Origin of the sequence: Porphyromonas uenonis DSM 23387 = JCM 13868 (assembly GCF_000482365.1) — a bacterium.
GTDB lineage: Bacteria > Bacteroidota > Bacteroidia > Bacteroidales > Porphyromonadaceae > Porphyromonas > Porphyromonas uenonis.
This window is the reverse complement of the sequence record NZ_KI535310.1, coordinates 66627-119126: the sequence shown is the minus strand read 5'-3', so window position 1 is coordinate 119126 and position 52500 is coordinate 66627. Positions and strand designations below refer to the sequence as shown.

Below are 52500 nucleotides of genomic sequence, written 5' to 3'. Positions count from 1 at the left end.
GTTTCAATTCACGCACCCCGTGTGGGGTGCGACTGCGATGCCCAAAGGTACGCATTAGTTGAGGATTAGACGATGATGAACTGCGAATGGGAGACTAAGAGCAGGCGTATTCGTCGTGTTGGAGGTGGTTGCGAGTAGGTATGTGCTTGGATATCAGCGTATGCGAATAGTGTGCCTTTTCACTGATCGCTTGGCATTCGCAGAGGTGTACAAGAGCGAACGAGTCGGACCGCTAAATGAGTAGCACGCCCTCAGGATCTACGCCTTTTGTTTTGCCAATGGTGGTGATCTTAGATTGGTAATTGGTGCCGAGGTGGTAGATGCGCAGGGAGTCGCTCGAGAGGTTGATCGTGTCCGTGAGAGTAGCCTCTAGTTCGACCCTTTGGGCAGGAGAGACGAGGCACTCGAAGACCGAGTTTTGGACACGCTGGCCGTAGTTTTGGCATATCTTCGCCACTTGGCGGAGTCGCTTAGCCCCGTCTGGTGAGGCGGTGTTTACATCGTAGGTAACAAGTAGGTACATCAGCTTTGGATTAGGAAGACAGGGTAGTCGTCGAGGTCTCCTCGGAGGCATCGGGCTAGGAGTAGCGCCTGAGCATAGGGGAGTAGTCCTATCGGTATACGCTCCTGGAGGAAAGGGTGCGTGATCTCTTCTCGCTTGCGTTGTTGCCAAGCGGCTAGGAGCTCTTTGCGGGGTTCGTCTCTGAGGATGTAGCCATTTTCGCCCTGGGTGATGAAGTCTGAGGGGGCTACTTGTCGTTTGTTGATGACAGTCAGGACGAAGCGATCCACGATGTAGGCGCGAAGCTCCTCCATAAGGTCTAGGGCAAGGCTTGCTCTGCCTGGTCTGTCCGTATGGAGGAAGCCCACGTATGGGTCCAACCCTACGGTCTCCAGCGCTGCCGTGACCTCGTGGGCGAGGATAGTGTAGAAGAACGAGAGCAACGCATTGGTCTCATCGCGAGGCGGTCGTCGGGATCGTCCCTCGAAGGTGAACTCTGGTCGCCTTATGAGGTGGTGAAAGAGGACAAAGTACTGCTGCGCCGCTAAGCCCTCTACGCCCATAACGGCCATGCGGTCACGCTTGTAGGCTAAGCTTTTCTGCAAAGTTTTGAGCTGGCTGAGTGCCTCTTGAAAGGTTGCCTCCACGCCCTCTGTCGGGTGGTAATCTCTCACATATCTGCTCAACACCGATCGCTGGTTGGCTATCTTGGCCGAGATAAATAGTGCGGCGAAGTGAGTCGCAGCTGGTTCGTCGTCAGCGATGCGGTACTGGGTACGTCTCAGGAGGACGTTGCCCCTCGTGGAACCCTCTAGCGAACCTATATAGCGACCTGTGGGTGTGAGGAATGTGAGCTTAACACCCTCCTGCACGCAGAGCTGCATCAGCCCAGGCGAAGCACCCATATAGGAGAATGTGATGATTCCCTCGAGGTTGTGTATTGGTATGCGAAAGGTCTCTTCGCCATCTACGCGTGCCACGACATTGGTGCCGTCCTTGAGCAGGTAGACATTGGGCGTAAGAATATAGAGGGTGTTGAGTAGCTTTCTCATAAGGTGAGTATGTCGTGATGCTTTAGGTAGCTCCTGGCCGATCGGTGTGATGCGATGCGAGGCATGCACTCATCGAGGAGAGAGCAGGAGCGGCACTGACGGGTGTAGTGCGCTGGTATAGGCGTGCGCTGCGCAAAGGCCTCGTGCATCTTACGTGCCACCTCGTAGCACGCTGTCCGCAAGGCGTCGTCCATCTTGACCTGCAGGCGATGCCGTGTCTCTCCATAGTAGAGTGCACCGCAGGGAATAGAGACTTGGTACAGCTCTTCAAGGGCTATGACCTGAGCGCAGAGCTGCAGTTTGTCAGCGAGGTGAGTTTTAGGCTTGCCACGCTTATATTCGACAGGAGTCGCCTGCCACGCCCCTGGATACTTAGGATGTCGGAAGGGGCTTAGGCTATGATCCCGTAGCGGGGTCAACTCCACTGCGTCGGATAGCCCGTATAGCCCTAAAGTGTAGGAGACGAGTGGCACTCGCCTCATCGTGATCGTGTCTCCCACGCGAGCGCTCAGCTCAGGTTGGTCCACACGCTTGTGCAGGATCTGCCCTAGCGCTGTGAGGTGGTTGTCGTGCCATAGTTGCTCTAGGGTGATCAGTTGCCACTGACGTGGACAGAAGCAGTAGTGCTGTATCTCGGAGATTGTCAGTAGCTCTTCGTCGCTGTAGCGTCTCATGGGGAAGAAGGTCGTTTTAGAGAAAAGCCCCTGCCGTAGTGGAGTGCGCTACGGAAGGAACTTTCGTGTAAAGCGGGCTAGACGAGCTCGATGACCTCGACTCCCTGGAGTCCGTTGCGATCGATCTGGACGGTGTAGTCGGAGAAGTCGCGTGCGGGACCCGTGAGTCCCTCACGCCGTGCTACGGAGACACGCTCGAAGAGCTTGTGCGCAGGCGCATTGCCCAGAGGCGAGTCATGCTTGAAGATGATCAACTTCTGCAGGCTCATAAGTCCACGGGCTGCGGAGTGATCTAGGTCAAACATATTCTGGAGTGCCTCCCAGAAGCGATTCAAGTCATCTTCCGTGAAGCCTGTGTCCTCGGCAAAGTGTGGCGTCACGAAGCCATACATCTTATATAGTCCGTAGGGCACGGTGGCTTTGCGCCCCATGGTGCGGTTGCCGCCCTTGTCGTCAGCCTCTTCGTTGGCCTTTTGCTCCTTAGCATCTGTGGCAGCCATACGTGTGATGGTATGCTCGTGGGGGAAGATCGGATCAATGGAGCGTGCGAAGGTTAGCTGAATGGGACCACGCACCTGACCAGCATTGTTGCCCGTGGAGAGGACAGCTCCGAAAGCACGTATGTCGTAATACTTCTGACACATGAGGGCGCGAGCCTTGTCACGGTCTGAGGCGTTTTTCGTCTTAGCATCCTTGCCTGTAGCCTCTTCGACAGCCGCATTGATGGAGTCATTGAGGACAGAGTTCTCTCTGACGAAGATCCCTTGGTCAGTCGCCATCTGTATGTAGTTGCGCACCTTGCGCTTGATACACACATCCGTGACGAGTCCCTCGCCAGTCTCAGGGTCTACGCGGGGCAGGTTGCCACCATCAGGGTCTCCATTGGGATTGCCATCCTTGACATCAAAGAGTAGGATGAAGTCATATCTATTCTGTAACATGATTATATGGGTTATTGTTCTGTTTCTTCTGTTGGGTTGGTTGTCTCTTCCTTCCTATAGGTATCAACTTTCTGATGATAGTAGCCTACGGCAAAGAGGCTCTGCTCATCTAGCGAGAAGGTCGCGGGGAATGTGGGCGCCTCAGATGGGATCAAGGCGAAGATCTCTCCGAGGAGCTTCTCGAGGTTTACTGCTAATCCAGGCTTCTCCTTGCGTAGCTTGCTCAGGTGGTGGTTGGACAGTGCGATGAGTCGTCCCATCACCATGTTAGGGCGAGTGGAGGCGCTAGCGTAAAAGCGATCTCGTATGGTCGCATTGACCCCTTTGCCTAGTGAAGCCTGCTGGATCTGCTCGAGGACGGCAAAGAGGCGTCCGGCGAGGTAGGCGATGTTGTCGTTTTGCTTGTCTAAAGCCATATCTAGTTCTTTTAGATGTTTGTATATTCTTGCTTTGCGGTTGATGCAGCCCTTGAGAATGGCCGCTCGTAGCTCGGAGACTGTGCGCTCCTGCGTGATGCGGTTGACGCAGGCCTGCTGGAGGGTCATCGGATAGGGATTGCCACTGAGGATGCTCTCGACGATGCTCTGCACAAGGTTCGTGGCGAAGGTGCTCGACTTGGAGGGTGTGGAGACACTCTTAACGATGCCATAAAGTGAGCGTAGGGGCGGGTTCTCCTCGTCCACGTTGCCAGTCCAGCTGATGATGTTCATATCGACGAGATGCTGGTAGACTCTGTCGAAGATCTCGGACACAGTCCCCTGCTGCCAATACTTGATGGTGATGCGTCCGCCCGCTGTCAGTCCGAGGACGTAAAACTGTCGCTCGTCTTCCCAATGCTCTCCTTGACCACGGTTACCACGGATAGCTTTGAACTGCTCAAGTACTTTGTAAGTGTCCTGAGTTGGGCTCGGGGCTTTCTTTTTACTCTTACCTCTTCGCTTAGGCTGCTCATCGTCTGTGTCGGATTGCTCTTGAGTTTCGTCATTCCTTACTCCTTCGAAGGTTACGGTGCGAAAGGTCTCGTTGATACTAGGATCGTCAAGATCCGAATTCCAAAAGACATAGCTGATGTCTCCGAGCGTGTAGCGTGTCTGCTCATTGCGGAGCAAGTCGTTGAGAGCCGTGGTATGGGCAAAGGAGGCGTACTTAGATATCGGCGCATTCTCGCCCTGCTTCTTGCCATAGGAAAGGTAGGCTGGATCGTTGAAGCTGGCTATCGTGGCTCCCGCCTGCGAGCCTGGAGCTACAATCCGAGCATGAAAGGCTGCTAGGGGCTTTTCCTCTCCCGTGATGAGGCATCGCCCAAGATTGTCCTCCGTACTGTAGGCTTGAGCGGCAAGGTCGTACGCATCCTCTTGTGTGGCTAGAAGCTCTGTGTCACCTTGTAGCTGGAAGGTCATCCAGTCTGATGCTAAGATGCGCTCGGTCTGAGCCTCTTCGGGGAGAGGCGTCTCGGCTCCGAGGTAGTGGTCGTAGAAGCGACAGACCGCTTTAAAGCTGGCATTGTCTGGATAGTGCTCAGCGATCTCTGACATAACCCGCTTGAATTCCTCTAGACGGTCCGTGCTGGGTGACACCCCCTCGGCACTCTCTTCATACCCTAGGATATACTTGCGATTGTCCCAAAAGGGTTGTGCGGGTGGACACTTGCCGCTACGCTTTAGTCCAGCTGGAACTAGATAGTCCTGCCCCTTGCTCTTCTTGTCACTTGGATCTTTGAGGTCTTTTAGTCTGACGAAGGTGCCATCTTCGCGAATGACGATGACCCAGCGAATGGGCTTGACCTCTAGTCCAGGGGTAGCAATGCGATGTGCCTTGCGCATCGCTTCGTAGTAGTTGTATAGTGCTTGTAGGATCATCTCAGTATCTCATTACTATCCATCGGGGGGACGGTGATGACACCCTCGGTCATTTGCGGATGATAAAACATGGCTGGGGGATTCTTCCTATCCCGCTCGAAGTCCATGTCGTAGAGCATGATGCTCAGGTCGCGACTCTCAGGGATAGGCTTGGGCTCTAGGGATGTTTCCCCATGCTCTAGGTCCACATACTCAAAGGCGCAAGTGAACTCACGACACCCTAGGTAAGGCATCATGAAGCACTGCCCAGCCTTGGCTCTGCGCTCGAATATCTCTTGGTACTTTCTTGGGTTCTCCGCTTTACGCTCGGCTTCGTTGTACTCCTCGTTGTAGTGCTTCTGACAACTAGCTGAGCGGTTTCTGACGGGGATGTAGACCATCTTAGCATAGATCCGATAGTCTACGTCACGCAAGATGTAGGAGGCACGCTGTCTGCGATCCTCTGAAACGTTGATGCCTGTACTTCCTTTGCTCATGATAGAGGCCACCTCGTTTCGCTTGATGGTAAACCGCTTGATCGGAGCTAGCACCTCTATCTTAGTGATCTCCCAACGTATGGCGGGCTTCCAGTAGATCGCCTGAAAGATGGCGCGCGCTGCACTGGGCGTGATCACATCATAGCTGACACGCTCCACCTTCATCTCGGGGCGTGTAAAGCAAGCGAAAGGACCACGCACACGCAGGCAGTACTCCTTATCTATATACTCTTCCATATGTTTATGCTGTCATGAATGTTGATGTCTGATCGATTATCTGTATCCCAGTCTCCGTGCTGTAGAGCTTATCATCGGTTAGATAAGCGATGCCGTTCTCACTCGCTGAGATGCTTCCCCTCAAAGTTAAACAATCTTTTCGTTTTAGACCAACGGTAAGACGATTCATTTGTCGGTACTCCTGTCGTGTCAGCGGAAGGTTGTTTTGGAGCTTCTTGATGATCGCTCTCCCCGCATCGCCATAGGGTATAACGATCGGGGTATCCTGATTCTCGATGTATCTGAAGTTCTGGCTCGCTGTCTCATACTCGAAGCGTAGCCCCTCACATCGCTTATCATCCACATCCCAAAGCAGTCTGGAGACCCTTTTATCTTTCTCCTTGGTCTTCTTGTTGTCGAAGCAGTCGACATCATTATAGAATGCCTGGTAGTAGCGCTCGATCTCGCCTCTCTGTGGAGCTCCCTGCTCAGACAGCCGATCAAGCAGATCCTCCAGGGCACCTTGCGCCCAGCTCATCTCACCTGGGATGTCCGTCCCATCAGCAAGGAGAAAAATGTAGACCTCGCCAGGCTCTGCCATACGCCCCTCACGATTGCACCGCCCAGCGGCCTGCATGACTGAGTCTAAACCCGCCATCGCTCGGTAGACCACGGGGAAGTCTAGGTCTACACCAGCCTCGACCAACGGTGTACTGACGACACGCACTGGCTCGCCAGCCTTCAGGCGACGGCGTATCTCCTCTATGCGCTTCTGAATGTGCGCCGAGCACATCCTTCGTGAGAGATGTATCAGCCCCTCGCCTGACTTGTCTTGAGCTTGCAGAGCCGCATAGAGACGAGCCGCATCGTCACGACTGCTCACGATACAGAGGAAGCTCTCGTGCTCGCCCAACCGCTCGGCCAGCTCCTCCGTAGAGAGCCGAAGCGGGTCCCAATGGTAGCGAACCTTGTCAAAGGGCGCAAAGCGCTCAGCATCATAAGGTACGACCTCCTGAATGGGCTCCTCAAGGAAGAAGAACTCATGGCCGATCCGCTTGCTGTCTGATAGGATGTCTTTGTCAAAGACTGGTAGCGTAGCGGTACAGAAGAGAGGCTCCACACGGAAGGCGTAGTGCAGACTCTCCACCACACGCAGGATTGGGTTGAGCAGCCGAGGGGGAAACATCTGCACCTCGTCAAAGACAACGACCGAATTGCAAATGTTGTGTAGCTTGCGACAGCGACTCACACGATGAGCGTAGAGCGACTCGAAGAACTGCACGTTGGTCGTCACCACGAGCGGCACATCCCAGTTTTCCGTCATGAGCTTGGTGTACTCCAGAGCTTCGTCAGCTCGCTCCTTGGCATCTACATCAGAGTGATGCTCTAGCACTTGATCCGCCCCAAAGATGTCCCTAAAGGTTTCCGCTGTCTGGGTGATGATCGAAGTGTAGGGGATGACATAGATGATGCGCTCACACCCCTGCGCTATGGCATGCTCCAGAGCCCACATCATCGAGGAGACCGTCTTGCCTGCACCTGTAGGAAGCGTGAGCGAGTAGATCCTTCGCTTAGCCGTGCGCCCATGGTTGCGACATTGGTCGAGGAAGGCTGCTCGCGCCTCATTGATCCGCCCCTCACGGTTGAAGTGCGACACATACTCCTCTAGCTGAGCGCGCATCTGCTCTAGCGAAGCTTTAGCACTCTGACGAACAAGGCTCTTGTCGGGAGACATAAACCGCTCCGTGTCGAGGAAGTCAGCGTCTACCAAACAGGAGAAAAGCATACGGATCAGCAGCTGGTAGTCTTCTTGGTATTGCTCGTTCCACACCGCAGCAGCCTTGTCCAGAGAGGCTTTGTGAAGAAGCTCTTCAAGCTGGCTCGCCTCAGGTTGGAGTCCCTTGACCAAGTTCGCTACTGCTCTCTTGGTATCACTAGAACTGACAACTTGTCCTCGCCACTCGGAGTCATCGTAGAGCCCTCGGTGGTGAGCCCCGATGCAGAGCGAGAGGATCTTGAGAAGCTGCTGATTACCGCCCACCTGCTTTAAGTCGTAGGCGTAACGTGCTCCTGCGGGGCTGTGCGGGGTGCGCCACCCGTTGAGTGTTGGGTCTAAACCGGACTGCTGACGTATGTATTGCTGGAAGCCCTCCTGGTACTTACCCAAGTCGTGCAGGAGACCCAGCAGGTAACCAATCTCGCCAAGCTCTGGGTAATCGGTGATGTGCTCAGCGTAGCTCTGCGCCAGCTCCGCCACTCCGTGTAGATGATCTAGTAGAGGTTGCGTCTCGTAGGAGCCATCCTCTAGAGCCCTTACGTGGGCTATCTGCTCTGTGTTGCTCATAGTGTGGGTGTTCTTTACTTGTATGATCAAATGGTTTGTAGTCCTAGCCTTTGCTAATCTTACGAGTAGCGATATGTAGGGACGCACGGTCGTGCGTCCGTTGTGTCAAAGGTTACAGCATCAAGGCTTTAACGGGGACGGACGCACGAGCCGTGCGTCCCTACAAAGGGTTACACGTCTGTGCGTCCGTTTCTGTTGCAATCCTTAATGTCAATCTTTATCTTGGGGGGCTCAGTCTTCTTGCTCATAATAATACGAGTAGTCGATCCCCTTCATAAAAGTCGCTCTATCGTTTACCTTATCCGTAAGCGCAGCGTGTAGTAGACCTCTCAAGCTTGTGGCATCTGCCCCATCGGGAGCGAGGAGTTTCAACTGGTTAGTGGCACTAACCAGTTCACGCTCCTCGCTCTTGAGTTTAGTCTTTAGATGAATCGTATTGAGACCTTGCTCATACGCTTCGTGTGAGTTTGCTAGGCATCTATGGCATACGCTACCAAGGCGGGGCTAGTGCTTGCCGACCTTGGTGAGGAGGTTGCCCACCTCGCTGGCGGAGACTTCCTTGATGCCACCGAGGGCGGAGAGGATGCCTGTCGCCTCGTAGGGGAGGAAGAGCGTCTTGTCGGAGCTGTTGCGGCCAATCTTCTCGAGCGTGTCTAGATAGCGCATCGCTATAAGGTACTGAGTAGGATTGCTGCCCGTGCTGGCGACTGCGGAGGTGATGCGCTCGATAGCCTCTGCCTCAGCCTCTGCACGAAGGATGGTAGCACGAGCGTCAGCCTCGGCAGCGAGGATCTGCGCTTTCTTCTCACCCTCGGCATGGTTGACCGACTCAGTCATACGACCCTCAGACTCACGGATCATAGCTTCCTTCTGACCCTCAGCGGTGAGTACCTGAGCACGCTTATCACGCTCGGCACGCATCTGCTTTTCCATCGCATCGCGTATGTCTCGAGGTGGGTTGATGTCTTGCAGCTCCACGCGGTTTACCTTGACACCCCACTTATTCGTCGCCTCGTCTAGGATGTCGCGCAGCTTGCTATTGATCGTGTCACGGCTGGTGAGCGTCTCGTCGAGATCCATCTCACCAATCACGTTACGCAGCGAGGTCTGCGTGAGCATCTCGATAGCTACGGGGAGGTTAGAGATCTCGTAGACCGCTTTGAGTGGCTCGACGATTTGGAAGTAAAGAACCGCATTGATCTCAGTGACAACGTTGTCACGGGTGATGACGCTCTGACGGGCGAAGTCGTAGACATTCTCTCGCAGGTCGATGCGGTCAGTATTGATAAAGCGTACGAGCGTGCCCCCCTTGCTGGATGAAGCTGTGATACGCCAAACCATAGGGCGTGGCTTATCAATGAAAGGAATGATCAGGTTGATACCCGAGGGGAGGGTCTTGAGATAGCGCCCGAGACGCTCCACGATCATCGTCTCAGACTGCTGGACGATGACCAGACCCTTGGCAATGATGTAGATGACGAGCAGGACGAGTACGCCCAGTACGATGAGGGATGCTTCCATATTTGTAGTGTTTGGGGTTGTTATTCGGTTGTTGGTGTGATCGGTTCGACGATCATGACGATGCTGTCATTGCTGACGATGCGGACCATCTCGCCACGTGGGATGACCATGTCGGGAGCGACCGTGCGGGCGCGCCAGTTGTCCCCGTCCACAGCGATGCGACCCGTCTCTCGACTAGCGTCTATGCACTCAGTGACACGAGCCGTGCGCCCGTAGAGCGCCTCAACGCCTGTGCGAGCGGTCTCTTTGTTGCGACTGAGGCGGCGAACCATAGGACGCAGGAGCAAAAGGGCGAGGATCGACCCAATGCAAAAGGTAATCACCTGCCAAGTGATCGAGGCGCCGAGGGCTGCGGGCAGGATCGCCAGCAAAGCTCCTATGCCAAAGCAGGCTACGACGAAGCCGGGCGTAAGCAACTCAATGAAGAGAAGGAGTAGCCCAGCGATGAGCCAGAAGTAGATGGGAGAGTCGAACATAGCTTTAGTTGTGGATTAGAGGAGAGCTTCAATATCCTTGGCTAAGTTCTTCGGGAGCTTAGCCGATCCGTAGCGGGTTATCTCGGTGCCGTCACGGGAGATGAGAAACTTGTTGAAGTTCCACTGTATCGGCTTGACTGGCAGGTCTGAGTCTTGGCTCGTCTCCTCCTTGAGGAGCTTGAAGAGCGGGTGAGCGTGGGGACCGTTGACCTCTACCTTTTGCATGATCGGGAAGGTGACGCCGTAGTTGACCTGACAGAAGTTGCGTATCTCCTCGTCGGTGCCGGGGTCTTGCCCGCCAAACTGATTGCAGGGGAAGCCCAGTAGGACGAGCCCCTGGTCGTGGTACTGCTTGTACAGCTCCTCGAGCCCAGCCAGTTGAGGCGTGTAGCCACACTTGCTAGCGGTATTGACGATGAGGAGCACTTTGCCGCGTAGGCTCGCTAAGTCTAGCGGCTCGCCTTGAGAGGTCAGGACGGTGAAGTCGTATATCGTTGCCATAGTATTTAGAGTTCTGTTTACACTATGACAAAGATACACTTTAGCCGAGAGAATTGCAACAGTCTTCAATGGGGATGTATGCCGAATACTGAACATCACTAAGCGAACATTGCAGCACTATCGGGACTCGTCTGTGCTGCCCTTTATCCAAATCGGACATAAATGCTATTACAAGCGTGAGGATGTGGAAGCTCTCCTCGCTAACTCTAATACTCGTAAAGGTTAACGACTATGGAGTACGAAACTATCAATAAAGAAACACCAGAGATGAAGCAACTCATCTCTGGCATTAAAGGTTTGACGAATCGAGTGAGAAGCATGGCTCAAACTCATCGTCCTCTTTTTGAAGGTGAAATCTATCTCACAGGACGGGAGGTTTGCGAGAGACTGTTCCTTTCCCCTCGTACCCTGCAAGACTATCGGGATAAGGGCATTATCCCTTACACCCAAATCGCAGGGAAAATCCTCTATCGGCTCTCAGACATAAACAGAATACTGAGTGAGAACTATGTCAACAGAAACCTTCATCGGTAATGATGTAGGTCTTCCTTTGTTTTTATCCATTGTTTTGGTCAGAGTATCGCAAAAAAAACTCTATCTTTGCCATTGAGTATCTGTGTATGCTCTTGCCTCTTGATAAAAGAGGCAGGATATTTTCTTATATGCTCGAGAGCAGAGAAACTTAAAGCAACAAAGGACAAAGGAAGCGAAGCAGATAGTTTCACGTTTATTAAACAGGCAATGAAGCAAAAGTAACCAATTAAATAATTGGGCATTCTATTATAATATGAATCGATATATTCTCTTTTTCTTCTCGCTGTTGCTGAGCCTTTCGGTATCGGCTCAAAAGGTGATTCTAAGCGATGAACTCTTACCCCTATCGGGCGAAAACAATACGACAGTTTATTTCGAAAAGGACAGCCGAAAACCCTTGCAGGGAGAGTGGCGTATCAAGCGGGAGCTTGACGAAGAGACTATTTCCTTTTCTAACGGACTGATGGATGGCAAGTACCACCGCTATCGGGATGGTGTACTGAGAGAAACGGGAGCGTATGACCAGGGGAAAAGAAATGGGGTGTTCACGGAGTACTACCAAGACGGCAAAACTGTCAGCAAGATTACCCCTATGAAGAAGGGCAAAATCGATGGCTGTGTAAAAACCTATTTCAAAGACGGTCGTTTGGATTTGGAGAAAGAATACCAGGAAGGTGTGGAAAACGGCTTTGAGAAGCGGTATGACAGCCAAAACGGTGCTCAAATACTTGAGACCCGTTGGGTGAATGGGAAGAAAGACGGGGTCGAGTGGAAACTCACGAAACAGGGAGATGGCGTTGAAAGCAAAGTCACACGAACTTATCGCATGGGCGTGCTACATGGGGCGTACAAAGAAGAAGTTTTGCGCAACGGAAATCCGATTTTGGTTGTAGAGGGACAGTATGCCGATGGAGAACGTTCGGGGGTATGGAAAGAGTACGACGCCACTATGAAGACGACAAGAGTACTAAGAAATAATCGTTGAGACAAGCGAATTTGTATGACTGCATCAATAATTGCTGGGAGTGTCCTTATCGCAATAGCTGTGCTTATACTGATTTGGGGTATAATCACCTCTAATAATCTCATTGCCAAGAAAAACAGGGTGGAACAATGCCGGAGTGGCATTTGTGTGGCACTCAAGCAGAGAAATGACCTTATACCCAATTTGGTGGCATCTCTTAAAGCGTATATGGGACACGAAAATGAAATCCTTACCCGCATAGCCGAACTAAGGTCTCGAGCAGACGGAGCCCCCGAAGCAGAACAAATCAAGGACGGGACAGAAATCTCCGCTCTTCTCAAACAAGTTAAGGCCGTTGTTGAGAGTAATCCGGATCTCAAAGCCAATGAGCAGTTTGTCTATCTCCAATATCAGATAACGGATATGGAGAACGAATTGCAGGCTATACGCCGAACTTATAACGCAACCGTAACGGATTACAACAATGCCGTAGAAATGTTCCCGTCTTCATACATCGCTTCAAGAAAACATCTTGGGAAAGAAGCATTGATACGAATTCCTGAAAGTGAGTTGGGCGACATTCATATCAAGGAGATTTTCGGATAATTGATGAAAGAAGACCACTTGATTGACTTCAAGATTGTCGCTCAACAAATGAGAGGGCAACTAACCCACATAGCCATGTGGCGTAAGATTGTTAGGCTTCTCATTTATTCCGTTTACCCTTTGGCTCTGCTTTGGCTTGCATTCACTATATTCGGAAGGTATATCGTCGATGCTGGCAATTATGAAACCTCACAAATAACGGCAACGTATGTCGTCATATTCTTTGTCGCCTTTGTGGTCCTCAATACGCTGTTCTCTTTATGCCTAAATGTACTGAAGCAGAAAGAGGAAAAAGTAATGGGGCAAATTATCAACCAGCTATTTCCGGATGCAAATTATTCTCCGACAAAAGAAGTAAAGGTGTCCGATATTCGGGCAAGCAGACTATTCGGACCCCCCAATAGGTCGGAGGGTACTTTGCAAGTGGCAAGTTACGGTGCATTGAGTTTCCCAAATCAGCATCAAGCATTGACAATAGCCGATATAGGAGTAACCGCAACAAATGAACAGAATACTAAACCATGGAGATCCTTTAGGCTCCTCTATCGGGCGATTTTCAGTCCGATGTGGGGCGCACAAGTAGAGAGCACGATGTTTAGCTTTAGGGGAATGTTTGGTTACTGCCGTCTTCCAAGAACTTGCAGGGGATTTGTTATGCTGCTTCCCGACCATTTGGAGGATAAGTTGGGCTACTTCGCTCTGACGATACAAAAACTGAGGGAGAGACATAAAGCAAAGTTTGTTTATTTGGAAGACCCCGAGTTTGAACGTCTCTTTACCGTATATGCCGATGACGAGGTAGAAGCCCGTATGATTTTGACCCCGGCAATGATGAAGAAACTTACCGCTCTTCGTTGTTCCTTTACTCATGACTTGATGCTCTCCTTTAGCGGAGATACATTTTATTATGCCTCCAATATGCCAAAAGGATTTCTTCGCCTTAGCGGGAAAACATCATTAAACGAAGACCTATTGCTTGAAATCTACCAAGAGATCGGGTTCTGTCTTTCTGTAGAAGAAATGATGGGGAAGCATGTGGATAAGTAGGAAATATGATATAATAGACTTATGTTTAACTTCAAAATAATACTTGTATGATCTGGAAAATCATCGTGGCAATAGTCGCTGTCTTGATTATTGCTTTTATCGTGTTTGAAATCGTGTCTCGGCTTTTTGCTAAGAAAAATCTGAAAGCCTTTTTGGCTTCTCATCCTCAAACACCGCTCACCGAGGAAAAGAAAAGGTTACTGGTATTTGGAGCCATCTTGTCTTGTTATCGCAGTGAGGACATCCTTAGTATTATCACCGATGATAATATGAATGTATACAAGACGGGGCTTCAAAAACAATGGGGCATTAATGGTCGGGAAGATGCTCTAGAGACGCTAAACGCTCTGCTTAATTTAGAGCAGAGTACGGAATTGGACGAAGTCCTTGCTCAAAGAGGTTCTTCCGAGGAACTTATTGAGCTGCAGACTTTGATAGCAGACGGGCTAAAAACGGATTTGGCTCAAGTCCGGACCACAACCTCCACGTATGCTTGGGACGTATGCCGACTGGTGAGCTTGGCAAAATGGTGTTATTGGTTGCAATACATCAGTGAAGCGGAAATGTGGAAGTACCTCAATGAAGGAGCGCTGAAAGCATCGTCATTAGGCAAAGACTGGAACGACTATACGGTCTCGTTCTTAATGGGCCGAGCCATTCACGGATTTGGTACAGAGGATATTATAGACGATTGTAAGGCTCTATATCATAGAGAGTCTGACACGGATGTGTATTCCAAATACAGCTTTAAATAACTTTTCAAAGCTGACCGAGACCTCTGTGCAAAGGTCTCCCAATGATGGTATAGTCAGTGGTCCTTTACAAAAAGGATCATTGACTATATTATTATCTATGTCTATCTTTCTTGTGAGCAAGAGGAAGTCTTTGACAGCTGTTTTTTTGTCACTCTGTCCATGTCCTTTGAAATCTTCTGGTCGGTGACTTGGGCATAGATTTGCGTGCTGGCAATAGACGAATGCCCCATCATCTTAGCGATGCTCTCGATAGGCACACCAGCCTCTAGCGTTAGCGTGCCGAACGTGTGTCTTGCTCAGTGCCAAGTCAACGGAGTACGGATGCCACAAGCCAACCTCACGGCTTTGAGATGACGGAGTAGCTTCCAGTCGCTCATTGTATCGGGGAATATCTTGTAATCTCCTCTGCTCTGCTCCTTCGTGTAAAGGGCGAGTATCTGCTCCGCTATTGGATGCAAGGGAATCAAACTCTCCACCTCCGTTTTCTGTCTTGCCTTGCGAATATACCGCTTCCCTTCGCTGTTCGTCTCGATTTGCGAAGCTCGTAGCCCTTGTAAATCAACAAATGCCAAGCCTGTAAAGACGGAGAAAAGGAACATTTTTCGGCTTAGTTCTGCCCCTTCATCCTGCAACGGAAATGCCAAGAGGTTGCGAGCAGTCTCTAACTCCATCTCATACGGCTCAAAACAGCACCACAATTGCGGAGTGTTCACTTACTGAATACTCTTCCGTCAGTTACCTACTCCTACCTCTTCGTTACCATTCGGAGAATGGGCTAACGATTTGGTAACGGAACTTCTGCTCAAATCCATCTCTTTTGCACTTTACCTCGCAGTGCAAACCACTGAGATATTGTGCGAACCGCTCTCATTTCCATTCACTTACCCGCAATCCTCTCCCTAATGCCCTTCCCCCTAAAAGTTCCTCCGTTGGAACTGAAAAGTTCCTCCGCTGGAACTAAAGAGTTCCTCCCTTGGAACTAAAAAGTTCCAAAAGGGGAACTGTTTTTGGAACTCGTATGTGCTACGAAGACAGTGCGATACGTCGGACGAGGATGGTGGGCTTTGCGCCACAAACTCGGTCGCGCTCGCTGCTTGACCAGACGCAGAGTGCGGTAAGGTTGCTAACTTTGCACTCCGTAATGAGACTTTTGCAACAGTCTCGTAATGTCTTATCTACAGATTTATCTATGAATCCTTGGTTAACGGTCGCTCTGCTGGTGGTCTCTAACGTCTTTATGACCTTCGCATGGTACGGACACATTAAGCTGGAGCAGATGCGGGTCATCACGGACCACACGCCACTCTATCTGGTGATCCTGCTGAGCTGGTGCTTGGCTTTCTTTGAGTACTCCTTTCAGATCCCGGCCAATCGCTACGGCTACGTCGGCAATGGCGGTGCCTTCAGCTTGATGCAACTCAAGGTGATCCAGGAGGTGGTGTCGATTACGGTCTTTACGCTCTTCTCGGTGATCTTCTTTCGTGGAGAGCCGTTGCAGTGGAACCACTTAGCCGCTTTCGCCTGCCTTGTCTTAGCGGTTTACTTTGTCTTCCTAAAGTGAGACTGTTGCAAATAAAGTAGGAGGCTCAAGAGGGGAGCTGGTCGTAGGTGTGCCGGCGACGGAGGTGGTACTGCCAGAGGAGCGAGTAATGCGCTATGGGCGGGGTCGCTGTGCCCTGATACCAAGGCTGATCGGCGGAGAGAGTGAGCTGGCGACGGGTGCGGTAGAAGTCGCGCACGGCTCGTAGCACGGCTGTGGCGTGTCGGGGCTGTCCCTTGAGGAGGAAGGTGAGGGCGGCGAGCAGGTCTAGCGGCAGACGACAGAGGAGGATGCGCCTGCGAGCATGCCGTGTGGGGAGGTTCTTGTAGAGCATGCGGAGGTTGTTGCGAAAGTTGAGGTAGCTCTTCCTCGGGCTCCCCATCTCGAGCGTAGCTCCTCCGAGATGGTAGACGACGCTGTCGGGGGTGTAGAGGATACGACCGCCCGAGAGCCAGAGCCGCCACGACAGATCAATCTCCTCCATGTGAGCGAAGAAGCTCTCATCAAAGCCGCCTACCTGCCAAAACGCCTCGGCACTGACGAAGTAGCAGGCGCCTGTCGCCCAGAGTATCTCGCACTCCTCGTCATACTGCCCATGATCCAGCTCAACGGTGTCAAAGAGGCGACCCCGGCAGTAGGGATAGCCCCAGCGATCTAGCTCTCCACCAGCAGCGCCAGCGTACTCAAACGCTTCGGGCTGGCGGTCACTGCGCAGCTTGGGTTGTACGGCAGCGAGACCTTCCCTCAGCAAAGCTAGCGGACGGTCGCACCAGTGGGGCGAGACACGTACGTCGCTATTGAGGAGACAATAATAAGGATAGTCGAGCTGGCGAAGCCCTCGGTTGTAGCCCCCTGCGAAGCCGTAGTTTTCGGATAGACGAACGAGCTTGACTTGCGGGAAAGCCTCCTGCAGGTAAGCGAGCGAGTCGTCTGTCGAACCGTTGTCTATGACCACGAGTTCGGCCACCTCAGGCGGTGTGTGCGCCACGAGGTCGGGGATGTACTCCTCGAGGAGCTTGCGCCCGTCCCAGTTGAGGACGACGATGGCTAGGTCGGGACGGTTCATAGGTCGGCTTATGGTTTGGTGGTGAAGGTTTGCCGCCGCACGCTCCAGTGCGCTAGCTGTGCGGGGGTGATGGCTCCGACGAGCTCGGGGTCGTACGGCTGAGCGACACGTATATAGTTGTCGGTGAAGCCCTCCATCATCTCGCCGTGGCGTGTCTCCTCCCAGAGAACGGGGCGGACGGAGCCAGCGAAGGGGGCGCAGAAAGCGTTGTGCCGCTCGCTGGAGAGGGCGAGGAGCTCCTTCGTGCGGAGCTTCTTTTCGGTTGCGGGTACCGCGGGCTTGATCTCTAGAGCTTTGGTGCCTTTGCGCTCGCTATAGGGGAAGACGTGCAGCTGGCTCCACGGTTGCGTTTTGAGGAAAGCCAAGGTCTCGGCATGATGCTCGGGAAGTTCACCTCGCATGCCCGCAATGACATCGATACCGACGAAAGCATCGGGGATCAGCTCGTAGATGAGCCTAAGTCGCTCGGCAAAGAGCTCCGTGTCGTAGTGCCGCCGCATCAGGCGTAGCACGTTGTCAGAGCCAGACTGAAGGGGGATGTGGAAGTGTGGCATGAACTGCGCTGTCTCAGCGACGAACTGGATGATCTCTGGGGTCAGTAGCTCTGGCTCGATGGAGCCGATGCGGCAGCGTGCGATGCCTGCGACTTGTGTCAGTTGGTGGAGTAGCTCTAGGAGCGTTTCGCCTGTGGAGCGTCCGAAGTCGCCGATGTTGACGCCGGTCAAGATGATTTCCCTGCCGCCCAGCTCAGCGACACGCTCCGCCTGCGCCACCAGTGAGGCGATGGATCCGTTGCGACTGACGCCACGTGCGGCGGGTATGGTGCAGTAGGTGCAGTAGTAGTTGCAGCCGTCCTGCACCTTGAGGAAGTGGCGCGTGCGGTCGTCCGAAGAGACGCTCGGCTCGAAGTGTTGGAGCTCTCGGCGGGCGGTTACGTGGGGCGTAGCTGCTTTCGGCTGATTGCGCTTTTGGTAAAGCTCGGTGAGGAGCGAGACGATTTCGCTTTTGCGCCCCGACCCGACGACGAGGTCTACGCCAGGCATCTGTGCGATCTGGTCGCCCTGTAGCTGGGCATAGCAACCGGTTACGACGATGAGCGCCTCGGGGTACTCACGGTGCAGACGGTTGATGAGACTACGACACTTCTTGTCCGCCGTGTCGGTCACCGAGCAACTGTTGACGATGCAGATGTCAGGGACCACCTCCGTCGTGTGGTGGTGCTCGTCAGAGATGCGCTCCACGCCCACGGTCGCTAGCTGGCGAGCGATGGTCGAGGTCTCGGCATAGTTGAGGCGACAGCCCAGCGTGTAGAAGGCAGCTCGCTTGCCAACGAGGGGATGGAGTCGGGGGGTGATCATAGCGAGTAGAGTAAAACGCCAGCAATGCCCGCGAGGACTATGAGCAGGATCGGGTGAACCCACTTCTTGTAAAGAACGAGTCCCGTCACGGCAAAGATGAGGAAGCTGCGGTAGTCGATGAAGTTCTCCGTGACGATGATATTATCCACGGTGATCGGCGTGCCAGCGGGGAGCGTGAGGAGCGTCCAGAGCCCTGGCTGTATCATCAGCATCAGAGCGGCGGCGGCGATGAGTCCGACACTGGCGGGGCGTATGCCGAGGAAGGCGGCATCGACGTAGCGATTGCTCCTAAAAGCTTGAAAGCTTCGGGAGATGATGAGGCAGAGGATGAAGGAGGGGAGCATTACGGCGGTCGTCGCGAGGAGCGAGCCGAGGATGCTGCCACCCGTGACGGAGTAGCCGATGTAGGTAGCGCTGTTGATCCCAATGGGGCCTGGGGTTACTTGGCTGACGGCTACGATGTCGGTGAATTGCTGATTGGTGAGCCAGCCATACTTGTAGACCACTTCGTTTTGGATGAGCGAAAGCATCGCATAGCCCCCACCGAAGCCGAAGATGCCGATCTGAATGTAGACCCAAAAGAGCTGTAAGTAGATCATTGCCTTGCCGTCCTATTTCCTTCTCATGACACTATAAATGATCCCTCCGAGGGCAGAGCCGAGGATAATCCAAACGGGCGAGACGCCCATGAGCCAGACCAGCAGAGCGGATAGGATCGGTATCCAGACCATCCGCCAGGTGCCTTTCATCGCGCGCCACGTGGTGATGACGGGGATCGCAATCATCGCCACCACCGCAGGACGTATGCCATACATGACCCGCTGTACCCAGACGTTGTCATTGACCTCTTGGTAAAACATCGCCAAGAGCAGGATGATGATAAAGGAGGGGAGTGTCGTGCCGATCGCGCAAGTCACCGCTCCGAGATAGCCCTTCAGCCGATAGCCGATGAAGATCGACATATTGACCGCAAAGACCCCTGGTAGCGACTGCGACACAGCAAAGAGGTCGATGAACTCCTCGTTGGTCATCCAGTGGTTCTTCTCCACGACGTCATGCTGTATGAGCGAAAGCATAGCGTAGCCTCCCCCGAAGGTAAAGCCCCCGATGCGAACGAATGTGATGAAGAGTCTCCAAAGCATCCTATCCTAGCTCGCTTATAGTCGATTACGTCGTGCGAAGTAGAGGACGAAGAGCAGGTTGAGCACGAGCAAGCCGCCGCCTCCGAGGAGGACGTAGAGCTTGGCTCCATCAGCGACGGATAGTGCTACGATCATCCCTACGATGACGAGGATTATGAGGACGAAGAGTGTCTTGTCGAGCCAGTTAAGTGGCTTCTTTTTATTGCGTGTCATAGAGAGATTAACGATTAGAAGAGCGAGAGCTTGACATACTTCTTCGGGTTTGCCTTGATATCTCGGATTAGCGCGTCAAGGCTAGTCGTGACGCTGTCGATGCGGTTGTAGAGTCCGTCCTCGTTGAGGAGTCTGCCCACGGTACCGTTGGACTGGTTGAGCCTCTGGGTGAAGCTCTTGAGCTCACGTGAGGTGCTCTCTAGATTGGCTATTGTCTCCTGCAACTGTAGCGAGTCGAGCCTAGAGGCAAAGCTCTCTACATCGCTCGAAGTGTGATCGATACGCTCCATAATCACTGGGAGCGAGCTCAGCGACCGTTGTAGTTGAGCTGACGAAGCGTTGATATGCTGTGCCGACTGGCGCACCTCGGCGAGCGTAGGCTCTATGTTTGGATTGGATAGGATTGCGTTGGCTTGTAGCAAGACGCTATCCATCCGGCTTAGCGTGGCAGAGATGCGCGGTACGAACTCGCTCTGTAGCTGCTCTAGGCTCTTAGCGGATCGGCGCGTGGACATAGGTATGGTGTCCTTGGCATTGAGATAAACGCCTGTCTCTACCTCGGGAAGGATTAGATTGACCAAAGCACCACTAAAGAGCGTCTGGGCTACCTGTACCTGCGTACCTTGGGGTAGCTTGATGCTAGGGTCTAGCGTGAGCGTGAGTATCGTCTCGCCATTGTTGCGGTAGTCGTAGTCCAGCTTGCGGACGGAGCCCACCTTGTAACCATTGACGAAGACTCGTGTAGCCACATTAATCCCCGTCACATCATTCATGGCGACATAGTAGGTCTTAGAGCGAGCAGATATGGTGAGTCCCTTGAGGTAAGTGATCCCTAGGTATAGGAGCACGATCGCCAAGAGGGTGAAGAATCCTATCTTGACCGTCTGGCGTGTGAGTCTTTTCTGTGGCATAGTGTTGCTGAGTCTCTTAGTAAATCTCCTTGTCTCTTACGCCCTTGCGGTAGCGTATGATGTAGCAGTCTGGATAGCGCTTGGCTAGTCGCTTCTGAGCTTGTCGTGCCTCGCTAAGAGAGGTGTACTGCTCAGCCGTGTAGAGGTAAAGCTTGCCACGCTGCTCACGCTGCACATCGGTTAGATTGCGGAAGTAAGAATCGCTCGTCTCTAGCGGTTGACGAGTGGAGGCTATCTGTATGCGGTAGTACTCCTCACTCTCTGAGGTCGTGGCACTTTGCTGTGCTGTAGGCCCCTCGTCAGGTGCCGCTTCGGTGGTCTCCTTTTGCTTCTTTTGCTTCTTGGGGCTAGTTGCACGGATATACTTCTTGTAGTATCTAGAGAAGCCATCAGCGATGCCTTGCGCCAGCTGCTCACGTCCGCTCTGACTGACGAGGTAGTCCGACTCCGCCTTGTTTGTTATGAAGCCAAGCTCCACGAGAATACTCGGCATGGCGGTCTCTCGTATTACGAGGAAGGGACCTTGTCGTACACTGCGATTACCTCGTCCCAGCTTGACAAACGACTTCTGCACTTCGCTCGCCACGTTGATGCTGGCCGTGAGGTGGACGTTTTGCATAAACTCAAAGATGATGTAGCTCTCGGTGCTGTTCGGGTCAAAGCCCTCGTACGTCTCTTTGTAGTCCTTCTCTAGTAGGATCACTTGGTTCTCACGCTTGGATACTGCTAGGTTATCATTGGCACGGCGCAATCCCAGCACGTAGGTCTCTGTGCCAGAAGCACTCGGACTCGGCGCTGAGTTGGTATGGATGCTGATGAAGAGATCAGCCTTCTTCTTATTGGCAAAGTTGGCTCGCTGTCGTAACCCGACGAAGACATCTGTCGATCGGGTCATATATACTTTTATCTCGGGGTGCGCCTGCTCGATATACTTACGAGTCAAGAGTGCTACGGCTAGATTGATGTCCTTCTCTTTGCGTCCGAAGGCGCAGGCACCAGCATCATGCCCACCGTGACCCGCATCGATCACGACCGTATAAGCTTTCTGCTGCGCTAGCAAGTCCTGCGGACAGGCTATCGTGGCAAGAAGTATAGCGAGGACGAGTTTGACCAAAGACTTCATGAGGTGGCTAATAACTACTGGGAGCAAAGGTAAGAAATATAGCGCAAAGCAGCAGAATCTCCATCGACGCATTATAGCCTCTCGAGCTGGGAAAACGCTTATAAAACAAAAAAAGCCTCCCAGTAGTTACCGAGAGACCATCTGAAGATTGTATCACATAAAGTGCTAGGCGACAGTTCGTGAGCCGCATGGGGCTCGAACCCATGACCCCAACATTAAAAGTGTTGTGCTCTACCAACTGAGCTAGCGGCTCGCCCTCATTTGAGATCATAGCGTATGCGCTGATCTCCCTTTGGGCTAAAAACGTGGTGCAAAGGTACGAAAAATATAGATACAGCAACAGACCCCACAGAGTGGGACTCGTCCACGCCTTCAGTACTTCCCGATTCCTACCTAGGAATTTCCCGAATAGCTACCTAGGAATTTGCCCAATAGCTACCTAGGAAATAAAAAATTCTTCGGAGGAATCAAATGAAACTTCGGAGGAATCAAAAAATAAGTCCGAAGAATTTGTCCATTTCCTAGGTAGCAAATCAGAAATATCTACGGAGGAATTTGGGATTTCCTCCGGAGAGATTTGAAACAAGCTGTTGGCGATGGTCCGTTAGCCCTGACTACATACGGCTATAAAGCAATCAGATGATAACGAATCGCTCAGACTACTCCGAGATCTCCGATACCATCCGACTGCCTAACTATGTGATGCCGTTTTTTTTTTGCTAGCTGGCGACTACCTGTCTGGCGCTTTGCTTACGTCGCTGATAACGCTCGCATTGCTGACACGTGTCGTAGCCGAGCAGGGTGCCGAGGATAAAGTCTTCCTCAGGCGAGAGCATCGTCAAGGATCGCCCTTTCACCATCTCAGAGATAATGGCGATACATAGCTTCTTGCCAAAGAAGAGATTGACACGCGGTGACACACTAGAAATCTCCTCTAGATGGTAAGCTATGCCAGCACGCTCCAAGCGTCTCATAAGGAGAGGTGCCACCTCTCTGCTTACAGTGCAGAGAAATAGAGGACGTATTCCTTTCTGAAACTCGTAAACCTTGTCACTCAGCATCACCCACTCGGTCGACATACACACTTAACTAACAGAAAAAAAGAATTATGAAAGAGGCTCGCTTATGCGCGTTATGCCTTCTTGATTGCTTGTACCCAAGTGTCGAGACGATCATCTGTCTCGTCACTCTCGTTGTCTTCGTCTAGACAGCAGCCGATGAGCTGACCGTCCTCCTCACAGCGTGTAGCATCGTAGCTATAGCCATCAGCGGGGATCTGCCCGATGAGGGTAGCACCAGCAGCTTTGACCTGCTCTGCAATCTCTGCCATAGCATCACAGAAGGTGTCAGAGTAGCTACTTGAGTCACCACAACCGAAGACGGCAAACTGCTTGCCAGATAGATCTTGCTTAGCGAGCTTGGGTAGGAAGCCCTCCCAGTCGTCCTGCAGGTCGCCATAGCCCCATGTAGAGGAGCCGAGGATGAGGAGGTCGTACTCCATGGCAGACTCTGGCGTAGCATCAGCTACGTTGTGTACGTCTGCTGCGTCAATCCCAAGTAGCTGGGCAACCTTGTCTGCGATGCCCTCAACGTGCCCCGTAGAGGAGCCGAAGTATAGTCCAGTTTTCTTCATTTGCTTTGAAACGTTATGTTGGTATTTCTGTTTGCAAAGGTAGGAGCTATCTCTGCGCCAGTCAATACCTTAACCTAGGTAAAATGACCTGCTCGCTATACCATAAAATAAGCGAGTCTCTACCATCAAAGTGGCAGAGACTCGCTCTAAGTAACTATGGGAGTTGGCTACTGTGCTGGCTCTTTCTGACGAGCTTCATACTCCTTGAGCCCACCCTTGAGGAAGTCGATATACTTGCTGATATCGGTGTCATGGGCATACGAGGGGCTCAGAGGATTGCCCGCAGGATCGAGGGCGATGTAGTATGGCTGCGCATTAGCGGCAAACTTACTACGCTGCAGGTAGCTCCACTTATCTCCGATGGTGCGGAGCTTCTTGACGGAGCCGTTTTCCTCTACCTCAATGACCTTAGGCAGTGCGGTCTTGTCATCGGTCATAAGGGTGATGAGGATATAGTCATTCTCGAGGATGCCCTTGACGGTGGGGTCGATCCAGACGGAATTTTCCATCTCACGGCAGTTGACACAGCCATAGCCTGAGAAGTCTAGTAGGACAGGCTTGCCACTCTCCTGTGCGTAGCGCATACCAGCGTCAAAGTCGTCAAACTGAGCATGTACTTCACCGTCATATAGGTTGAAGTCTTGCGTGTAGAGTGGCGGTGCAAAGGCGGAGATGGCTTTGAGCGGAGCGCCCCACAGACCTGGTATCATATAGACGGAGAAGGCCAGGGAGATGATTGCCATGAAGAGGCGAGAGACGCTAATCTTCTCCAGTGGGGTGTCGTGCGGTAGGCGTATCTTGCCGAGGAGATAGAAGCCTAACAGTGCGAAGATGATGATCCAGAGTGCGAGGAAGGTCTCGCGGTCTAGGATGCCCCAGCCGTAAGCGAGGTCGGCGACGGAGAGGAACTTGAGCGAGAGCGCTAGCTCTAGGAAGCCGAGGACTACCTTGACAGAGTTGAGCCAGCCTCCACTCTTCGGCATGCTCTGGAGCATGTTGGGGAAGATGGCAAAGAGCGAGAAGGGTAGTGCCAGTGCTAGCGCAAAGCCGACCATGCCGATGGCGGGCGCAATAACCTCGCCTGAGGTGCCAGCCTGTACGAGTAGGGTACCGATGATAGGACCTGTACAGGAGAAGGATACCAACACTAGGGTAAACGCCATGAAGAAGATGGAGAGTAGACCCGTGGTGCTGTCTGCCTTGGAGTCCATCTTGTTGGTCCACTTAGACGGTAGGACTAGCTCGAAGGCGCCAAAGAAGGAGACGGCAAAGAGAACGAGTATAAGGAAGAAGATGATGTTAAAGACAGCATTGGTCGCTAGATCGTTTAGCTTGTTAGCTCCGTAGATACCCGTGATGATCAGACCTAGAGCTACATATATGATGATGATGGAGAGGCCGTAGATCATCGCATCTCGTATGGCAGCCTTGCGAGACTTGGTGCGCTTGAGGAAGAAGCTCACCGTCATCGGGATCATAGGCCATACGCAGGGAGTGATCAAAGCGATGAGTCCACCGAGGAAGCCGTAGATGAAGATGTACAGAAGACTCGCATTGGACTGCTTTTGGTTACGATCGCCATAAGCTTTGAGCTGATCCACGACGGGCGCCCAGTAGCTTGACTCTGAGATGCTCCCTGAGGTAGCTCCAGCGGAGAGCGAGTCGGTCGCTGCGAGCGCTGTCGTCTCTGTGCTATCGGTCTTTGCCTCTGCGTCTGTAGCAGTCGTCTCCTCTGTCGCCTGATCAGATGGACTGGACGCTGTCAAGGCGAGCAGTGGCTTGGAGAGCTGCTTGGAGCTAAAGTTGAAGTCGTAGTCTACCTGCACGCAGTTGTCTTGGCAGGCCTGACCCTTGAGGTAGCCTTCGTAAGCAAAGGCTTTGGCATCGGTTATCTCGAGCCGCTGGGAGAAGGTGACGCTACCGTCAAACTCGCGAACCTCGACATTGAAGATATCGTCGATGTAGCTTTTGGGCTTTTTGTTTGCCTTGAAGCCTCCGAGAGCTTTAGCTCCGACGAGTTTGTCTGTATGAAACGTAAGTGGGACGGGGCCACCCTTGGGTAGGTTCTGATCATAGAGGTGCCATCCACTAATGATGCGGGCGGTGATGGAGACCGTGACTATCTTCTTGCCGTCGTCGGTAATTTGCTGCGAAAACTTGACGGGGTTGACCATTCCACCCATTTGTGCGACGAGGGTGGCGCCGGTGGCAAAGAGAATGCTAAAGAACAGGAATATGTAGGCTATGCGTTGCTTCATGACCTTCGGAGTAAGAATGGTTTTATTGCTGTTTGCTAAAGTGCTTTTTGTCTTGATGCGACACGCTCTCCTCGATGACGAGAGCCTCCTTTTGGGCTGCGGTGAGACGTGTCTGGGCGATCCTGTCTAGGTTGACAAAGGGAGTGTCGATGGTAAACAGCATCTTCTGTCTTTTGATGGGATGGAAGATGATTAGCTCGGTGGCGCGTAGCGCTAGGTACTTGCTGAGGTCTGGGGCGATGGAGTCGCTGGCTCGGTGATCCCCCAGGAGCGGGTGCCCTATGCTGGCGAGTGTGGAGCGGATACTGTTATTACGTGTGAGTAGTGAGAGACTTAGTCTCGTGATGTAAGGACCCGTGGATAGTACTTCGTAGCTGGCTCTAAAGGTGGCAGGCTTCCTGTCTCTGTCAGATGAGGCAGAGGCGCGACGCTTGTCCGAGCCTCTCTTCTTATCCCTCGTGGGGCGGGTCGTTAGCTCACCACTGCTGGTGTCGAGAGCGCCTAGGACGACCGCCTCGAAGCTATTGACGAGGACGAAGCTACGCCACTCGGCTAGCAGGTCTTGCTGTAGCTGTCGATCGCGCGCTACGATGATGATTCCTTCGGTGTCCCGATCGAGACGGTTCAGGAGGAAGATCTTTTCGTTGGGATCAACCTTCTTAAGATGATGCGTCACTACCTGAAAGAGGCTACTCTTGCTGGCGCCTCCCACGGAGATAGTGGGGATGCCTGGGCGCTTGTGCAGGACGATGAACTGCTCGTCACGATAAAGCTCCTCGATGAGCGGGTGCTGTAGCTCCTCGGCGGTACCTATATTGTAGATCTCTATGGAGTCTCCGATGGCGACGGGTGCGTCAAACTGTGTGGTCGTCACCCCGGCCAGCAAGACGCAACGATTGCGCAGGAACTGCTTGACCGTCGTGCGGCTTAACTGTGGAAGTAGTTGGAAGAGCAGCTCGAGGAGAGCGCCCGGCTCAGTCGCTGTGAAGCTGTAGACGCGCTCACGCTGGGGAGCTTTGCGGATATTCTTGGTGGGTTTGGGAGGCATGAGGTGGAGTGATTAGTCTGCTTGGTTATCCTTTGGTGCCTGAGGCTTGTGGTACAGGAGGACTGTATTGGAGTAGAGTAGTAGGACTGACGCGATCATGAGCACGAGTCGCCAGTATGACTGCTCTACGATAAAGAGGTAGGAGCCCGAGACAAAGAGTATCCCTGCTAGGAGTGCCATGCCTCGTAGTCTCTTTGTGCGCAGGTCTACGCCACGCTTGTCGACGAGCGCCTGACTGATGGTGTAGAGTAGCGCTCCCGTCATGAGCAGATAGCCAAAGAGCACGCTCGGATAGAAAAGGTGCAGGAGCAGGCTCCCGAACATAAGTATGAGCCCAAGCTTATAGCAGATATTGATCGCCCGTTGACGAGAGGTTGATGGCTGAGACATAGGGTACTATTAGAAGAGTGTGTGTCAAGATGGATAAGCTAACTCATTTACTTTCGCTATCCTCTGAGTCGGGTCTATCCTTGATGAGAAAGACGACTTCGTCGGGGCGTTGCATACGGTACTCCTCACGAGCGATACGCTCTAGCGAAGCTTTGTCCTGCTTATAGCTGTCTATCTTCAGACTGTCGCTCTGATAAGCCTCTTCGAGTCGCTTGCACTCATCGGTGAGTGCCTGAATGCGATGCGAGTAGCGGAGCTGCTTGCCGAGGTTGGAGTCACTGATGACGAAGGTGTAGAGCCCCATGCCCAAGACGATCAAGCCGCAGAGGATAGCTTGCGCACGCTTGGGGTGCTCTGCACTAAAGCTTTTGACTTGACCGGTGATACGCTCTATGAACCGACGGATAGAGGACATAGTATGATAAGGTGTAGGTTAGCGTATCTCAATGGTTGAGGCGCGGTCGCTCTGCGAGTCGAGGACCTTGGGCGAACCGTAGATGGTGAGCTCAGAGGCGCCGGCTAGCTTGTAGCGAAGGTTGCCGCTGTTGCGAATCTCAGCCGAGGAGGCTCCAGCGAGGGATATGTCTAGGTCTGATACAGTCAGCTCTTCGCCATCGATCTCAGAGGCGCCCGCTAGCGTAGCTTGCAGAGTGGTTACGGATCCCTTTATCTCAGCCTGCGAGCTGCCTGCAAGCTGCATCGTCATCTGGCTGAGCTGATCGGCTAGGATGTCAAGATCAGAAGCGCCCGAGAGATTGATCCTGGCTCGTGTGGCCTGTACGGTGCCTGACACTTCACTAGCGCCTGTCGCCTCGATGCTCACCTCGTCTGCTACGACGGCGAGATCCTCTATGTTAGAGGAGCCCGATAGGTGAGCTGTGAATTGCGGCGCCTCAAAGCGTCCCAAGAAGCAAGCCTCAGCAGCTCCCGCTAGATCTAACTGCGTGATGTATGGCATCGTGATGTGTACGGTGATCTCGTCGGTGTCAAGGAGTCGTTTACCTTTGCTGGTCAAGCTGACATAGAGCGTCTCGCCTTCCTGTTCTATCTTGAGATCGTCCATATACTTCTTAGAAGCAGAGACCGACACTGAGTACTCTGCGCCTTGAGTGATCTCAAGCTCGATGCCATGATTCGCATTGACCGCCGTAAAGTCCTTAAAGTTGAGATCTTGCTCTGTCATCGTAGTAGAGCCTTTCTTGTAAGTGCAACTAGATATGCCACATCCCAAGAAGATGGCAAGCACTAGTAGTGAGCTGGTTATGATAGATTTATAAGTCATAGTATGATTCGTCAGTAAGATTGATATGAGATACTTCAATTAGTTGTATCTTTGTCTAGTACTTCATGTCAGTTGACAAAGGTAACAAATACTCTCATAAGACACCCCATTTGCAACTATGAAATGTTTCTCTAAGCTCTTCACCATATCGCTGATTCCCTTCTTGCTTCTATCGGCTAAAGCTCTGCGGGGTAGTGACTTCTCTCCGATTTACAGTGCCATCGGTGAGCCGCTTGTGCAAGCTCCCGACACGCTTGCTGAGGAGGATCTCGTCGGCATCCTGCTACCCGAGATACATGTCTCGGGCACTCCGCACAAACCCCTCTCTAAGTCTGAGCGGTATGCCTACTGGCGACGCGTACGAGACGTTAAGAAGGTCCTACCCATCGCGGAGGAACTCAGCCGGATGATCACCGAGACGTACGAATATGCCGAGACGCTACCCACAAAGCGTGAGCGCCGGGCACATCTAGCTCGTGTCAAGAAGGAGTTGGTCAAGGAATACACCCCACGAATGAAGGATCTGACGCTCGGACAGGGACGGCTCCTCATCAAGCTGGTCAATAGGCAGACGGGCTCTACGGGGTATGAGATCGTTAAGTCTATCTACGGAGGACTTACTGCGACATGGTACAACCTCTTTGCGAAGGTTTATGGAGGCGACCTAGACGTTAAGTTTGACCCTGAGCATGTTGAGGACGATGCGGTCACGGAGCGCATCATCTACCTCTGGAGAAACGGCTTGCTCTAGCACGCTCTCTCCCCTTACAAACTCTTAAGCAGTCGTAGCACTCGGTCTCGCTGATAAGTGACCGGCTGATGCCCATCGATCCAGTGTATCGGTAGGCCACGACGACTCATGCCTCGGAACCAAGTCATCTGCCGCTTGGCAAACTGATGAATGGCTGTAGCTAGTTGCTTCTCCATCTCGGAGTAGCTAAGCTTCCCTTGCAAATAGAAGGTGATGAAGCGGTACTCTAGACCGTACGCAATGAGTGTCTCTGCGGGAACGTGCTGGTCAAGCAGTCGCTCCACCTCTGCGACCATCCCTCCCTCCAGTCTGCTCTGCAGTCGCTGGTCTATGCGTCGTATGATCTCTTGACGTGCTAAGCGTAGCCCGATGATGAGCGGAGGTTTCTGTCGCTTCGCCTCACGGAGTGCCTGCTGATAAACCTGGTAAGCCTCAGGATGCTGAGCGTAGTGCCTCGCTATCTCAATGGCCCGGATACACTTGCGTGCCGAGCTTGGGTCCATGCGATCTATGCGTGGATAGCGACTGAGGATGGCTCTCAGGTCGTCTAGGCTGAGTAGCTCTAGCTCCTCTCTCAGAGCGGCATCGGGTGGTACTTGGTGCATGGGTCTCGTCTGCAGAACCTGCTCGACATAGAGCCCTGATCCACCAACGAAGATCGGCTTGAGCTGCTGTGCGACCACCTCGTGGTACGCCTCGTCAAAGAGCCGTACATACTCAAAGAGGTTGAACGGTTGCCCTGCTGGGACAATATCAATAAGGTAATAGGGAATAGTGCCTCGCTCCGTGGTGTAGGAGTCTAGATCCTTGCCAGTGCCAATGTCCATACCGACGAAGACCTGCCTGCTATCGCCACTAAGGATGGCTCCGTGAAGCTCCTCCGCTAGAGCCACACCGAGCGCTGTCTTACCGCAAGCGGTCGGACCTACGACTGTGAGTAACTCGGGGTAGTACACTAAAGAGGATACTTCGGCGAGGCGAAACTATCTATTGGTCAGAGAGCCTATGCCCTGCTGATCAAAGAGCCTACGCATTAGGTGCGATCCTTGCGAATGACATCGTGTGCGCCTCCCTCGATGATAGAGGTCGAGGAGACGAGCGTCAGCTTAGCATTCTCTCGGAGAGACTTTAGGTCGACGGTGCCACAGCTACTCATCGTAGCTTTGATCTTGCTGAGCGTTTGGTCTAGCGTGTCCTTCATCGGTCCAGCATAGGGGACATAACTGTCCACACCTTCCTCAAACTTCATCACCGTCGCTACACCTCCGCCATCATAGCGCTGCCAGTTGTGCGCACGGTTGGAACCCTCGCCCCAATACTCCTTGACAATGTTATTGCCGATACGAAGCTTCTCCGTGGGTGACTCATCAAAGCGAGCGAAGTAACGTCCCATCATGAGGAAGTCGGCGCCCATAGCCAGAGCCAGCGTCATATGGTAGTCATGTACGATACCACCATCGCTACAGATAGGTACGTAGATGCCCGTCTCACGATAGTAGTCGTCACGCGCCTTGGCAACGTCAATGACTGCGGTGGCTTGACCACGCCCGATACCTTTCTGCTCACGGGTGATACAGATCGAACCGCCTCCGATACCGACCTTGATAAAGTCTGCGCCAGCCTCTACGAGATAGCGGAAACCATCCTGATCGACCACATTGCCAGCGCCGACTATGACGCTGTCGCCATACTGCTCACGTATCCAAGCGATGGTCTCCTTCTGCCAGACGGAGAAGCCATCAGACGAGTCAATACAAAGGACATCCGCCCCAGCCTCTACCAGTGCAGGCACGCGCTCCTTGTAGTCGCGTGTGTTGATACCAGCGCCGACCATGAGCGTCTTGTTATGTGGGTTCTGTAGCTCGAGCGGGTTCTCCTTGTGGCTATCGTAGTCCTTGCGGAAGACGAAGTAGCAGAGACGTCGATCCTCGTCAATAATAGGGAGCGCATTCAGCTTGTGAGCCCAAATAATATCGTTTGCCTCGCTTAGCGAGATCCCCTTGCATCCTGTTGTAAGGCGCTCGAAGGGAGTCATGAAATCAGCCACCTTGCGATCCAGCGAGTCGGTCGATAGACGGTAGTCTCTACTCGTGACGATACCGCAGAGTACTCCATCTGGGGTGCCATCATCCGTTACTCCGATAGTGGAGTGTCCCGTGAGTTGTGTGATAGCCAGTACGTCAGCGAGCGTGTCCTTCGGACTGACGTTGGCATCACTCCGTACGAAGCCCGCCTTAAACTTCTTGACACGAGCGACCATCTCAGCCTCCTCCTCGATCGGTTGTGACCCGAAGATGAAGGACAGACCTCCGTTGCGAGCGAGGGCTATAGCCATCGTGTCGTTGCTGACGCTCTGCATGATAGCAGATACGAAGGGGATGTTGAGATTGATGCGCGACTCCTCCTTTGCAGGGCTATACTTAGCCAGTGGAGTGCGTAGAGATATCTTGTCTACAGTGCACTCGGGCGTTGTCAGTCCTGGGACGAGTAGGTATTCGCCAAAGGTGTGCGACGTGTCAGGGAAGATGATTGCCATAGGAAAGCGAATAAATAGTGGTGGGTGAATGGGGAGATGCTCTTAACGTCTGCGGGAGTCTGTCCTAGCGTAGTCTATTGGAGGCACGTACGAGGATGTCGTCCTTGATGATGTTGCGCATAGCCATATACTGGCATAGCAGGTTGATGAGTGGTAATATGAGCCAAACTCGCATCTTCGTAGTCGCCTGCAGGAGATCAGCTTGTTGCCAGAGCATATAGGCAAAGGCTAGAATAGCCGCTACCATCAGGAGGATCCCGATGATCGTCAGACGTATCTGTAGCTTGCGCCGCTTGTAGAGGAAGATGGTGGCAAAGGAGAGGATCGTCACCAGGGAGGTCAGTGCGAAGGTGACTAGATTAAAGTACTTAATACTCGTCCAGCCATTGACGACGAGTCCCGTGAAGTTTGCTGCGTAGACCACCTCCTGACTAGCAGGGATCACCGAGAAGAGCGTAAAGAGTAGCAGTAGGGTTGCTGTCACCCCACTGAGGAATAGGTATAGAGTCTGTATGCGCTGCCACATATTAAGCGTACGGTTGTGTGGGTTTGCCTTACATTAGTCTTGTGAATCTTCAGGGAGACGGAAGTATACCTCGCCATTGAGAAACTCGGTGGTAGCTACAAGCGTCGGCTTGGGAAGCTGCTCGTAGTACTTAGAGACTTCGATCTGCTCACTATTTTCTGTAGGAGTCTCGTCGAGAGCGTCCTGAAAGTTGGTCACCTCTTGTAGCTTCTCTCGTATCTCATCACGCATCTCTACAGATATTTGGTTAGCGCGCTTGGAGATGATACGTACGGTCTCGTAGATATTGCCTGTCTGCTCCCAGAGCTCGGGGAGTGAACGCGTGATTGTGGACTGTGGTACAGGTTGCTTCTTATTGTTTGTTGTCATAATGCGAAGTTGGGGGTCTTAGTATGAGATGGTTTTAGGACGAGCGTCTTAGACAGTCTAGCTCACGATCATACGCTGAGCACGATCACGTAGGGTCTTAGCACGCTTGAGGTGCTTCCCATTTGGGAAAGCGTTTTCGTAGTTGTAGTATGCGTCGATGACCTCGCGTAGTCGCCCTTGCTTCTTGCTCTCCACACTGTTTATCGCTTGTTGGTAGGAAGCCTCTACGATGATAAAGAGGAGATCCTCACGATGCTTCGTGTAGGGATAAGCCTTGAGCGCATTGCGAGCTGTGATGATGGCAGAGATATAGTTGTTGCCTATATAGGTGCCGAGATTGTAGTATAGGTCAGCAGTGATCAGCTCCTTTTTGGCCAGGTTGTCTTGTAGGTCAAAGAGCATCTGCTCTACCTCCTTGCGGTGCTCACTCTGAGGATAAGCCTCCAGGAAGCCTTGTAGCTCCTTGAGCGCGCTGTAGGTGATAGACTGGTCCAGACGTGGGTCGGGAGCTATGCGGTAGAGCGCTAGCCCAGTCTTGTAGCGAGCCTCTGCGGCTCGTGCGTCCTGAGGGTACTTGCTGTATAGTCTGCGAAAGTACTCAGCGGCACTAGACTCTTGCTTGTTCTGTAGGAGCGCGTCGGCCATGATGTAGAGCGCCTGAGCACCCTCCTGCGTACCCTCGTAGTGAGGTAGGACGTCGACCATTAGCTCTGCCACACGGCTATACTTTCCCTCGTTGTAGTACTTCTTGGCATAGGAGTAGCGGAGCGTGGGGTCCTTGGATTTCTGTATACGCATATACTCAGCGCAGCTACTAGTGAGCAGGAGCCAGCAGCTGAGTACCAAGATGCGGAGGAGCGTTTGTCTAGTCATACTAAATACCTACAGTTGCACGCAAAGGTACGAAAAAAGAGATTAGAACGAGACCGTTTGTCCCGCCCGACATAGAAAATGTGAAGATACCCTAGCCCGCTCGTCCGTGAGTAGGCTAGGGTATCTTGTTGTAGATAGTGTGCGTCTAGAAGGTGTAGAGCGAGCTAATCGACTCGTGGCTACAGACTCGGCGGATAGACTCGGCAAAGAGCTCGGCGACGCTGATGATGCGTACCTTCTCGCTCTTCTTAGAGTAAGGTATTGAGTCGGTGAAGATCATCTCCGTCAGACCAGACTGGTCGATGCGCTTCGTAGCGGGGTCGCTCATGACAGCATGTGTCGCAAAGGCTCTGACAGACTTTGCTCCGTGCTCTAGCATCAGGTCAGCAGCCTTGGTCATCGTGCCTGCGGTGTCGACGATATCGTCCACGAGGATTACATCCTTGCCAGTGACGTCACCGATGATGGTCATCTCGGCCACCTCGTTTGCCTTAGCGCGACGCTTGTGGCAGATCACCATAGGTACCCCAAAGTGGCGAGCATAGCTATTCGCACGCTTCGTGCCACCCACGTCAGGAGTAGCGATGCAGAGGTTATCCACGGGTATGTTGTGCTCGATATACTCAGTGAAGACGGTAGAGCCGTATAGGTGGTCTACCGGTACGTTGAAGAAGCCTTGTATCTGGTCTGCATGCAGATCCATCGTGATCAAGCGTGTGATGCCAGCTACGGAGAGAAGGTCTGCGATAAGCTTAGCACCGATAGAGACACGGGGCTTGTCCTTGCGGTCCTGTCTAGCCCATCCGAAGTAGGGTATGACGGCAGTGATGTAGTGAGCCGAGGCACGCTTGGCCGCATCGATCATGAGTAGGAGCTCCATGATGTTGTCGGCATTAGGGTAGGTCGACTGTACGAGGAAGATGTCCTTGCCACGGATGCTCTCTTCGTAGAATACGGCAAATTCACCATCGGCAAAGTGCTCTGTGCGCATCTTGCCCAGGGGGCAGCCCAGTGAGTCGCAGATCTTCTCGGCGAGATTCTGAGAGGCTGAACCAGCAAATACTAGGTAGGGTAGTTCGTTCATTGTGTTATCAGTATAGAGACAATCAGTGGCACAAAGGTACGACTTTAATAATAAACGGGGGTTACAGCGATCCTTTCGTCTTAGGGCTGACGCATTATAAAAAACGAGCTTGTCTCATTTCCTACCTAGGAATTTCCCGAATTCCTCCGTAGATATTTTTTATTTCTTACCTAGGAATTGGCAAATTCCTAGGTAGCTATTTGGCAAATTCCTAGGTAGGAATTCAATTCCTCGGGAGGAACTCGCCAGCAACGAGATAAAAGAGTATATTTGTGCCATCGAAGGGTGTCGTATGAGCTAGTAGCACACACCTCTATGTGGCACCTGATGTAAGCAAGCAAACGAAGAGTCAGTCTATTATAATATGAGTAAGCAAACGAAGAGTCAGCGTCTCAGTGTCATCGCCGACCTGCTTAGGACCCACGAAGTGACAGATCAAGCGATGCTCCTCGAGCTCCTGCGCGGTCGCAATATCTCTATCACACAGGGTACGCTCTCGACCTATCTCACTGAGCTGGGTGCGACCAAAGGGGTGCGCCCAGGCTCCTTCAAGCCGTGCTATCAGCTGCCCCTGATGCCGCAGGCTGACGCTGTCACGACCCAACCCACGGGGCTCATCTCTCCGACGGTCGGCTTCCGCTCGTATGCGCTCTCGGGGCAGATGCTGGTCATCCGCACGGAGCCCGGCTTTGCACAGTCTATAGCAACCATCCTGGACAGCTCCTCGTCATCGCTCTCGCTCGGTAGCGTGGCGGGCTACGACACTATCATAGTAGCCCTGACGGAGGAGGCGACCGATGCTGAGGTGATCGACTGGCTCCATCGCATCATCCCCGAGTCTATCCTCGCTATAGGGCGGGGACGACGGTCGTGACTTGACAAAATCGTTCATTCTCGTGACATATTCCGCCGGTAGACTCCATCTTTAATCTAGAAACACTATATTTGTCACAAATATCAGCTAGTGCCGATGAATATGGATACAGAATCTACTGATACAAAGGGCAAGACCCACTGGGGGCTTCGCTGGTTTTACGACCTCTATCGTGACGGACTACGTAATCAGAGTCGCACGAGTCGTACGCTGTGGATTATCGTAGCCATCAAGCTCCTGATCATGTTTGCCATCTTGCGCCCCATCTTCTTCCCACGGGTTATCGCCCAGCAGGGGGATAAGGAGGCGCAGATAGAGTTTGTGCAGGATCAGCTGACGGCACCAGTCGTCGACACGCTTCATCATAGTAATCACTAACTTAACTATATAGCATAATGAATGTAGACGCTTTACTCCTCTGGTCTAGACTGCAATTTGCGCTGACCGCATGCTATCACTGGCTCTTTGTGCCACTCACGCTCGGACTGGGTGTGATCATGTCGATAGCCGAGACTAAGTACTATAGGACCAATCGTCCTGAGTGGAAGAGATGGGCGATGTTCTGGCAAAAGCTCTTCGGTATCAACTTTGCCATCGGCGTCGCTACGGGACTCATCCTCGAGTTTGAGTTCGGTACCAACTGGTCCAACTACAGCTGGCTCGTGGGTGATATCTTCGGCGCACCGCTCGCCATCGAGGGTATCCTCGCTTTCTTTATGGAGGCGACCTTCATCGCTGTCATGTTCTTCGGCTGGAACAAGGTAAGCCGAGGCTTCCACCTAGCTTCTACCTGGCTGACCGTCATCGGTGCGACCATCTCGGCCGTATGGATTCTAGTCGCCAACGCTTGGATGCAAGACCCTGTCGGTATGTCCTTCAACCCCGCTACCGTACGTAGCGAGATGGCTGACTTCTGGGCCGTGGCATTCTCTAGCTCAGCGGTCAATAAGTTCTGGCATACGACCATCTCCTCCTGGACGCTCGGCTCTATCTTTGCGCTAGGCATCTGTGCTATCTATATCTTGCGTGGCAAGCACAAGGAGTTTGCACTGGCCAATAGTCGTATCATCGCTCCTTTCGGACTCATCGCTGCCTTGCTCACCGTCTTCACGGGAGATACCTCTGGCTACAACGTGGCTCAGCGCCAGCCTATGAAGCTCGCTGCTATGGAGGCTCTCTATGATGCTGGCGAAAGCACCCCCGACGGCAAGACTGCTGACGGCAAGGGACTAGGCCTTAGCGCTATCGGTCTGCTAGACTGCGACAAGCTCACGCCACTCGCTGAGGAGAACCAAAATCCATTCGTCTTCAATGTCAAGATGCCCTATATGCTCTCATGGCTGGGCACACGCTCTACCGATGGCTACGTGCCAGGTATCAACAATATCCTGGAGGGTGGTTACTACGACAAGGATGGCAACCAGGCGCTCTCTGCTGACGAGCGTATGCGTCGTGGTAAGGTCGCTATTGAGGCGCTCGCTGCTTATGGCGAAGCGCAGAAGGCTGGTGACGCAGCCGAGATGGATCGTCAGAATGCGATCATACAGGAGAACTTCGACCACTTTGGCTATGGTTACGTACAGGACAAGGCAGACCTAGTGCCGAACGTACCGCTCATGTACTACGCCTTCCGTATCATGGTCGGTTGCGGCTTCCTCTTTATTCTTGTCCTCCTCCTCATCTGGATACTGCAACGTAAGAAGAGCTACGAGGAGTACGCACGCTATCGCTGGCTACATATCATCACGATCATCTGTATCCCGCTAGCGTGGATCGCCAGTCAGGCTGGATGGGTCGTCGCCGAGATGGGTCGTCAGCCATGGGCTATCCAGGATATGCTCCCGCTGAATGCTGCTGTCTCTAAGCTGGCTCCCGCCAACGTGATGACCACGTTCTTCATCTTTGCCGTACTCTTTACGATCCTCCTCATCGCAGAGGTGAGCATCATGGTCAAGGCGATCAAGCATGGCCCTGAGTCTCATCTGAATGATGTAGAGCAGCTCTTTAGCAAGCGTGAGAGTAAGTAATCACTAACCCCATAGACACACTATCATAATGGACTACGCATTTCTACAGCAATACTGGTGGTTCCTAGTCTCACTGCTGGGTGCCCTGCTTGTCTTCCTGCTTTTCGTGCAGGGAGGACAGACTTTCATCTTTGCAGCTCGTCGTGACGAGCCTCTGCAGCGTATGATCGTCAATTCAACGGGTCGTAAATGGGAGTTTACCCTCACGACTCTAGTTACCTTCGGAGGTGCCTTCTTCGCCTCCTTCCCGCTCTTCTACTCAACCAGCTTCGGTGGAGCTTACTGGGTATGGATCTTGATCTGCTTGACCTTTGTCATCCAGGCCGTCTCGTATGAGTATCAGTCTAAGCATGGCAACATATGGGGCAAGAAGACCTTCCAGACCTTCCTCTTCATCAATGGAGTCTTGGCTCCAGTGCTCCTAGGCGCTGCGGTTTCGACGCTCTTCACAGGTGGCAACTTCGTCGTGGACAAGAGCGCTATCTACGACCTCGGAGCCTCGATGCAGACCATCTCCGTCTGGCAGCCTGATCCCCTCACGGGGCTACAGCTACACGGGCTGGAGGCTATCTTCAACCCCTGGAATGTGGTACTCGGTGTGACGCTGCTCTTCCTCGCACGCACCACGGCGCTCCTATACTTCATCAACAACATTCATGATGAGGTCGCCTACGAGCGTGCTCGCAAGAGCCTGCTACCCAATGCAGCTATCTTCGTCGTCCTCTTCGTCGCTTATGTGGTCTTCCTCATGGTGACTAAGGGATATGATGTAGACCCCAGCACGGGAGCCGTGAGCCTAGTGCAGTACAAGTATCTGCACAACTTCCTCGCTATGCCAGTGATCCTCATCGTCTTCCTCGTGGGTGTGGTACTCGTCCTAGCGGGCGTGATCCTCACACTGGTCAAGAAAGGCTTCCGCAAGGGTATCTGGCTCGAAGGTGTCGGTGTCGTCCTCGCTGTCCTGGGCCTGCTCCTCATACTCGGGTACAACAACACGGCTTACTACCCCTCGATAGCAGATATCAATAGTTCGCTGACGATCCAAAACAGTAGCTCCAGCCCCTACACGCTCAAGGCTATGAGCATCGTCTCGCTGCTGATCCCGTTTGTCCTCGCCTACATCTTCTACGCTTGGCGTGCGATAGACCGCAAGAAGATCACACGTCACGAGATGGGTCAAGACGAGGAGATCAAGTACTAGTCACTGTGGCTGACCCCGCTAAGTAGGGCCAGCACACAAGCCTCACACAGGGGGCGACACTGAGACCAAGGAGTCTAGGTGTCGTCCCCTCTCTTTGTGCGCAATTTCCACGAGTAGCGATATGTAGGGACGCTCGGTCGAGCGTCCGTCCCCGTTAAAGCCTTGACACTGTTCTTATTGATACAACGGACGCACGACCGTGCGTCCCTACAGCCGTTACTCGTCCCGAGCGTCCGTCCCCGTTAAAGCTTTGACGCTGTATCCTTTGATACAACGGACGCACAGAGCGTGCGTCCCTACATATCGTTACTCGTGAGACTTCTGAATGTTACACTTTGGGCTAACTGTGAGTGTATGAGGGTGAAACTTTGACCTATAAGTCTATAATAATAAGGGAGCGAAAGAGAATCTCTTTCGCTCCCTTATTTAAGGAAGATCTACGGGTCAATACATATAACCGATGGACAGAAAGACGGTATGAGACTGACCATAAGGGGTCACATTCTTGTAGTTGTCAGCTGCCATCTCATCTGCATCCTTGATGGGGAAGCCATACTTGTATCCGGCACCGAAGAAGAGCATATTCCCATACTTCAAGGGGATGCCAAAGTCGCACCTTACGAGCGGTCCAGCACTGATCAGGCTGTAGTCGGAGTGAAGGTCACCGGTAACACATCCACTCAGGGAAGGAATGACATATACAGACTTTAGGTCAAGCGGCACCTGCAGACCCGCAAAAGCATTGAAGCTAAAAAGGGTCACTCGCTTGATGAACTCCTGAGGTACCTCCACTTCCTTGCGATCTTTCGACAAGAAGCTCGGATCCTCCGTTATCAGTGCCGTATCATCCACGAGGCAGGGCTGATTGAACCCTACAGACCCGCCATAAGTGAAGTACGTCCCGAGGGATGAGCGGAGCCCGAGGTAGGAGGCCATCCCAAAGTGTGGCGTTAGGTTTTTAGCCAGATCCGCAGTGTAGATAAGCTCGCCTGACAGCGCACCCGTGACCATCTTATGTGGTGGCAGAGCGAGGACTTGACCCCGGTCATCCTTAATGACCAGCTCACCCTTGCGGTGAGGATCGTAGTACTTCACCACCTTATCTATGTCCTCAAACTCCCACTTCAGTCCTCTCACATAGCTACAGAGCTCCGGATCATCGGCAAGGAATCTGACCACTCCGCCTCTAAACTGAGATCCTTCATAGTTGATCCCGTGTACCAGAGCAACCTTTCTTAGGATACCTCCGCGTTTCTCCAAGAATAGTGGGAAGCTGGGCTTTACCACAGCCATACTTCCTCCACTACGTATGATCCGCTGCTCGTTGCCGATGAAGAAGATGTCCCCATTCTCATCAATCTTGTACGAAGAGGCCAGGAGGTAGGCCGTAAGCTCAGGTCCCCTATCTACGAGAGTCATCCATGCGGCATTGCTTTGCAGGAAGGTGGAGAACTTTTTGTACTCAAAGCGATAGCTCGAGTCCGGTTTCTTGGGGTTGCTTAGCTCGATGCCTTTCAGGTCCTCGGACTTGAAGGTGCCGGCTGAATGGGCGAGGGCGAGGTCATCGAAGAGCTTGAGCTCCTTGTCCCCCGACATAGGCATCCTAAGATACCCTGTGTAGGTAGCTCCTTCCTTGGTCTCCAATTGCGCCTTGCAGACATCCCTTGGCTCCGAGGTGAAGAGCTTTATCAAGCCACAGCCTGAGAGAAGCATCATAAGCCCGATCAGGATCGATAAGTTATATGCCAGTTTCATAATAATAACGAAATGAATAGGATAGGTAATCGGCTATCTATGCAACCTGTATTGCAACTCAATAACCACGTTACAAAGGTAATAAAAAGAGGCGTATAGGTCAAAATGGTGGGTAAAACAGCCTAATAGCGTACATTCGCGTTGGCTCACTTTTAACACTTCAAAGCTTTTCAAACCCTTATATGTCTCTCTATACCTAGAAAAGACCTTTAACTCACCCACCATTTTGACCTATAAGTCGAAACTTTAGTCTCAGCTGGTTGAAACTACAGTTTCATACGGGAGAAACTCTAGTTTCATAGGTAAGAAACTCTAGTTTCATGGGTAGGAAACTGCAAGTGGCTCCGAGCGAAGCAAGCTTAGGTGGTATATTTGTGGTACATTTGTGGCAAGAACGAACTATCGCATACATCTCCGTGAACTATATCCTCTGTCCTCACTGTACGACTAAGATCTCCGAAGAGACAATCCTAGCTAATGCCGACTGCCGTGGCAAGGTCGCTATGCTCTGCCCAACATGCTCCGAGAGCCTACGCTTCCGTCTTAGGGGCACTACGCTAGAGCATCTCAAGGCACGCTACGCTGAGCTTGCGCCCGAGGGGGACCCTGTACGGGCTTATCTACAGTTGATTGCCAACGACTTTGCCTACGCTGCCCTGCTCCCGCTCTACGAGGGGTGCAACACGATAGGCAGCTACAACGGACGTGGCACCTCGGTGACCACCCCGATACATAGTAGCGACCCCAGCTTGGGACGTAACCATTGCCAGATCACGATAGAGCCTGATGGACAGGCGATCATACAGGATTTGGACAGTATGACGGGGACCTTCGTGGCGGGTGTTGAGTACCTGCCAGATACCTTTCGCGAACTACAGTCGGGCGATGTGATCACGCTGGGAGCGACCTCCCTGATCTATGTGACACGGACTGACTACGAAGAGACGAATCCTTAATCCCTCCTATTTACTCCTCCTCATGAAGACGACAAACAGACTGACTCCCGCTCTACGTCAAGAGATTATCTCGCTCATTCACCAAGAGGTGGTCCCAGCTACGGGCTGTACCGAGCCTGTCGCTGTATCACTCTGCACCGCTTACGCTAGTGCTACGCTGGGCGACTTGACACCAGAGAGTGTGTCGGTATTGCTAAGCCCCAACGTACTCAAGAATGCCCTCGGGGTGGGAATACCGGGGACGGGCATGATCGGGCTGCCGATAGCTATAGCGCTAGGCGTCGTACTGGCACAGCCGGAGAAGGGGCTCACACTCCTAGACAGCTTTACACCTGAGCAACTGGCTGAGGCTAAGCAACTGGTCGAGGATAAGATCATAGCTATCGGCACGAAGCCTGAGCCTGTCGACAAGCTCTACGCTGAGGTGACGATACAGACGACTGGCGGGGAGACGGCTACGGCCATCATCAGTGGCAAGCATGACCATCTGACCTTCCTCGCCAAGGGGGATCAGGTCCTGGAGGATCATCCGATAGGGCAGCAGGATGACGAGGATGACGAGGAGGAGCTCGCGCTAAACTTTTCGCTCGTCTATGACTTCGCCACGACTGCTCCGCTGGAGGAGATAGAGTTTATCCTAGCTGATGCAGAGGTCAATGCCGAGGCTAGTCGCCTCTCGATGAAGTCTAACTACGGTCACGCTGTGGGGCGTATGGTGCAGAGTGACTTAGGACGAAAGTACCTAGGAGAATCAACCTTGACGAAGATTATCTCGGCGACAAGTGCTGCCTGCGATGCCCGCATGGACGGGGCACCTGTGACGGTGATGAGCAATTCGGGCAGTGGTAACCAGGGTATCACAGCGACGATGCCTGTGCTGACCTTTGCTAAGGAGCAGAAGAAAAGTCGCGAGGAGACCGTCCGCGCCCTGATGCTGAGCAATCTGATGGTGATCTATATCAAGCAGAAGCTGGGCCGTCTCTCGGCTCTGTGCGGTTGTGTCGTCGCCTCGACGGGCGCTGCTTGTGGCTTGACCTATCTGCTCGGTGGCAATAAGCAGCAGGTGAGCTATGCGGTGAAGAATATGGTGGGCAACATCACGGGGCTCCTCTGCGATGGGGCTAAGCCAAGCTGTAGCCTGAAGGTGTCGAGCGGTGTGAGCACGGCTATGTTCTCCTCTTTGCTAGCGATGGAGCAGAAGGTGGTCACGGGGAGCGAGGGCATCGTGGACGATGATGTGGATCAGACGATAGACAACCTGACTAGCATAGGTCGTGTGGGTATGAATGAGACGGATCGTCTCGTACTCGACATCATGACGTCCAAGAACCACTAATAGAGACTGTCGCATAAAGGCGAATCGCTGTGTTGCTTTCGGGATTCGGCTTCGGTCACATACGGAGGTATGCTCCCTTCAGACCTCACCCTCAGCGCCTTGCGCTTCATCCTTTCTGCAAAGTCAGAACAATCTTGCAAGCAAGATTGTGAGACTGTTGACTTTTGCAACAGTCTCCAATAGGCTTTCACTAGACAAATGAAAAAGGCTGTAGCATCGCTCTCGATACTACAGCCTTTACGCTTGATATGCTTTGCTAGAACTAGAAGTTAGCGTTGTTTGGTGTGCGGGGGAAGGGGATTACGTCACGGATATTGGTCATGCCGGTGACGAAGAGGAGGAGTCTCTCGAAGCCTAGTCCGAAGCCCGCATGTGGCGCTGAGCCATAGCGACGGGTGTCGAGGTACCACCACAGATCCTTGTCCTTGATACCGACCTCCTGGGCACGTGCCGTGAGCTTGTCAATGTCGGTCTCACGCTCGCTACCTCCGATGATCTCGCCGATGTGCGGGAAGAGGACGTCCATACCGCGGACGGTCTTGCCGTCTTCGTTTTGCTTCATATAGAAGGCCTTGATCTCCTTCGGGTAGTCGGTCATGATGACGGGTGCGTTGTAGTGCTGCTCGACGAGGTAGCGCTCGTGCTCGCTGGCGAGGTCGGCACCCCAGTAGACGGGGAACTCGAACTTCTTGCCGTTACGGACGGCCTCCTCAAGGATGGCGACACCCTCGGTATAGGTGGTACGTACGAATGGACGCTCCACAACGAAGCGGATGCGCTCGATGAGCTCCTTGTCATAATGCTCGGCGAGGAACTCGAGGTCGTCCATACAGTGGTCGAGAGCCCACTGGAGACAATGCTTGGTAAACGCCTCGGCGAGGTCTTGGTTGCCCTCGTTATCCATAAAGGCGACCTCAGGCTCGACCATCCAAAACTCTGCGAGGTGGCGTGGCGTATTAGAATTCTCAGCTCTAAAGGTAGGGCCAAAGGTATAGATACCGCCTAGAGCCAGGGCTCCCAGCTCGCCCTCTAGCTGTCCCGATACGGTCATCGAGGTGTGCTTGCCAAAGAAGTCTTTGCTGTAGTCCACGCTCCCATCTTTAGCGAGGGGAAGCTTGTTCATGTCTAGCGTGGTGACGGTAAACATTTGCCCTGCACCCTCGGCATCGCTCGAGGTGATGATCGGGGTGTGGAGGTAGAAGTAGCCACGCTCGTGAAAGAAGGTGTGGATCGCATAAGCCATGTTGTGGCGGATGCGGAGGACTGCTGCGAAGGTGTTGGTACGTGGACGCAGGTGAGCAATCTCACGGAGGAACTCTAGCGTGTGTCCCTTCTTTTGCAGTGGATAGCGAACGGGATCACAGGTGCCGTAGATGGTTATTTCGCTAGCCTGTATCTCGTACTCTTGCCCTTGACCCTGTGAAGCAACGAGCGTGCCGACGACCCCGATAGCGGCGCCTGTGGTGATCTGCTCGATGAGCTTGGGGTCGGTCTGGGTCTTGTCAATGACGATCTGTATGCTGTGTACGGTCGAGCCATCGTTGAGCGCAACGAAGCAGACAGCCTTGTTGCCTCGCTTGGTACGTACCCAACCCTTGACACAGACGGGCTGGGGGAGCTGACGCTGAGCAAGCTGGGGGAGCTCCTTGATAGTAGTGCGTGGTAGTGAGTTATTCATAGTATCTGCTGATATGGTTTATACCTATTTAGTCTTCTATCTCTTCGGATGCGAAGGGATGGTCTGGGGTCTCTTGGTGCTTGTGATAGACTTTGGTGGTGGGAGCTACGCCATTGTCCTCCTGCTCTTTGACCCCCATGCGGAGGTAGCGCACCTCCTCGGGAGTGAGGTAGCGCCAGCGACCTCGGGGTAGATCTTTCTTGGTGAGGCCTGCGTAGTAGACACGGTCTAGATGTACGACGCGATAGCCTAGATGCTCGAAGATGCGGCGCACGATGCGGTTGCGTCCCGAGTGAATCTCTATACCTACCTTGTCGTGGGTCTGTCCTGAGATATAGCTGATAGCGTCGGCATGGATCTCGCCATCCTCTAGCTCGAAGCCCTGAGCGATCATCTGCATATGCTCTACGGTGACCTCCTTGTCGAGGGCTACCTCGTAGATCTTCTTCTTGCGAAAGGCGGGATGCATCAAGCGCACCGCTAGGTCGCCATCATTGGTCAAGAGGAGGATGCCAGTCGTGTTGCGGTCTAGTCGACCGATGGGGTAGATACGCTCGGTGCAGGCGTTGTGCACGAGATCCATGACGGTGCGCCGACCTTCGGGATCGGTGAGCGTGGTGACGCAATTCTTCGGCTTGTTGAGTAGTACGTAGACCTTTGCCTCTAGGGTGACTGGCTTGTCATCGACCATCACCTGGTCGGTCGGTAGTACCTGCGAGCCAAGCTCGGAGATGACGGTGCCGTTGACCTTGACACGTCCAGCAGCGATGTACTGGTCTGCTGTACGACGTGAGCATAGTCCAGAGTTGGAGAGGAACTTGTTGAGTCGTATCGGTTCGCCCGCCTCAACTAGTGGAGAGGCGTAGCGCACTGGCTCGACAGGAGCCTTAGGTGTGCGGGGCTTAGACTCGCCCTTGCGCTGCTTGTTAGGACGCTGACCAGCGCTCTTGCGAGGAGCCGAAGAGCGCTTGTTCTTGCGGTCGGTTGAGTCAGCCGAGGCTTCTCTCTTACGACTTGGCGCCGAGGTGCGAGCCTCTCCGTTATTGGCTTTAGAGCGGTTGCCCTTGCCTCTCTGCTTAGCGTATGGATATATGACAGGGTCCTCCTGATTGCCATCGCCTACTAAAGACACGGGTGTCGTCACTTTGTGAAGACTCCGTCCTCCAGGATGCTGCTCGTCGAAGTCAAGTCTGCGCTCCAAAGCTTTCTCAGCATTGATGTCGCGGGGCTTGACCATCTCGGAGGCATCTATGTTGCGATGTGTCACCGTGGCACCAGCCTCGCCACTAACCTTGACACGAATCAAGGATTCGCTGGAAGCGGGTCGTGCTATGCGTTGACGTCTTCGCTTGCCAGTAGATGCGGACGATGGCGCCTCGGCAGATGAATCTGCAGAGGTGCTCGCCTTGTGCTGTGCCTCTGATGTAGGATTGCTGTCTATAGACATGAAGCTATTTAATGCCTACACAACAGACTGAGTGTGTTGCGTAGTATGTTCTGTATCAATGGGTCTCTGTCGCTGGTCGAAACAGTGTCAGCAGACCACTCCTTCGGGTCTCACGAACTGTGGATCTTACTAGCTGATTGAGCTGAGACAAAGGTACTAATTTATTGGCAGACTAGAGCCCCACGTAGTTGTGCGGGGTGATCTGACGGAGCTCCGCCTTGACCTCCTCGGCAACTTCAAGCGTATCGATGAAGTGAGCGATCGTCTCTTGGCTTATCTCCTCTCCCGTACGGGTCAGAGCCTTGAGCGTCTCGTAGGGGTGTGGATAACCCTCACGGCGGAGGATCGTCTGGATAGCCTCGGCGACGACAGCCCAGTTGCAGTCGAGGTCATGAGCGATGCGCTCGGGGTGAATGACCAGCTTGCCGAGTCCCTTGGAGAGACTGCTGAAAGCGATCATCGTGTAGCCCATCGGAACGAGCTGATTGCGGATCACCGTTGAGTCGGTTAGGTCACGCTGCAGACGAGAGATAGGAAGCTTGGAGGCTAGATGCAGAGCCACCGCATTAGCTAGCCCGAGATTGCCCTCGGCATTCTCAAAGTCAATGGGGTTAACCTTGTGAGGCATGGCACTGGAGCCAACCTCTCCCGCCTTGATCTTCTGCCCGAAGTAACCCATAGAGATGTAGCTCCAGAAGTCTCGAGCGAGATCGATGAGGATTGTGTTGATACGCGCCATCGCCTCAAAGAGAGCGGCGAGATTGTCGTAGTTGGAGATCTGCGTCGTGTACTGCTCACGCTCCAGACCTAGTGATGTGAGGAAGCTGTTGCCAAAAGCAACCCAGTCAATCGCTGGGTAGGCGACATGGTGCGCATTGAAGTTGCCCGTGGCTCCGCCAAACTTGCCCGTGATGGGCACCTGCTCCAAAGCTTTCGTCTGCTGCTCCAAGCGATAGACGAAGACCATGATCTCTTTGCCTAGACGCGTCGGGCTAGCAGGCTGACCATGCGTACGAGCCAGCATAGCGACATCGTGCCACTCATTGGCGAGCTGACGAAGCTGCTCGATGAGCTTCTGAAGGGTAGGGAGGTAAACCTCGTGCAGCGCCTCACGAAGCATGAGCGGGAAGGCGGTATTATTGACATCTTGTGAAGTTAGTCCGAAGTGGACATACTCCTCTATCTCCTCTAGTCCGAGCTGAGGGAGGTGACGCTTGATGTAGTACTCGACAGCCTTGACATCGTGATTGGTCGTAGCCTCTATATCCTTGACCTCCTGCGCAGCCTCTGTGGACCACTCCTTGTAGAGCTTTCGTAGAGCCTGTTGCTTAGTCTCAGTGATGGCTTTGCTTAGTGCGGGTATCGCTTGGGTGAGTGCTATGAGGTACTCCACCTCGATGCGTACACGATAGCGGATGAGCGCCGACTCAGAGCTATAAGCAGCTAGGGGAGCCGTCTTGCTCGCATAGCGACCATCTAGGGGAGAGATTGCTTGAAGAGCGGACATACTGTTGTGGATTGAAGAGTGTGGTAAGATGACAAAAGGAGCCTGCTACCCTCCGGTAGCAACTCGATAGGAGATAGATTAAATGAATGACTAGACGCAAGACTCAAGATCGTGATGTCGTAAAGGAGACATCGTGCGTCCTGTGTCTTGCGCCTAGGCTCTGTATTAGAGGAGTGCTCGTTTAGCCTCTAGCCTTTTCGCAGATAGACTTAAAGGCTTCGGGATTGTTCATAGCGAGGTCAGCGAGGACCTTACGATTGATCTCAATCCCCTGCTTGTGTAGGGCACCCATGAGTGTAGAGTAGGTCATACCCTCTAGGCGTGCAGCCGCATTGATACGCTGTATCCATAGAGCACGGAAAGAGCGCTTCTTATTCTTGCGGTCACGGTAGGCATAGGTGAGACCCTTCTCCCAGCCATTCTTGGCTACGGTCCATACGTTTCTGCGGGCACCGATGTATCCGCGTGTTAGCTTGAGTATTCTCTTGCGCTTAGCTCGTGAAGCGACGTGATTTACTGATCTAGGCATTTCTTGTGTCGATTAGTGTGTTTGATAGATACGTACTAAACTCTGTTGAATCCTCGGTTTAGAGGTTGAGCATCTCCTTAACGCTATGCTCATTGTGCGGGTGCACGAGAGCAGTGTAGGTAAGATTGCGCTTACGCTTCTTGCTCTTTTTGGTGAGGATGTGACTCTTGTACGCATGCTTACGCTTAATGCGTCCGCTACCTGTCAGGAAAAAACGCTTCTTAGCGCCTGATACTGTCTTCTGTTTAGGCATTTTGTTTGGATTTTGATTTGTGTGAAACTATTGTTAGACTCACCCCTCCGACCAACTACCTAGAGGCACGCCTATGCCCGTTTGGATAGTCTGCTACGCACCTGGCGTAGCGGGTGGAGTAGGTGGATTTACTTGCTTATGAATGTGTCTGTGTTATGACTATTCGCTATCGTTTTCCTCAGATGCTTCCTGATCCGTCGGCTCCTCGCTGGTCTGCTTCGGCTCCTTCTTCTTACCCTTGGCAGAGGCGGGCTTGGGCGCCAACATAATCGTCATGCGCTTACCCTCTAGCACGGGCATACTCTCCACACGTGCTAGCTCCTCTAGGTCATTGGCAAAGCGGAGAAGAAGTATCTCGCCCTGATCCTTAAAGAGGATGCTGCGACCACGGAAGAAGACGTACGCCTTGACCTTAAAGCCATCCTTGAGAAAGCCCTCGGCGTGACGTAGCTTGAAGTTGTAGTCGTGGTCATCTGTCTGAGGCCCGAAGCGAATCTCCTTGACCACCACCTTAGCCTGCTTAGCCTTCTGCTCCTTCTGTCGCTTCTTCTGCTGATAGAGAAACTTCTGATAGTCAGTCACACGACATACGGGAGGCTCTGCGTTTGGCGAGATCTCCACAAGGTCTAGCCCCTGAAGCTCAGCTATACGACGAGCCTGTTGGATAGGGTAGACTCCCTGATCTACGTTGTCACCGACCAGACGTACCTCGCGGTGAGGTATCTGCTCGTTGATGCGGTTCGGTTGCTCTTTGATGGGTGGACGTCTGAAATTTCTACTGTTTGCCATTCGTCTGCAATTAGCAGTTAGTGATTTGTTAGCAGTGTGCTAGGTTTGGTTATTGGATCAAGTACTTAGATTGATGCGATCTGTCGGGATAAAGGGTGGGGACTACGCATTAGCGTTCATCTGACTCTCTATCTCCTGAAGGATACGCTCGGCAAAGGTACTAATTTTTTCTGTACCAGCATCACCCTCGCCTTGCTTACGCACTGAGACTGTGCCGTCAGCTTGCTCCTGCTCACCGACGATCAGCATGTAGGGGATGCGCTTGAGCTCATTGTCACGGATCTTGCGACCCACCTTCTCGTTGCGGTCATCGACCGATACGTTGATGTCATGCTCGCCTAGAGTTGCTGCCACCTCGTATGCGTATTCGTTGAAGCGCTCTGAGACTGGTAGTATGACCACCTGGTCGGGAGCCAGCCAGAGGGGGAACTTGCCCGCCGTGTGCTCTATGAGTACCGCTACGAATCGCTCCATCGACCCAAAGGGTGCGCGGTGTATCATCACCGGACGGTGCTTCTGATTGTCCTCGCCGGTGTACTCTAGCTCAAAGCGCTCGGGTAGGTTGTAGTCGACCTGGATCGTACCCAGCTGCCAGCGTCTACCGAGAGCATCCTTGACCATAAAGTCAAGCTTTGGTCCGTAGAAAGCAGCCTCGTCGTACTCAACGTGAGCGGGTAGACCAGCCTCCTGACAAGCCTCGATGATAGCTTGCTCAGCACGATCCCAGTTCTCCTCGCTACCGATGTACTTGCTACGGTCAGTCTGGCTGCGTAGCGAGATCTGCGCCTCAAAGTTCTCAAAGTCTAGCGCTCTAAAGATGATGAAGATGATCTCCATCACCTTGAGGAACTCCTCCTTGACCTGATCAGGACGGCAGAAGATGTGGGCATCGTCTTGCGTGAAGCCACGTACACGTGTCAATCCGTGTAGCTCACCGCTCTGCTCGTAGCGATAGACTGTACCAAACTCAGCCAGACGCACAGGCAGATCCCTGTAGGAGTGTGGCTTGAGCTTGTATATCTCGCAGTGGTGGGGGCAGTTCATCGGTTTAAGCATGAAAGCCTCCCCCTCTTGCGGTGTCGTGATTACTTGAAATGAGTCAGCACCATACTTAGCATAGTGGCCACTCGTCTTGTATAGCTCCACATTGCCGATGTGAGGTGTCATCACCTGCTGATAGCCGTAGCGCTTTTGGATACGCTTGAGGAAGTCCTCCAGCTTGAGTCTGAGCTGTGTGCCACGTGGTAGCCAGAGAGGCAAGCCCTGTCCGACACGCTGTGAGAAGGCGAAGAGCTCCAGCTCCTTACCTATCTTACGGTGGTCGCGCTTCTTTGCCTCTTCGAGCAAAGCAAGGTACTCATCCAGGAGTTTCTTCTTTGGGAAGGTGATACCATATATACGAGTCAACTGCTTGCGCGTCTCATCGCCACGCCAGTAAGCGCCAGCCACGCTCAGCAGCTTGACTGCCTTGATAGGTGCGGTAGAGGGAAGGTGCGGACCACGGCATAGGTCGGTGAAGGCACCCTGCGTATAGGTCGTGATGGTGCCATCCTCTAGATCGTTGATTAGCTCTAGCTTGTAGCCCTGTCCCGTCTTCTTGAAGAAGTCCAGCGCATCGCTCTTAGAGATCGCTTTGCGCTCGAGCGTCTCCTTGCGACGCGCCAATTCGAGCATCTTAGCCTCGATCTTCGGTAGATCCTCCGCTTTGATTAGCTCATCGCCAGTATCTATATCATAGTAAAAGCCCGCCTCGATAGCAGGTCCTATGCCAAACTGTACGCCAGGGTAAAGCTCCTGCAGTGCCTCCGCCATCAGGTGAGCCGAGGTGTGCCAGAAAGCGTGCTTACCACCCTCGTCCTCCCACTTGAGGAGCTTGATGTGGGCGTCCTGCATGAGCGGAGTGCGCACATCTATGAGTTTGCCATCGCACTCGGCCGCTAGGACCTCCTGCGCCAGTCGCTCGCTGATGCTATTAGCTATATCTAGCGGGGTCGAGCCCTGCTTCATTTCCTTAACACTCCCATCGGGTAGCGTGATATGTATCTGATCAGACATAAGTGGTGTGTTGTAGTCGACTAAAAAGGAGACCGTTGCCACGGCAACATGCTCCAAAAGGTATATACACCGCAAAGGTACAAAAAAAGCACTCACGGATATCCCTCCGCACATTTCACTCTGACGTACAGTCCGCTCGGAGCGCATCGGACGAGTAACCCGCCGTAGTAGCGCACGATCGTTACTCGTCCATCGGGTTGTCCGATTTGCGATAGAGTTCGCTTTTTGAAAAGCGACTTTTCGTGCGAAAGTAGCTTTTGGAAAAGTGATTTTGGCTGAAGGGCGGGGGGAGGGGCGCTAGAGCTGGGCGATGAAGTTGTGCAGATAGCAGCGTCCGTGGTCGGAGATGTAGCTCTCGGGGTGAAACTGTACGCCCCAGAGCGGCAGGTCGCAATGCCGTAGCGCCATGATGGTGCCGTCGGACTGCGCGTGTGCCGAGACTTGTAGCGTGTCGGGGAGGTTGTCTGGCTGCACGACCCACGAGTGATACCGACCGATGTGGCTACCTGTCGGGATGTCTCGTAGCAGTTCGTCGTGATGCTCGATGATGAGTTGGTCGGTATGCCCGTGGAGGGGTGCGCGAAGCTGCACTAACTCAGCACCGCAGTAGGCTGCGAGTGCTTGATGTCCTAGGCAGACACCCAGCATGGGTAGCTCCGTGTGGTAGCTGTCGATGAGCTCCATCAGATGGCTCTGCTCCGTGGGGATCCCAGGCCCTGGAGAGAGTAGGATGCCGTGACTGCGCGCTACCATGGCGGGCGTGATCTGCTCCGTGTAGTGTATCTCCAGGGTGCACTCGTCGAGCTGGCGCAAGAGTTCTACGAGGTTGTAGACAAAGGAGTCGTGATTGTCGGCTATCAGTAGATGTTTCATTACAAGCCACGAAGATAGTATATTTGCAGATACAAACGAAGCTTGGGATGCAGAAAGAGTGAATGATATGTCCAAACGCCCTTGACGGGTAACGATTTGTAGGGACGCACGATCGTGTCTAGAGGGAGGGCGTCCGTCCCCGTTAAAACAACGATGCTGTAACCTTTGACACAACGGACGCTCGACCGAGCGTCCCTACAAGCCGTTACTCGTCTCGTGGAGCGGATACATAATGCAGAAAGAGTGAATGATATGAAGCAATCGATGATTGATAGGCTCAACGAACTGGGCGGGCAGGGCAAGCCCTTTGTCTTCTGCCTAGACTACGAGATGAGCGAACTGATCCTTCTGGAGGAGCCATTGGCGCAGCAAGAGCTACTCTTCGATATTGGTGGCGTGACCAATCGCTTGGCACGCTCCGTGAGCGATACGCCTGCTGTGCTACGCGCCACGCCGATCAGCGAGGAGGCTTATGCGGAGCGTTTCGCAGTGATCCGTCATGCGTTGGAGCGGGGCGATAGCTTTTTGGCCAATCTGACGGTGGCGACTCCCATAGAGCTGAATATCTCGCTGGAAGAGGTCTTCCTTCGTTCGCAAGCTCGCTATAAGTGCTATCTGCCAGGGCGGTTCGTTTGCTTTTCGCCTGAGA

The 52500-nt window shown here is 53.0% G+C and carries 53 protein-coding genes, 1 tRNA gene and 3 pseudogenes (1 of these 57 cut by a window edge); 15 read left to right on the top strand and 42 right to left on the bottom strand.

The window, feature by feature from the left end; translation table 11 throughout:
- Window positions 1-232 precede the first annotated feature (232 nt).
- From cas2 to L215_RS0109030, 11 genes and pseudogenes are all read right to left on the bottom strand, one after another.
- On the bottom strand, window positions 233-523 hold the full coding sequence (gene cas2, locus L215_RS0109075; protein WP_025883166.1) for a CRISPR-associated endonuclease Cas2: 291 nt from the start codon (window positions 521-523) through the stop codon (window positions 233-235).
- A complete protein-coding gene (gene cas1c / locus L215_RS0109070) occupies window positions 523-1554 on the bottom strand; it encodes a type I-C CRISPR-associated endonuclease Cas1c (protein ID WP_025883165.1) in 1032 nt (343 codons plus the stop codon). The genes cas2 and cas1c overlap by 1 nt, the downstream gene beginning before the upstream one ends.
- On the bottom strand, window positions 1551-2228 hold the full coding sequence (cas4, locus tag L215_RS0109065) for a CRISPR-associated protein Cas4 (RefSeq protein ID WP_025883164.1): 678 nt from the start codon (window positions 2226-2228) through the stop codon (window positions 1551-1553). Before cas4 ends, cas1c begins: the two co-directional genes overlap by 4 nt.
- A 77-nt stretch (window positions 2229-2305) precedes the next feature.
- Window positions 2306-3169, bottom strand: a complete 864-nt coding sequence (gene cas7c / locus L215_RS0109060; RefSeq protein WP_025883163.1) for a type I-C CRISPR-associated protein Cas7/Csd2 — start codon at window positions 3167-3169, stop codon at window positions 2306-2308.
- Window positions 3170-3180: 11 nt separating this feature from the next.
- Entirely contained in the window at window positions 3181-5028 is a 1848-nt protein-coding gene (cas8c, locus tag L215_RS0109055) for a type I-C CRISPR-associated protein Cas8c/Csd1 (RefSeq protein WP_025883162.1), read from the bottom strand.
- Window positions 5025-5741, bottom strand: a complete 717-nt coding sequence (gene cas5c, locus L215_RS0109050) for a type I-C CRISPR-associated protein Cas5c (protein WP_025883160.1) — start codon at window positions 5739-5741, stop codon at window positions 5025-5027. The genes cas8c and cas5c overlap by 4 nt, the downstream gene beginning before the upstream one ends.
- A gap of 4 nt (window positions 5742-5745) precedes the next feature.
- On the bottom strand, window positions 5746-8064 hold the full coding sequence (locus tag L215_RS0109045; protein WP_025883159.1) for a CRISPR-associated helicase/endonuclease Cas3: 2319 nt from the start codon (window positions 8062-8064) through the stop codon (window positions 5746-5748).
- Between the two features lie 231 nt (window positions 8065-8295).
- Window positions 8296-8412: pseudogene (locus L215_RS10450) on the bottom strand (cell filamentation protein Fic); the annotation flags it as partial.
- A gap of 156 nt (window positions 8413-8568) precedes the next feature.
- Window positions 8569-9585 carry an SPFH domain-containing protein gene (locus L215_RS0109040; protein ID WP_007364817.1) on the bottom strand — a complete coding sequence of 339 codons (1017 nt, stop codon included), beginning with the start codon at window positions 9583-9585 and terminating at the stop codon, window positions 8569-8571.
- Between the two features lie 20 nt (window positions 9586-9605).
- Complete coding sequence (locus tag L215_RS0109035) at window positions 9606-10061, bottom strand: NfeD family protein (RefSeq protein WP_025883157.1); 456 nt, start codon at window positions 10059-10061, stop codon at window positions 9606-9608.
- A gap of 15 nt (window positions 10062-10076) precedes the next feature.
- Window positions 10077-10562 (bottom strand): glutathione peroxidase, encoded by a 486-nt coding sequence (locus tag L215_RS0109030; protein ID WP_025883156.1) that lies wholly within the window; start codon window positions 10560-10562, stop codon window positions 10077-10079.
- A 67-nt stretch (window positions 10563-10629) separates the two neighbouring features.
- Here L215_RS0109030 and L215_RS10000 point away from each other — a divergent pair.
- The 6 genes and pseudogenes from L215_RS10000 to L215_RS0109005 form a co-directional block, all read left to right on the top strand.
- Window positions 10630-10788, top strand: a pseudogene (locus L215_RS10000) (helix-turn-helix domain-containing protein); the annotation flags it as partial.
- Window positions 10789-10793: 5 nt separating this feature from the next.
- Entirely contained in the window at window positions 10794-11096 is a 303-nt protein-coding gene (locus L215_RS0109025) for a helix-turn-helix domain-containing protein (protein WP_027451674.1), read from the top strand.
- A gap of 253 nt (window positions 11097-11349) precedes the next feature.
- On the top strand, window positions 11350-12081 hold the full coding sequence (locus L215_RS0109020) for a toxin-antitoxin system YwqK family antitoxin (RefSeq protein ID WP_025883153.1): 732 nt from the start codon (window positions 11350-11352) through the stop codon (window positions 12079-12081).
- A 15-nt stretch (window positions 12082-12096) separates the two neighbouring features.
- Window positions 12097-12666 carry a LemA family protein gene (locus L215_RS0109015; RefSeq protein ID WP_018027751.1) on the top strand — a complete coding sequence of 190 codons (570 nt, stop codon included), beginning with the start codon at window positions 12097-12099 and terminating at the stop codon, window positions 12664-12666.
- Between the two features lie 3 nt (window positions 12667-12669).
- Window positions 12670-13713, top strand: coding sequence for a DUF3137 domain-containing protein (locus tag L215_RS0109010; RefSeq protein WP_025883151.1), 1044 nt, complete (start codon window positions 12670-12672; stop codon window positions 13711-13713).
- Window positions 13714-13760: 47 nt separating this feature from the next.
- Window positions 13761-14468 (top strand): DUF1266 domain-containing protein, encoded by a 708-nt coding sequence (locus L215_RS0109005; protein WP_025883150.1) that lies wholly within the window; start codon window positions 13761-13763, stop codon window positions 14466-14468.
- 101 nt (window positions 14469-14569) lie between these two features.
- Here L215_RS0109005 and L215_RS10180 read toward each other — a convergent pair.
- Window positions 14570-15115: pseudogene (locus tag L215_RS10180) on the bottom strand (site-specific integrase); the annotation flags it as partial.
- 542 nt (window positions 15116-15657) lie between these two features.
- Between L215_RS10180 and L215_RS0108995 the strand changes: the two are divergent.
- Window positions 15658-16029: a DMT family protein gene (locus L215_RS0108995; RefSeq protein WP_025883149.1), complete on the top strand. Its 372-nt coding sequence runs from the start codon at window positions 15658-15660 to the stop codon at window positions 16027-16029.
- A gap of 25 nt (window positions 16030-16054) precedes the next feature.
- Here the strand turns inward: L215_RS0108995 and L215_RS0108990 are convergent, their stop codons facing one another.
- From L215_RS0108990 to L215_RS0108920, 15 genes are all read right to left on the bottom strand, one after another.
- Window positions 16055-17074, bottom strand: coding sequence for a glycosyltransferase family 2 protein (locus L215_RS0108990; protein WP_025883148.1), 1020 nt, complete (start codon window positions 17072-17074; stop codon window positions 16055-16057).
- An 8-nt stretch (window positions 17075-17082) separates the two neighbouring features.
- Window positions 17083-18432, bottom strand: coding sequence for a tRNA (N(6)-L-threonylcarbamoyladenosine(37)-C(2))-methylthiotransferase MtaB (mtaB, locus tag L215_RS0108985; RefSeq protein ID WP_025883146.1), 1350 nt, complete (start codon window positions 18430-18432; stop codon window positions 17083-17085).
- On the bottom strand, window positions 18429-19031 hold the full coding sequence (locus L215_RS0108980) for a chromate transporter (RefSeq protein WP_025883145.1): 603 nt from the start codon (window positions 19029-19031) through the stop codon (window positions 18429-18431). Before L215_RS0108980 ends, mtaB begins: the two co-directional genes overlap by 4 nt.
- A 12-nt stretch (window positions 19032-19043) precedes the next feature.
- On the bottom strand, window positions 19044-19574 hold the full coding sequence (locus tag L215_RS0108975) for a chromate transporter (protein WP_027451673.1): 531 nt from the start codon (window positions 19572-19574) through the stop codon (window positions 19044-19046).
- 15 nt (window positions 19575-19589) lie between these two features.
- Entirely contained in the window at window positions 19590-19787 is a 198-nt protein-coding gene (locus L215_RS0108970) for a hypothetical protein (protein ID WP_025883143.1), read from the bottom strand.
- A gap of 14 nt (window positions 19788-19801) precedes the next feature.
- Entirely contained in the window at window positions 19802-20698 is an 897-nt protein-coding gene (locus L215_RS0108965; protein ID WP_025883142.1) for an MlaD family protein, read from the bottom strand.
- A gap of 16 nt (window positions 20699-20714) precedes the next feature.
- Entirely contained in the window at window positions 20715-21821 is a 1107-nt protein-coding gene (locus L215_RS0108960; protein WP_025883141.1) for an N-acetylmuramoyl-L-alanine amidase family protein, read from the bottom strand.
- A gap of 180 nt (window positions 21822-22001) precedes the next feature.
- Window positions 22002-22074: transfer RNA gene (locus tag L215_RS0108955), tRNA-Lys, on the bottom strand.
- A gap of 466 nt (window positions 22075-22540) precedes the next feature.
- Window positions 22541-22882 (bottom strand): DUF2023 family protein, encoded by a 342-nt coding sequence (locus L215_RS0108950; RefSeq protein WP_238296604.1) that lies wholly within the window; start codon window positions 22880-22882, stop codon window positions 22541-22543.
- Window positions 22883-22953: 71 nt separating this feature from the next.
- On the bottom strand, window positions 22954-23454 hold the full coding sequence (locus L215_RS0108945) for a flavodoxin (RefSeq protein WP_025884032.1): 501 nt from the start codon (window positions 23452-23454) through the stop codon (window positions 22954-22956).
- Between the two features lie 167 nt (window positions 23455-23621).
- Window positions 23622-25712: a protein-disulfide reductase DsbD family protein gene (locus tag L215_RS0108940; protein WP_027451672.1), complete on the bottom strand. Its 2091-nt coding sequence runs from the start codon at window positions 25710-25712 to the stop codon at window positions 23622-23624.
- 22 nt (window positions 25713-25734) lie between these two features.
- Window positions 25735-26760, bottom strand: a complete 1026-nt coding sequence (locus L215_RS0108935) for a pseudouridine synthase (protein ID WP_025884033.1) — start codon at window positions 26758-26760, stop codon at window positions 25735-25737.
- A 12-nt stretch (window positions 26761-26772) separates the two neighbouring features.
- The gene (locus L215_RS0108930; RefSeq protein ID WP_025884034.1) at window positions 26773-27150 is read right to left on the bottom strand and encodes a hypothetical protein; all 378 of its coding nucleotides are present in this window, start codon (window positions 27148-27150) and stop codon (window positions 26773-26775) included.
- Between the two features lie 43 nt (window positions 27151-27193).
- On the bottom strand, window positions 27194-27565 hold the full coding sequence (locus L215_RS0108925) for an FtsB family cell division protein (protein ID WP_025884036.1): 372 nt from the start codon (window positions 27563-27565) through the stop codon (window positions 27194-27196).
- A gap of 18 nt (window positions 27566-27583) precedes the next feature.
- Window positions 27584-28432 (bottom strand): GIN domain-containing protein, encoded by an 849-nt coding sequence (locus tag L215_RS0108920; protein WP_025884038.1) that lies wholly within the window; start codon window positions 28430-28432, stop codon window positions 27584-27586.
- 118 nt (window positions 28433-28550) lie between these two features.
- Between L215_RS0108920 and L215_RS0108915 the strand changes: the two genes are divergently transcribed.
- On the top strand, window positions 28551-29183 hold the full coding sequence (locus tag L215_RS0108915; RefSeq protein ID WP_027451671.1) for a DUF4294 domain-containing protein: 633 nt from the start codon (window positions 28551-28553) through the stop codon (window positions 29181-29183).
- Between the two features lie 14 nt (window positions 29184-29197).
- On the opposite strand, the gene miaA is transcribed toward L215_RS0108915, so the two are convergent.
- The 6 genes from miaA to L215_RS0108885 all read right to left on the bottom strand — a co-directional run bounded on the left by miaA (window position 29198) and on the right by L215_RS0108885 (window position 34571).
- Window positions 29198-30139 carry a tRNA (adenosine(37)-N6)-dimethylallyltransferase MiaA gene (miaA, locus tag L215_RS0108910; RefSeq protein ID WP_025884039.1) on the bottom strand — a complete coding sequence of 314 codons (942 nt, stop codon included), beginning with the start codon at window positions 30137-30139 and terminating at the stop codon, window positions 29198-29200.
- A gap of 77 nt (window positions 30140-30216) precedes the next feature.
- Entirely contained in the window at window positions 30217-31719 is a 1503-nt protein-coding gene (locus L215_RS0108905; RefSeq protein ID WP_025884041.1) for an IMP dehydrogenase, read from the bottom strand.
- Window positions 31720-31783: 64 nt separating this feature from the next.
- Window positions 31784-32245, bottom strand: coding sequence for a DUF4293 domain-containing protein (locus L215_RS0108900; protein ID WP_025884043.1), 462 nt, complete (start codon window positions 32243-32245; stop codon window positions 31784-31786).
- Window positions 32246-32278: 33 nt separating this feature from the next.
- Window positions 32279-32614 (bottom strand): DNA-directed RNA polymerase subunit omega, encoded by a 336-nt coding sequence (locus L215_RS0108895; protein WP_025884044.1) that lies wholly within the window; start codon window positions 32612-32614, stop codon window positions 32279-32281.
- Window positions 32615-32671: 57 nt separating this feature from the next.
- A complete protein-coding gene (locus L215_RS0108890) occupies window positions 32672-33487 on the bottom strand; it encodes an outer membrane protein assembly factor BamD (protein WP_025884045.1) in 816 nt (271 codons plus the stop codon).
- A 145-nt stretch (window positions 33488-33632) separates the two neighbouring features.
- Complete coding sequence (locus tag L215_RS0108885; protein WP_025884047.1) at window positions 33633-34571, bottom strand: ribose-phosphate pyrophosphokinase; 939 nt, start codon at window positions 34569-34571, stop codon at window positions 33633-33635.
- A 364-nt stretch (window positions 34572-34935) separates the two neighbouring features.
- On the opposite strand from L215_RS0108885, the gene L215_RS0108880 reads away from it, so the two are divergent.
- The 4 genes from L215_RS0108880 (at window position 34936) to L215_RS0108865 (ending at window position 38673) form a co-directional block, all read left to right on the top strand.
- Window positions 34936-35445 (top strand): arginine repressor, encoded by a 510-nt coding sequence (locus tag L215_RS0108880; protein WP_025884048.1) that lies wholly within the window; start codon window positions 34936-34938, stop codon window positions 35443-35445.
- 102 nt (window positions 35446-35547) lie between these two features.
- Window positions 35548-35823 (top strand): DUF4492 domain-containing protein, encoded by a 276-nt coding sequence (locus L215_RS0108875; protein ID WP_238296595.1) that lies wholly within the window; start codon window positions 35548-35550, stop codon window positions 35821-35823.
- A gap of 17 nt (window positions 35824-35840) precedes the next feature.
- Window positions 35841-37472 (top strand): cytochrome ubiquinol oxidase subunit I, encoded by a 1632-nt coding sequence (locus L215_RS0108870; RefSeq protein WP_027451670.1) that lies wholly within the window; start codon window positions 35841-35843, stop codon window positions 37470-37472.
- Window positions 37473-37500: 28 nt separating this feature from the next.
- Window positions 37501-38673, top strand: coding sequence for a cytochrome d ubiquinol oxidase subunit II (locus L215_RS0108865; RefSeq protein ID WP_025884051.1), 1173 nt, complete (start codon window positions 37501-37503; stop codon window positions 38671-38673).
- Between the two features lie 444 nt (window positions 38674-39117).
- Here L215_RS0108865 and L215_RS0108860 read toward each other — a convergent pair whose 3' ends face one another.
- Entirely contained in the window at window positions 39118-40428 is a 1311-nt protein-coding gene (locus L215_RS0108860) for a hypothetical protein (RefSeq protein ID WP_025884052.1), read from the bottom strand.
- A 383-nt stretch (window positions 40429-40811) separates the two neighbouring features.
- Between L215_RS0108860 and L215_RS0108855 the strand changes: the two genes are divergently transcribed.
- Window positions 40812-41384, top strand: a complete 573-nt coding sequence (locus tag L215_RS0108855; protein WP_244869683.1) for an FHA domain-containing protein — start codon at window positions 40812-40814, stop codon at window positions 41382-41384.
- A 40-nt stretch (window positions 41385-41424) separates the two neighbouring features.
- Window positions 41425-42720: an L-cysteine desulfidase family protein gene (locus L215_RS0108850; protein WP_025884055.1), complete on the top strand. Its 1296-nt coding sequence runs from the start codon at window positions 41425-41427 to the stop codon at window positions 42718-42720.
- 262 nt (window positions 42721-42982) lie between these two features.
- On the opposite strand, the gene asnS is transcribed toward L215_RS0108850, so the two are convergent.
- The 8 genes from asnS to L215_RS0108810 all read right to left on the bottom strand — a co-directional run bounded on the left by asnS (window position 42983) and on the right by L215_RS0108810 (window position 51851).
- Complete coding sequence (gene asnS, locus L215_RS0108845; RefSeq protein ID WP_027451667.1) at window positions 42983-44398, bottom strand: asparagine--tRNA ligase; 1416 nt, start codon at window positions 44396-44398, stop codon at window positions 42983-42985.
- 28 nt (window positions 44399-44426) lie between these two features.
- The gene (locus L215_RS0108840; protein WP_025883277.1) at window positions 44427-45845 is read right to left on the bottom strand and encodes a pseudouridine synthase; all 1419 of its coding nucleotides are present in this window, start codon (window positions 45843-45845) and stop codon (window positions 44427-44429) included.
- A gap of 172 nt (window positions 45846-46017) precedes the next feature.
- Window positions 46018-47352, bottom strand: coding sequence for an adenylosuccinate lyase (purB, locus tag L215_RS0108835; protein WP_027451666.1), 1335 nt, complete (start codon window positions 47350-47352; stop codon window positions 46018-46020).
- Between the two features lie 181 nt (window positions 47353-47533).
- Window positions 47534-47881: a 50S ribosomal protein L20 gene (gene rplT / locus L215_RS0108830; RefSeq protein ID WP_027451665.1), complete on the bottom strand. Its 348-nt coding sequence runs from the start codon at window positions 47879-47881 to the stop codon at window positions 47534-47536.
- A 58-nt stretch (window positions 47882-47939) separates the two neighbouring features.
- The gene (rpmI, locus tag L215_RS0108825; RefSeq protein WP_025883280.1) at window positions 47940-48134 is read right to left on the bottom strand and encodes a 50S ribosomal protein L35; all 195 of its coding nucleotides are present in this window, start codon (window positions 48132-48134) and stop codon (window positions 47940-47942) included.
- 159 nt (window positions 48135-48293) lie between these two features.
- Window positions 48294-48923 carry a translation initiation factor IF-3 gene (gene infC / locus L215_RS0108820; protein ID WP_025883281.1) on the bottom strand — a complete coding sequence of 210 codons (630 nt, stop codon included), beginning with the start codon at window positions 48921-48923 and terminating at the stop codon, window positions 48294-48296.
- Between the two features lie 102 nt (window positions 48924-49025).
- Window positions 49026-50978 carry a threonine--tRNA ligase gene (thrS, locus tag L215_RS0108815; RefSeq protein WP_027451664.1) on the bottom strand — a complete coding sequence of 651 codons (1953 nt, stop codon included), beginning with the start codon at window positions 50976-50978 and terminating at the stop codon, window positions 49026-49028.
- A gap of 297 nt (window positions 50979-51275) precedes the next feature.
- The gene (locus L215_RS0108810) at window positions 51276-51851 is read right to left on the bottom strand and encodes an anthranilate synthase component II (protein ID WP_025883285.1); all 576 of its coding nucleotides are present in this window, start codon (window positions 51849-51851) and stop codon (window positions 51276-51278) included.
- A gap of 252 nt (window positions 51852-52103) precedes the next feature.
- On the opposite strand from L215_RS0108810, the gene L215_RS0108805 reads away from it, so the two are divergent.
- On the top strand, window positions 52104-52500 hold the start of the coding sequence (locus L215_RS0108805) for an aminodeoxychorismate synthase component I (RefSeq protein ID WP_025883287.1). The gene runs 572 nt beyond the window's last position; the window shows 397 of its 969 coding nt (coding positions 1-397); its start codon is at window positions 52104-52106; its stop codon lies off the right edge, out of view.

What these genes read in the sequence shown, in the direction of transcription:
- cas5c (WP_025883160.1), bottom strand. Translation starts at nt 5,741, where the DNA reads ATGGAAGAGTATATAGATAAGGAGTACTGCCTGCGTGTGCGTGGTCCT.
- L215_RS0109020 (WP_025883153.1), top strand. Translation starts at nt 11,350, where the DNA reads ATGAATCGATATATTCTCTTTTTCTTCTCGCTGTTGCTGAGCCTTTCG.
- L215_RS0108885 (WP_025884047.1), bottom strand. Translation starts at nt 34,571, where the DNA reads ATGAACGAACTACCCTACCTAGTATTTGCTGGTTCAGCCTCTCAGAAT.
- thrS (WP_027451664.1), bottom strand. Translation starts at nt 50,978, where the DNA reads ATGTCTGATCAGATACATATCACGCTACCCGATGGGAGTGTTAAGGAA.
- L215_RS0108915 (WP_027451671.1), top strand. Translation starts at nt 28,551, where the DNA reads ATGAAATGTTTCTCTAAGCTCTTCACCATATCGCTGATTCCCTTCTTG.
- L215_RS0109015 (WP_018027751.1), top strand. Translation starts at nt 12,097, where the DNA reads ATGACTGCATCAATAATTGCTGGGAGTGTCCTTATCGCAATAGCTGTG.
- L215_RS0108975 (WP_027451673.1), bottom strand. Translation starts at nt 19,574, where the DNA reads ATGCTTTGGAGACTCTTCATCACATTCGTTCGCATCGGGGGCTTTACC.
- L215_RS0109040 (WP_007364817.1), bottom strand. Translation starts at nt 9,585, where the DNA reads ATGGAAGCATCCCTCATCGTACTGGGCGTACTCGTCCTGCTCGTCATC.
- L215_RS0109030 (WP_025883156.1), bottom strand. Translation starts at nt 10,562, where the DNA reads ATGGCAACGATATACGACTTCACCGTCCTGACCTCTCAAGGCGAGCCG.
- L215_RS0108865 (WP_025884051.1), top strand. Translation starts at nt 37,501, where the DNA reads ATGGACTACGCATTTCTACAGCAATACTGGTGGTTCCTAGTCTCACTG.
- L215_RS0108990 (WP_025883148.1), bottom strand. Translation starts at nt 17,074, where the DNA reads ATGAACCGTCCCGACCTAGCCATCGTCGTCCTCAACTGGGACGGGCGC.
- L215_RS0108925 (WP_025884036.1), bottom strand. Translation starts at nt 27,565, where the DNA reads ATGTCCTCTATCCGTCGGTTCATAGAGCGTATCACCGGTCAAGTCAAA.
- L215_RS0108965 (WP_025883142.1), bottom strand. Translation starts at nt 20,698, where the DNA reads ATGCCACAGAAAAGACTCACACGCCAGACGGTCAAGATAGGATTCTTC.
- L215_RS0109045 (WP_025883159.1), bottom strand. Translation starts at nt 8,064, where the DNA reads ATGAGCAACACAGAGCAGATAGCCCACGTAAGGGCTCTAGAGGATGGC.
- L215_RS0109025 (WP_027451674.1), top strand. Translation starts at nt 10,794, where the DNA reads ATGGAGTACGAAACTATCAATAAAGAAACACCAGAGATGAAGCAACTC.
- asnS (WP_027451667.1), bottom strand. Translation starts at nt 44,398, where the DNA reads ATGAATAACTCACTACCACGCACTACTATCAAGGAGCTCCCCCAGCTT.
- cas4 (WP_025883164.1), bottom strand. Translation starts at nt 2,228, where the DNA reads ATGAGACGCTACAGCGACGAAGAGCTACTGACAATCTCCGAGATACAG.
- cas8c (WP_025883162.1), bottom strand. Translation starts at nt 5,028, where the DNA reads ATGATCCTACAAGCACTATACAACTACTACGAAGCGATGCGCAAGGCA.
- L215_RS0108935 (WP_025884033.1), bottom strand. Translation starts at nt 26,760, where the DNA reads ATGCCTCCCAAACCCACCAAGAATATCCGCAAAGCTCCCCAGCGTGAG.
- L215_RS0108870 (WP_027451670.1), top strand. Translation starts at nt 35,841, where the DNA reads ATGAATGTAGACGCTTTACTCCTCTGGTCTAGACTGCAATTTGCGCTG.
- L215_RS0108895 (WP_025884044.1), bottom strand. Translation starts at nt 32,614, where the DNA reads ATGACAACAAACAATAAGAAGCAACCTGTACCACAGTCCACAATCACG.
- L215_RS0108930 (WP_025884034.1), bottom strand. Translation starts at nt 27,150, where the DNA reads ATGTCTCAGCCATCAACCTCTCGTCAACGGGCGATCAATATCTGCTAT.
- L215_RS0108920 (WP_025884038.1), bottom strand. Translation starts at nt 28,432, where the DNA reads ATGACTTATAAATCTATCATAACCAGCTCACTACTAGTGCTTGCCATC.
- L215_RS0108810 (WP_025883285.1), bottom strand. Translation starts at nt 51,851, where the DNA reads ATGAAACATCTACTGATAGCCGACAATCACGACTCCTTTGTCTACAAC.
- rplT (WP_027451665.1), bottom strand. Translation starts at nt 47,881, where the DNA reads ATGCCTAGATCAGTAAATCACGTCGCTTCACGAGCTAAGCGCAAGAGA.
- L215_RS0108980 (WP_025883145.1), bottom strand. Translation starts at nt 19,031, where the DNA reads ATGATCTACTTACAGCTCTTTTGGGTCTACATTCAGATCGGCATCTTC.
- L215_RS0108900 (WP_025884043.1), bottom strand. Translation starts at nt 32,245, where the DNA reads ATGTGGCAGCGCATACAGACTCTATACCTATTCCTCAGTGGGGTGACA.
- L215_RS0108960 (WP_025883141.1), bottom strand. Translation starts at nt 21,821, where the DNA reads ATGAAGTCTTTGGTCAAACTCGTCCTCGCTATACTTCTTGCCACGATA.
- cas1c (WP_025883165.1), bottom strand. Translation starts at nt 1,554, where the DNA reads ATGAGAAAGCTACTCAACACCCTCTATATTCTTACGCCCAATGTCTAC.
- L215_RS0109010 (WP_025883151.1), top strand. Translation starts at nt 12,670, where the DNA reads ATGAAAGAAGACCACTTGATTGACTTCAAGATTGTCGCTCAACAAATG.
- rpmI (WP_025883280.1), bottom strand. Translation starts at nt 48,134, where the DNA reads ATGCCTAAACAGAAGACAGTATCAGGCGCTAAGAAGCGTTTTTTCCTG.
- L215_RS0108860 (WP_025884052.1), bottom strand. Translation starts at nt 40,428, where the DNA reads ATGAAACTGGCATATAACTTATCGATCCTGATCGGGCTTATGATGCTT.
- L215_RS0108840 (WP_025883277.1), bottom strand. Translation starts at nt 45,845, where the DNA reads ATGTCTATAGACAGCAATCCTACATCAGAGGCACAGCACAAGGCGAGC.
- L215_RS0108940 (WP_027451672.1), bottom strand. Translation starts at nt 25,712, where the DNA reads ATGAAGCAACGCATAGCCTACATATTCCTGTTCTTTAGCATTCTCTTT.
- cas2 (WP_025883166.1), bottom strand. Translation starts at nt 523, where the DNA reads ATGTACCTACTTGTTACCTACGATGTAAACACCGCCTCACCAGACGGG.
- cas7c (WP_025883163.1), bottom strand. Translation starts at nt 3,169, where the DNA reads ATGTTACAGAATAGATATGACTTCATCCTACTCTTTGATGTCAAGGAT.
- infC (WP_025883281.1), bottom strand. Translation starts at nt 48,923, where the DNA reads ATGGCAAACAGTAGAAATTTCAGACGTCCACCCATCAAAGAGCAACCG.
- L215_RS0108905 (WP_025884041.1), bottom strand. Translation starts at nt 31,719, where the DNA reads ATGGCAATCATCTTCCCTGACACGTCGCACACCTTTGGCGAATACCTA.
- L215_RS0109035 (WP_025883157.1), bottom strand. Translation starts at nt 10,061, where the DNA reads ATGTTCGACTCTCCCATCTACTTCTGGCTCATCGCTGGGCTACTCCTT.
- L215_RS0108880 (WP_025884048.1), top strand. Translation starts at nt 34,936, where the DNA reads ATGAGTAAGCAAACGAAGAGTCAGCGTCTCAGTGTCATCGCCGACCTG.
- L215_RS0108945 (WP_025884032.1), bottom strand. Translation starts at nt 23,454, where the DNA reads ATGAAGAAAACTGGACTATACTTCGGCTCCTCTACGGGGCACGTTGAG.
- L215_RS0108995 (WP_025883149.1), top strand. Translation starts at nt 15,658, where the DNA reads ATGAATCCTTGGTTAACGGTCGCTCTGCTGGTGGTCTCTAACGTCTTT.
- purB (WP_027451666.1), bottom strand. Translation starts at nt 47,352, where the DNA reads ATGTCCGCTCTTCAAGCAATCTCTCCCCTAGATGGTCGCTATGCGAGC.
- mtaB (WP_025883146.1), bottom strand. Translation starts at nt 18,432, where the DNA reads ATGATCACCCCCCGACTCCATCCCCTCGTTGGCAAGCGAGCTGCCTTC.
- L215_RS0108890 (WP_025884045.1), bottom strand. Translation starts at nt 33,487, where the DNA reads ATGACTAGACAAACGCTCCTCCGCATCTTGGTACTCAGCTGCTGGCTC.
- L215_RS0109005 (WP_025883150.1), top strand. Translation starts at nt 13,761, where the DNA reads ATGATCTGGAAAATCATCGTGGCAATAGTCGCTGTCTTGATTATTGCT.
- L215_RS0108875 (WP_238296595.1), top strand. Translation starts at nt 35,548, where the DNA reads ATGGATACAGAATCTACTGATACAAAGGGCAAGACCCACTGGGGGCTT.
- L215_RS0108950 (WP_238296604.1), bottom strand. Translation starts at nt 22,882, where the DNA reads ATGCTGAGTGACAAGGTTTACGAGTTTCAGAAAGGAATACGTCCTCTA.
- L215_RS0108970 (WP_025883143.1), bottom strand. Translation starts at nt 19,787, where the DNA reads ATGACACGCAATAAAAAGAAGCCACTTAACTGGCTCGACAAGACACTC.